Source organism: Jatrophihabitans sp. (assembly GCF_035474675.1).
In the GTDB taxonomy this organism is placed as follows: Bacteria; Actinomycetota; Actinomycetes; order Mycobacteriales; family Jatrophihabitantaceae; genus Jatrophihabitans_A.
In genome coordinates this window covers 1-44,223 of sequence record NZ_DATINC010000019.1, presented here as the reverse complement: position 1 = coordinate 44,223, position 44,223 = coordinate 1, and the positions used below count along the sequence as shown (strand labels likewise).

Sequence of the window (44,223 nt, the reverse complement as noted above, 5' to 3'; positions counted from 1 at the left end):
TGTGTGCCTTCGGTTGATGGTTCCCATTCGGCCTTCGGGTGATGGGTGTCGGTGTTTCGGTTGATGGGTTACGCCTACTTCGGTTGATTGGTGACACTCCTGGGTTCATGCGGGAGTTGTCTGTGGCTGAGCAGCGGTATGAGGCCGTGCGGGCGGTGATCGCCGACGGTGAGACGGTGACGAGTGTGGCGGCCCGGTTCGGGGTGGCGCGTAAGACGGTGCATCGGTGGCTGGCCAAGTACGAGGCTGGTGGGCTGGCGGGGTTGGCCGACGGTTCGCATCGGCCGCGGGGGTGTCCGCATCAGATGCCGGCGGCTGTTGAGGTGGCGCTGGTGGAGTTGCGGCTGGCGCACCCGTTCTGGGGGCCGCGGCGGCTGAGCTTCGAGCTGGCCGGGCGGGACGTGGTGGTGTCGGAGTCGGCGGCCTATCGGGCGTTGGTGCGGTTGAACTTGATCGATCCCGCCGCGCGGCGGCCGCGGGAGCGCAAGTGGAAGCGGTGGGAACGCGGACAGCCGATGGAGTTGTGGCAGATGGACATCGTCGGTGGGTTCGCCCTGGCCGACGGCAGCAGGGCCAAGGCGCTGACCGGGGTGGATGACCACTCGAGGTTCTGCGTGTCGGCGCGGTTGATGGTGCGGGAAAACGCCCGCGCGGTGTGTGACGGCCTGACCGCAGCGCTGCGGGCCCACGGGGTGCCCGAACAGATCCTCACCGACAACGGCAAGGTGTTCACCGGCCGGTTCAACAAGCCACCGGTCGAGGTGCTCTTCGATCGGATCTGCCGGGAAAACGGTGTTCAGCACCTGCTCACTCAGCCGCGGTCACCGACCACGACGGGCAAGATAGAGCGGTTCCACCGGGCGATCCGGACCGAGTTCCGCACCGACCGGGTCTTCGCCTCGCTGGCGGCAGCCCAGGCTGAGCTCGATGAATGGGTGGCCCACTACAACACCGCCCGACCGCACCAGGCCCTCGACATGACCACCCCGGCCGATCGGTTCTGGCGCCCCAGCGCCGCGACCGTCACCGAACTACGCACCCCGACCGATGGCCCGAGCCGCCCCCACAGCGACCGCGGTGACGGCCTCTGGGTCGCCCGGCGGGCCAGCAAAGTCGGTGTCGTCTGCGTGAACTGGCAGCAGGTCTGCCTCGGCGCCGCGGCGGCCGGTCGGCCCATCGACGTCTGGGTCACCGACCATGTTCTGCAGTTCTACGACGGCGACCACCTACTACGCACCCAGCAGCGCGAGCACCGAGGGGAGGTCCGCAAGAAACGAGCGTCGATCCCCGGCGGTCGTCCTACTCTGAAAACGAGTGTCACCAAACAACCGAACTAGATCTGTCACCCATCAACCGAAGTAGTTCAGCGGCTCCAATAGCCGTGAGCCATGGACGAACGAACCCGGCCGACCGCTGGAGGAGCCCACGGTGACCAGCCTGCAGTCGTCATCCGCCGCCGACCCCGTCCTGTGGCTGCGCGCCGAGTCCCGGTCCGACGAGCGCCGCGCGCCCCTGGTGCCCGACGACGTCGCGAAGCTGACCGCAGCGGGCATCGAGGTGGTGGTCGAGTCCTCGACCCACCGGGTGTTCCCCGACGCCGAGTACGCCGCCGCCGGCGCCCGGCTCGCCGACACCGGCAGCTGGACCGACGCGCCGGCTGCCGCCGTGGTGCTGGGCCTGAAGGAGCTGCCCGCCGAGCCGTACCCGCTGCGGCACCGGCACGTGTTCTTCGGCCACGCCTACAAGAACCAACCAGGGGCCAGGCTGTTGCTGGACCGGTTCGCCGCGGGCGGCGGTGCGTTGCTGGACCTGGAGTACCTCACCGACGACGCCGGCCGGCGGCTGGCCGCCTTCGGGTACTGGGCCGGCTATGTCGGCGCGGCCCTGGCGGTGCTGCAGCACGCCGGGGTGCTCGACCCGCCGGTGCGGCCCGGCACCCGCGAGCAGCTGGACCGGCGGCTGGCCGAGGCGGCTGCCGGCCGGCCCCGGGTGCTGGTCCTGGGTGCACTCGGCCGGTCCGGTACCGGCGCCCGCGATGCGCTCTCCGCCGCCGGCTTGCCGGTGACCGGCTGGGACGTGGCCGAGACCCGCCAGCTGGACCGGGCGGCGATGCTGGATCACGACGTGCTGGTGAACACCGTGCTGACCAACCAGCCCACCCGGCCCTACCTGACGGTCGAGGATCTCGCGGCGCCGCACCGGCTGGACGTGCTCTGTGACGTCACCTGCGACGTCGGATCGCCCTACAACCTGTTCCCGCTCTATCCCGAGACGACCAGCTGGCAGGAGCCGGTGTACCAGGTCCCGGGCGCCGGGCTGGAGGTCATCGCGATCGACAATCTGCCCTCTCTGCTGCCTCGCGAGGCCAGCAGCAGCTTCTCGGCCGAGCTGGTCGGCGCGGTGCCCGGCCTGTGGACCGACGCCGCACCCTGGCGGCGCTGCCTGGAACTGTTCCGCCAGCACAGCACCGGGAGCGACTAGCTCGGACGCGGTACTTCGGACGCGGCGCATTTTCCTTGACCTGTGACGTTTGGCCGGGTTAGCTAGCCGCACCTTCCCACCCCGCTACTTCGGAGTTGCCCACATGAGCTTCCTCCCCAACGCGCGCCGGCGCCCGTTCCGGCTGCTGGCCGCCGCCACCACCGCGATAGCGGCGACCGCTCTCACCATCTCGACCGCCGCCGCGGCAACGCCCGCACCGGCCGCCACCGCCGCCCCGGTCAGCTCGAACAAGGTCGTGCCGCAGCTGCAGGCCGTGGGCCTGGCCTCGACCATCGCGCTGAGCAACTGCTCGGCCAGCCTGGTCCGCTACCCCTCGTCGCTGGACACCGACCGGGCGATGATGCTCACCAACGGGCACTGCTACGAGGGCGGTTTCCTCGCCGCGGGCCAGGTGCTGGTCAACCGGGCCAGCTCCCGTACCGGCAAGCTGCTCAACGCCAACGGCACGGCGGTGGCCACCCTCAAGGCCGACCTGGTGCTCTACGCCACCATGACCGGCACCGACGTCACCCTGTACCGACTGAACAAGACCTTCGCCCAGATCAGGAGCACCAGCGGCGGCCTGAACGCACTCACCATCTCCTCGTCCCACCCGGTCGACGGCCGCGCGATCTCGATCCCGTCCGGCTACTGGAAGACCACCTACTCCTGCGCGATCAACGGCTTCGTCGGCACCCTGCGTGAGGACCGGTGGACCTGGCACGACTCGATCCGCTACCTGTACCCGAACTCCACCTGCCAGACCATCGGTGGCACGTCCGGCTCGCCGATCGTGGACAACACCACCCTGCAGCTCGTCGGCGTCAACAACACCAGCAACGAGCAGGGTCAGGCCTGCACCCTGGACAACCCCTGCGAGGTCAACGCCGACGGCAGCCTCACCTACACCCAGGGCCAGAACTACGGCCAGGAGACCTACTGGTTCACCACCTGCCTGACCTCGACCAACACGATCGACCTGAACAAGACCGGCTGCCTGCTCACCAAGCCGTAGTACCGAACACGCGGCGCGGCCCGGGCGAACTGCCCGGCCGCGCCGCCGTCGGCTAGCACAGACCAACCTGAACCGGGGCTTAACAAGATCAACTCGGCACGATCGCGGTGGCCGGCATGCCCGAAATCGGCACAGCGTAGGTGGTAACGAACGCACCCGCCTACCTGGAGCTGCCCCCATGACGTTCCTCTCGCGTATCAGCCGGCGCCCGTTCCAACTGCTGGCCGCCCTCGTGGTCACCGCCACCGCCCTGACCGTCCCGACCGCCGCGGCTAGCGCTGCTCCGGTCAGCCCCCAGCCCGCTGTGCAGCAGCTGCAGAGCGCCGGCCTGGCCGCCACGATCTCACTGGACAGCGGCTGCTCGGCGAGCCTGGCCCGCTACCCGTCCTCCTCGGACACCGACCGAGCCCTGATGCTCACCAACGGCCACTGCTGGGAGGGCAGCGTTGTCCTGCCGCCGGGCGTGGTGCTGGTCGACCTGCCCAGCATCCGTACCGGCGAGCTGCTCGACGCCAGTGGCCAGCCGGTGGCCACCGTGCAGGCCGACCGGCTGCTCTACGCCACCATGACCGGTACCGACGTCGCGCTGTACCGCCTGACCCAGACCTTCGCCCAGATCGAGGATGCCACCGGCCTCAGCGCGCTGACCATCGCCTCGTCCCACCCGGCCGACGGGACCGCGGTGTCGATCCCGTCCGGCTACTGGAAGACCACCTACTCCTGCGCCATCAGCGGTTTCGTTCCCACGCTGCGTGAGGCCGTCTGGACCTGGCACGACTCGATCCGCTACCAATACCCGGACGCCACCTGCCTGACCGTCGGTGGCACCTCCGGCTCGCCGATCGTCGACGACACCACCCTGCAGATCGTCGGCATCAACAACACCCTGAACGAGCAGGGCCAGGCGTGCACGCTGAACAACCCGTGCGAGGTCGACCCGGACGGCAGCTTCACCTCCACCCCGGGCCAGAACTACGGCCAGCAGACCTACTGGTTCACCACCTGCCTGACCTCGGCCAACACCCTCGACCTGGACAAGGCCGGCTGCCTGCTCCCCAAACCCCTGATCTGACCGGGATAGTGGGCGGTCCTCGGGCCGCCCAGCCGGTGCTGTCCCGGGCCCGGATCGCCCGCGACCCATCGCCGCTAGTCCGGCTATTGTCGGATCAGTCATACGACATCAAGCGTCAGCCGGTTTGTGCCAACGGGTCATACAGCGTCGGCAAACGTGGCATGTGAACAGATGGTGAGCCAACACCCCGCCACGATGGTGTATGGAGTAGTGCGGCACGATCGCGGTGGTCAGCACGACCGAGACCAGCCCAAGGTAGGCCGTAAGGCATACCCATCCACCTACGTCCGGAGCTAGTTAGTTCATGCCCTTCTTCACATCTACCAGCCGGCGCTCGTGGCGGCTGATGGCTGCCACCGCCACCGCGGTCGCCGCCACCGCACTGACCGTCACGCCCGCCGACGCGACCCCGACCCCGACCCCGCCCCCGAAGGCCACCACCCCGGTGGTCCCGAGCAGCGCCCGCCAGGTTGCGCCCCCGTCGCACCAGGCCAGCCTCGCCGGCATGATCAAGCTGCCGCCCGAATGCTCGGCCAGCCTGGTCCGTTACCCGACATCCCGGGACAAGGACCAGGCGTTGATGCTCACCAACGGCCACTGCTGGGAGGGTGTCTTCATCCTGCCGGGCGTGGTGCTGACCGACCAGCCCAGCTCCCGCACCGGCGACCTGCTCGACGCCCGGGGCCGGACGGTGGGCCAGGTGCAGACCGACCGGCTGCTCTACGCCACCATGACCGGCACCGACATCGCGCTGTACCGGCTCACCCAGACCTACGCCGAGATCAAGCGCGCCACCGGAATCAAGGCGCTGACCCTCGCCTCGACCCATCCGGTCGACGGCCGCGCGGTCACCATCGCGTCCGGGTACTGGCAGACCACCTACTCCTGCCGGATCGACGGTTTCGCTCCCGCGGTGAACGAGGCCTTCTGGACCTGGCAGGACTCGATCCGCTACGACCCGACCTCCGGCTGCCAGCTCGTCGCCGGCACCTCGGGCTCACCGATCGTCGACGACAACAACGGAAAGATCGTCGGCATCAACAACACCGCCAACACCGACGGTGGTTCCTGCACGCTGAACAACCCGTGCGAGATCAATCCCGGCGGCACCACCACGGTCGTCAAGGGCGAGGGCTACGGCCAGCAGACCTACTGGATCACCACCTGCCTGACGCACAACACCCTCGACCTGGCCAAGGCCGGCTGCCTGCTTCCCAAGCCGTAGCGCTCAGTCCCGGCCGGATCCGGGACGCCAACCGGGCGGCGGGTCCTCGCCGACCCGCCCGTCCACTGCCTCGCGCAGCAGGTCGGCGTGCCCGGTGTGCCGGCCGTACTCCTCGATCAGGTCGCACACGATCCGCCGCAGGCTGGCCCGGCGGCCGTCGGACCAGGCAAGGTGCACCAGCTGGTCCGGGCCGCCATCGGCCAGCGCGGCCCGCAGGATGGCGCGGGACCGTTCGACGGCGGCGTCCCAGAGCGCGTACAGCTGCTCCGGGGCGTCGCCGTCGGCGGAGTCGAATTCCCAGTCCGGATCGGCCTTCCAGTCCACGGCATTCCACGGCGGGCCGAGCGGCGCGCCGGTGAGCTTGGGGCCGAAGTACTGCTCCTCGACCAGCGCGAGGTGCTTGAGCAGGCCGCCCAGCGACAGCGACGACGCACCGATCCGGACCCGCAGCCCGGCGGCGTCCAGGCCGTCGGCCTTCCAGCGGAAGGTTGCCCGCAACCGCTCCAGCGCGCCCACCAGATGCTCGGCCTCGGTGCCGGCCAGCGGCGGCTCCCACGGGGTGTCGTTCGTCGTCATGCCGCCAGGCTAGGGCGCCCCGCCCCGGGCCCGCGCGCCGGTGCTCGATACTGCAGGACGTGGACTTCCTCCTCGAGCGGATGACCCGCCAGGGCCTGACCCGGCGGGGCACCGACACCGTCGCGCAGGTGGCAGTCGCGGCGGCGGGCCTGCAGGCGCAGGACGCCGCGGCGGCCCGGCTGGGCGTCCGGGCCCGCACCAGCAGCCCGGACGAGGCAGCCGTCGTCGAGGCGATCGACGCCGAGCGCAGCGTGGCGCGGCCCTGGCTGATGCGGGCCACCGTGCACCTGGTTGCGGCCTCCGACGCCCGGTGGCTGGTCGCCCTGTTCGGCCCGATGATCGAACGCCGGTTCACAGGAGTGCGCTGGCGGCAGCTGGGCATCGACCAGGCGCTTGTCGACAAGGCGATCCCGCTGACCCGCGAGATCCTCGCCGGCCGGCAGCTGACCCGCCACCAGCTCGCCGCGGAGCTGGCCGAACGCGGCATCCGGCCGGCCGACGACCCGCAGGCGGCCACCCACCTGCTGCTGGCGCTGAGCTGCCGCGGCGTCACCTGCCGCGCGCGGGACTCAGGCCGCGAGTCGACGTTCGCCCTGCTGGAGGAGTGGGTGCCGGCCGCACCGGCGCCCGCCGACCCGATGGCGGAGCTGGCCCGCCGGTACTTCCGCGCGTTCGGGCCGGCCACCGCCGCCGATTTCACCACCTGGTCCGGCCTGCCGTCCGGCGCGGCGATCAGGGCCGTCCGGGACGAGTTGACCGAGGTCGAATTCGACGGGCGGCGCGGCTGGACGCTTGGTGCGGTGGAGCCGGTACCCGCGCTGCGGCTGCTGCCGATGTTCGACAACTACCTGATCGGCTACCGCGATCGCACCGGCATGCTCGACCCGGCCCGCTACGGCCAGGTCTACGTCGGCGGCATCATCAAGGCCACCGTGGTCCGCGACGGCCGGGTGATCGGCAGCTGGCGGCTGGACCGGTCCGGCCGGTCAGCCACCATCCGGATCACGCCGTTCGAACGATTCACCCGATCGGACAAGCAACAACTCGATCGCGAGCACGCCGACCTCGAGAGGTTCCTCGGCCGGCCGGTCACCCTGGCGGTCGAGGACGGACGTGGCTAGTCGCCGTCGCAGTCGCCGTCCCGGTCGTAGAAGCCGGCACCGGCCAGTCCCGGCCCGGTGATCTGCGGCTTGGCCGCGCCGCCAGCTGTCGGGTAGCCGGTGTCGAACCACTGGCGGAAGAATTGGCCGAGCTTCTCGCGGCAGGCCTTGCTGTGGTTGGGCAACTGCCGGGCGAAGGCGGCCTCGAGCTGCCGCTCGTCGATGGTGCCGCCGCCATACCGGCGCTGGATCTGTTGCAGCGCAAGGTTGAACCGGGCCGGGCCGAGGATCTGCCGCACCGCGATGTAGGCGATCCCGGGGCGGGTGTAGGTGGACGAGCCGCTGAACAGGGTGTACGCGGTCGGCTTGGACGGGGCGACCCGCCAGAAGCTTCCGGTTCGGGCGTAGGTGGTGTTGAACTGCTCCACCAGGCTGGCCTGGAACGCGGCCGGCCCGCCGGTGGCACCCGCCGTCCGGGCCTCGTACAGGTACTCGCCCAGGGTCGCCATCCCCTCCTTGAAGAACGTCATGTCGTAGTTGGACTCGGTGACGTTGTCACCCCACCACTGGTGCATGTTCTCGTGGTGGAGGGTCTCCAGGTCGATGCTGCCGCTGGCGAAGGCGATCATCGTCTGCATCTCCTCCTCGAAGCCGGCGTCCGGGGTGCCGATCAGGATTCCGTTGGAACTGAACGGGAACGGCCCGTTGAAGTGGCTCTGAAACGCGGTGATGTCCGGCTGCTCGGCCATGATCGCCCGGTTGGCCGCCTGCTGCGCCGGGCTCAACGACGAGGACTGCGCCTGGTAGAACCGGATGCCGTTCGCGGCGGTGCGCTCGGTGAGGTCGTAGGAGCCGATGCTGTTCTCGACCAGGTAGCTCGCGGTGGGGGCGGCCATCCGCCAGTGCCAGGTGGTGGAGCCGGCCGGGAACCGGGCGTCGGGCCGGTTGTGCCGCTGGGAGAGGAGGATGCCGTTGGCGATCGCGGTCTTGCCGGCGTTCACGGTGTCGTAGAAGTCGTAGGTGGGCTTGGCGCTGGGGTGGTCGTTGAGCGGCATCCAGGCCTCGGTGCCGACCGGCTCGGTGGTCACGAAGCCACCGTCGCCGGGTGGCGTCTCGGACCGGAACCATCCCTCGGTCGAGCCGTCGCCGTCGATGTGGGTGCCGGGCCGCCCGGTGTAGCGCACGGTCACCACGAAGGTCGCCCCGGCCCGGATCGGGTGGGTGGGGATGATCACCAGCTTGTTCGCCGGGCACGGCTGGCCGTCCTGGGCGTTCGGCGAGTCGCCGGTCAGCTGCGGCTCGCAGGCCGGCGGCAGCGGGTTGTGCCGCGGGCCGCCGACCGGGTTCTGCTGGCCGGCCTGGTGGGCGCGCGGGTCCGGATCGTCCTGGCCCCTGGGGTCGCCCGGGTAGGTGGGCTGGACGAAGCGGAACTTCGCCGGCCGGCCGTTCACCGACACCGACGACACCGCGAGATCGGGACCGGCCACCCGGTCGGAGGACGAGCGCTCGAAGTCCAGGCTGAAGTCGGTCAGGCACTGCGTCGCCCGGTCGGTCAGGTCGACATGAGTGCCGGCCAGGAACCGGTTCGACGGCGCGTCGTAGACCAGGTGGACGTCGGTGTGCAGGCTGCGATACCCGCCGTTGCCGGTCTCGGGGTACAGCTGGTCGCCGTAGTGCGACAGGGTGTGCGCACCGGACGAGCAGTGCGGCCGCCCGGCACCGGCCTCGGCGGGCCCGGCGGCCGCCGTTCCGCCCGCCACCAGGGCCACGCTGGCGGCCACGCCGATCCACATCCCTCGACTGGTCATGGCCAGCACATAACTCCCCGGCAGGTGCTACGTCAACGCCCCAGCCGGGGAGGCCCGGATGCTTTGCCAATGCCGGTCCGGGGCACATACTGGGACCGACGGAACGGGGAGGTCGCATGTTCTGGTGGGTGGTCCTGGTCGGGACGGTGGTGGTGATCTACCTGCTGTCCCGGTGGGCCAAGCGCGCCGACGACGTCGAGGACGACTCCGCCTACCTGTACGAGAACGTGCAGGGGCCCGGCTACGGCTCGAAGTTCCTCAACATCCTGCGCGGACGCGACAAGGACGACTGACGCGACGAGGCCTGTCCGCCAAAACGGCCGACTTTCAGTCGTTACGTAGCGGCTGCTTTACATTTCCCGACATCTGAGGTGGGATTCGAGCCGCGACGCTGCCCACGGATGCGCCGCGATCGTCCAGCCCTCCCCCCGGGCCACCCAGAAATCGGATCAGGAATGCGTTTATGACTACGCCGGGAATGCCCTTCCCGTTGTCCGGCATCGTGCGCGAGACCATCACCAAGCTGGGCCTGACCGGCCTCCAGGTGACCGAAGAGGGCTTCTGGTGTCACGTCAGCGGCACCGCCCCGGTGGAGCGGGTGCAGGGCTGGAAGCTGCACCTGTCGGCCACCCCGCTGTCCGCCCCGGTGGTCCTGCACGCCGCCGGCCAGGTGCTGCTGGGCCACGGGTGCTCGTTCAAGTTCGCCAAGGACCTCGACCGGGTCACCGAGCTGACCTCGGTGCGCTACGACCGGGCCCAGGCCGGCAAGTTCCTCACCGCCTACCCGGCCGACGAGGAGCAGTTCCACCGGCTGGCCGCCGAGCTGTGCGACGCCACCGTGGGCATGCCCGGGCCCAAGATCCTCTCCGACCGGCAGTACCGGCCCGGCAGCATCGTGCAGTACCGGTTCGGCGCCTTCCGGGGTGTGCGGGTGCTGACCAACGACGGGTCCTTCGAGGCGCGGCTGCGGGACCCGGACGGCGGCCTGGTCGCCGACCAGCGCAAGCCGTGGTTCACTCCGCCCGCCTGGGTGCCGCCGCTGTCGCTGCCCGGTTCGCCGGTCACCAGCCCGGCCTCGGTCACCAGCCCGGCACCGGCGACCGGCCCAGCACCGGTCACCGGCCCGGCACCGGGGGCCACATCCGGCAAGCCGGTCGGCGGAAAGCCCGCCAGGCCGACCCTGGCGGACGGCCGCTTCGAGGTGCTGCGGGCGCTGCGGCACTCCGCGCGTGGCGGCGTGTACCAGGCCACCGACACCAAGACCGGCTACCCGGTGCTGATCAAGGAGGCCCGGGCGCACATCGGCTCCGACCGCCGGGGCCTGGACAGCCGCGCGCTGCTGGCCTACGAGGCGAAGGTGCTGACCGAGCTGAGCCCGTTGACCCCGGCCCTGGTGAGCCTGTTCGACGTCGACGACCACACCTTCCTGGCCGAGGAGTTCGTCGAGGGCCGCTCGCTCTCGCACACCATCGCCGGGGCGGCGGGCGATCCGGTGCCGGACGCGTCCGGGCTGGCGCTGCGGCTGGTGCGGCTGGTGGCGGCCGTGCACGAGCGGGGCTGGGTGCTGCGCGACCTGAACAGCAACAACGTGATGGTCACCCCGGCGGGTGAGCTGGTCCTGATCGACACCGAGCACGCGGCCCGGCCCGGGGACGTGGTGGGGCGGATCTACACCCCGGGGTTCGTCGCACCGGAGACGCTGCATCTGCCGGCCTACGGCGTCGCCCAGGAGCCGGCGGCGGACCGGTTCGCGCTCGGCGCGATGCTGGTGCACCTGGCGCTCGGCACGCCGCCGGCCCTGCTGGCCGACGGCCCCGATTCCGGTCGCACGCTGTCCGAGCGGATCGGCGCGCTGCTCGCGCTGGCCGAGGACGACCGGCCGCTGATCCGGCAGTGGTGGCCGCTGCTGACCGGGCTGTGCGAGTCCGACCCGGGCCGGCGCTGGACGCTGGCGCAGGCAGCCGACTTCCTGCAGGGCGAGCAGCCCCCGTCCGGCCCTGTTCCGCGGCCGGCGGGACCCACCGTGCAACGGGTGATCGAGGACGGCCTGGCCCACCTGATCGCGACCATGCGCCCGGACGCCGACTGGCTGTGGGAGACGGACGGCTTCGGTGGCGGCACCGACCCGTTGAACGTGCAGTACGGGGCGGCCGGGGTGCTGGCCGTGCTGGCGCGGGCGGCCGGGCACGGCTACTCCCAGGCGGCCGGTGCGCTGCCGGTGGTGACCGGCTGGATGGCCGAGCGGCTCGACCGGGTGCCCCGGCTGCTGCCCGGGCTGTACTTCGGCCGGGCCGGCACCGCCTGGGCGCTGCGCGCGGCGGCCGGGACGCTGCGGGATGCCGAGCTGGCCGGCCGGGCCGAGGAGCTCGGCCTACGGCTGCCGATCCGCTGGCCCAACCCCGACATCTGCCACGGCGTGGCCGGCGTCGGGCTTGCCCAGCTCGCGCTGTGGCAGCTGAGCGGGCGGACCGAGTTCCTCGACCGGGCCCGCCAGTGCGCCGACGGCCTGGCCGAGGCGGCCCGCGTCACCGACGACGGGGTGTTCTGGCCGATCCCGGACGACTTCGACTCCGCGCTGGCCGGCAGCTGGCATTTCGGTTTCGCGCACGGTGTGGCCGGGGTCGGCGCCTTCCTGCTGGCCGCCGGGCAGGCCTGCGGCGAACCCCGGTACTCCGAACTGGCCGAGGCTGCCGGGCGAACCCTGGCCGCGGCCGCCGACCTCGACGAGCGCACCGGCGCGGCCACCTGGCGCACCGACCGCAACTCGCCGGTCAGCTCCAAGGACATGCTGCTGCACTGGTGCAACGGGGCCTCGGGCGTCGGCACCTTCCTGGTCCGGCTGGCCGCCGCACACCATGACCAGGCCAGCCGGTACTGGGACCTGGTGCACGCCGCGGCGCTCGCCGTGCACCGGGCCCGCTGGCTGCCGTCCCCGGTGGCCTGCCACGGGCTGGCCGGCAACGGCCAGTTCCTGCTGGACGCCGCGGCCGCCGCGGAGCAGGCCGGCAGTCCCCGCGCCGCCGACTACCGCGACTGGGCCGCCGACCTCGCCGCGGTCATCGTGGCCCGGGCCGCCGTGATCGACGGCCGGCTGGTGGTGCCGGACGAGACCGGCCTGCGGGTCGGCGCGGGCTACGGCACCGGGATGGCCGGCACTCTCGACTTCCTCCTCCGGCTGAGCCAGGGCGGCGCGCGGTCCTGGATGGTTGAGGCCGGGTGAGCGCACCCGAGCAGCCCGTGGTGCACCGGATCAACCTGCGGTTCTCGGCCAGTGGCCGGTACTCGACCAGCGTGGTCGCCGACGCTTGCGGCCGGTTCGCGCTGCAGGCCTGGGAACTGGGGTCGGCCGGGCCGCGACACCGGTTCAGCGTCGACGTGCCGGATCTCGTCGCCACCGTGGGGCTGCCGCTCGAGGACGGCCGCACGGTGCTGGTCGAGCACGGGCCGGACGCCCACCGGCTGACCGTCCTGGACCCGGCCGGCTCGGCCGGGCCCGCTCCGATCCGGGTGGCGCCGTGCCGGCTGCTGCCCCCGCCGGCCGGCGGCGGCACGCTCGCGGTGGGGTTGCGGCACCAGGCCTCCCGCAGCCTGGTGCTGCTGGTGGAACCGGACGGGGTGACCGAGCTGGCCGCCGTCAAAGGCCCGCCAGTCCGGGCCTGGCCGGCCGGCGAGAACTCCCTGGTCCTGGCCGGCGCAGCCGGTCCGGCCGGCCTGCTGGACCTGCGGACCGGCCGGCTGGACCGGCTGCCTGCCGAGCTGGTACCGGACGGCACCGTGCTGCTCGACGCCACCGCCGGCCGGTTTCTGCTGGCAGCGCAAGGCAATGCCGGCTCGCGGCTGTTCGTCGGCTCGCTCAGCGCGCCGCCCCGGGCGCTGTCGTTGCCCGATGCGGCCGGCCGGGCCACCCCGGTGGCCGTCGCTCCGGCGGGGGACCAGGCGGCCCTGGTGGTGGAGCACGGTGCGGCGGGCTCGCTGCTGCTGGCCGGCGCCGACGGCAGCCGGCCGGTCCGGCCCGGGCTCGCCAGCCTGACACCGGCCGCCGCCTGGACCGAGCACGGGCTGTGGGGGACCGGCAGCGCCCCGGACCGGCCACCCGGCTACTACTGGCTGCCTTCGGGGGACAGCTCGGTGCGGTGGTCGACGGCCGCCGAGGACGGGCCGCCGGCCCGGCTGGTGACCGTGCCGGGGGCGGCGGGCGAGCTGGAGGCGATCGGCTACGGCCCGGACTGGCGCACCGCCGAGCGCGTCGTGCTGGCCGTGCACGGCGGCCCCCGGGACCACTGGCGGGCCGCCTACGAGCCGGTGCTGCGGATGCTCGCGGCCACCGGCGCGTGCGTGCTGGCCGTCAACCAACGCGGCAGCACCGGCTACGGCAGGGACTTCGAGCTGGCGGTCAAGGGCTGCTGGGGTGGCCCGGACCTCGCCGATCTCCGCGCGGTGGCGGCCTGGTTGCGCCGCTCCGGCGCCGGGCTGCCCGCGCTGTGGGGCACCAGCTACGGCGGGTACCTGGCGTTGCTCGCCGCGGCAGCCGAGCCGGACGGCTGGGCCGGCTGTGTCGCGATCTCGCCGTTCGCCTCGGCGGCGAGCCTCGATGCGGTAGCCGGTCCGCAGGTCCGGGCCCTGATCGCCCGGCTGGACGGCTGCCACCCGGTTGCCGACGACCTGGGCGAGCGGGACCTGGTGCGGCTGGCCGGCCGCATCCGGTGCCCGACGCTGATCGCGCACGGCGCGCTGGACCGGACCATCCCGGTCGAACAGTCGCGCGCGATCGTATCGGCTATGAAAGGCAGCCCGGCCGGCACTCTGCTGCGCTACCTGGAACTTCCCGACCGCGACCATGCCGTGCTGCGGGCCGCTCCCGGCGATCCCGTGCTGCACGCCGCGTTCGACCTGCTCGCAGACCAGCTGGCTCGAGCCTGATGACGTTTCCCCTGGTATCCAAAGCCATTCGCGCACCGCTGAGGAGGTGAACTATTTGGAGATCAACCTGGAACTGCTGCAGCAGCTGCCGGCGGAGGAGGACGCCGAGGCCGGCCTGTGCACCCTGACCTGCACCTACAGCTGCATGCACACCGGCGTCATCATGCCCTGCGACGTCACAGGCTTCATCACCTGACCAGGCTCGCAGCGACCCCGACGCACTAGAAGGAGGTGAACCTTTGGAAACCGCCACCCTGGAACGGCTGCAGCAGCTGCCCGCCGAGGATGAGGCCGAATACATGCTGTGCGCACTGACGTGCACCTACAGCTGTTGGGAGACCAGTCCCGCGACCTTCACCTGCGACGTCACCGGCTTCGTCACCTGACGTCCGGCCTGCCCGGTTTCATCCAGCCGGCCCGGTCGCCGTTCCTGCGGCGGCCGGCCGGCGTTGCCGCACCCGGAAAGGAGGGAATCCCTATGGAGATCAACCTGGAACTGCTTCAGCAGCTGCCGGCGGAGGAGGAGGCCGAAACCGGCCTGTGCACCCTGACCTGCACCTACAGCTGCATGCACTCCGCGGTCGCTGAGCCCTGCAACGTCACCGGCTTCATCACCTGAGGCCGTGCCGTGGTTTCCAGCAGCCGCCGCATGCCAGAAGGAGGTGAACATATGGAAACAGCCACCCTGGAACGGCTTCAGCAGCTGCCCGCGGAGGAGGAGGCCGTGCACATGGAGTGCACCCTGACCTGCACCTACAGCTGCATGGCCACCAGCCCCGCCGAGCCGTGCGACGTCACCGGCTTCATTCGGTGACGAAGGACGCAGCGGATATGTAGGGCTTCGTTCCGCTGGCCCGGCCGTCCACCCGGCCGGCCGGGCCAGCGGGCGACGCGACTGCCGCGGCGGCGGCGTTCCTGCGGCCTAGGCAACCACCGGGTGCAGCCAGTTGCGGGTATCCGGGACTCGGCCGAACTGCACGTCCAGCAGGTGCTGGCGGATCGCCAGCGTGACCTTGCCCGGCCGCCCGTCGCCGGCGGTGTGGGCGTAGCCGTCGCCCTTGAAACCGACGATCGGGGTGATCACCGCGGCGGTGCCGGCGGCGAACATCTCGGTGACCGAGCCGTTGTCGCAGGCCTCGCGCAGGTCGGCCAGCCGCACCGGCCGCTCGACCGGCTTGAGATCGTGCTCGGCGGCCAGTTCCAGCACGCTGTCGCGGGTGACGCCCTCCAGGATGGTGCCCAGGCCCGGGGTGACCAGTTCGCCGTCGGCGGTGACCAGGAAGAGGTTCATGGTGCCCGACTCCTCCAGGTGGCGCTCGGCGTCGCCGCTGAGGTAGAGCACCTGCTCGCAGCCGTGCTGCTGCGCCTCCACCTGGGCGGCCAGCCCGCCGGCGTAGTTGCCGCCGCACTTGGCCGCACCGGTGCCGCCCGGCGCCGCGCGGGTGAACTGCTCGCTGACCCAGAGGGTGACCCCGTTGACGCCGGAGGAGAAATAGGACCCGGCCGGTGAGGCGATCACCCCGTAGCTGACCCGGATCGCCGGTCGCACCCCGAGGAAGGCCTCCGAGCCGAACATGTACGGCCGCAGGTACAGGCTGCGCTCGCCGTCGTGCGGCGGCACCCAGTCCTGGTCGGTGCGCACCAGCGCCCGCAGGCTGTCCAGGAACTGCTCCTCGGGCAGCGTCGGCAGCGCCAGCCGGCGCGCGGAGCGCACGAACCGGCGGGCGTTCAGCTCCGGCCGGAACAGCCAGATGCTGCCGTCGGCGTGCCGCATCGCCTTGAGGCCCTCGAAGATCTCCTGCCCGTAGTGGAACACCGCCGCCGCCGGGTGCAGCGAGTACGGCTCGAGCGCCTTGACCTCGCAGTCGTGCCACCCCTCGTCCAGCGTCCAGGTCGCCGAGGCCATGTGGTCGGTGAAGAAGCGGCCGAAACCGGGATCGGCGAGGATGCGCGCCCGCTCTTGCTCCGCGGCCGGACGAGCCGATCGACTGACTCGGAATCCGTTCATGGCAGCCTCTTCTCCCCGATGATCGTGTCGGTGCGTGGAACCCGGAATCCCAATTCTGCCTCTCCGAGCCGGCGGCGGTGGCGGCAGCCACCCCGGGCCGGGCATCGAGCGGGCGGGTGCCTACCTGGCGCCGACGGTGCGGCGGTGTCTGTGCGGACCGGTAGGGCCCGCCTAAGATTGCCGGGAATTGAGCTGGCAGGGGGAACCAGTCGTGCTCGTGCGGTATCCGGTCGCCCTGGCGGTGGTGCTGCTGCTGGTCGGGTGTACCGCTTCCGACGGCTCCGACGCACCGCTGCCGCCCCCCAACGCCTCCCAATCGCCGCTGCCCACCATCACGCCGGCGCCCACCCGCAAGCCAGACCCGAGCCTGGTGCCTGCCGCGCTGGCCCGCTACTGCCATTCCGGCTTTCCGCTGGAAGGGGTCTACTCACCGCAGCGGCTGACCGTCAAGCAACCCTGCGTGGCGGTCACCGGAATCGCCTGGGAGATCAACCGCGAGCACGACGGCGACATGCACATCTCGCTGACCGAGGTCGATCCGAAGTGGCTCAACGCGGTCAACCTGCAGCGCTCGGAACAGGGCCTGGTGGTCGAGGCGGTGCCGTCGATCCCGATCACCATGCCGCCGTTGAAGTCCCGGGTGACCATCATCGGGCCGTGGGTGCTGGACACCCAGACCGGCTGGCTGGAGATCCACCCGGTCTGGGCGATCCTGCCAGCCTGACCACCCCAGCGGTTGCGGTCGGGCCTGACCGCCCCGAGCGGGTGCGGTGCGGGGTCAGCTGAGCGGCCGCAGCAGTACCCAGATCAGCGCGGCCACCCCCGCGGAGGCCGGCAGCGTCAGCACCCAGGCAACCACGATGTTGCCCGCCACCCCCCAGCGGACCGCCGACAGCCGGCGGGTGGCACCGGCGCCCATGATCGAGGTGCTGATGACGTGGGTGGTCGAGATCGGCAGCCCGAAGTGGGCGGCGCTGAACAGCACCCCGCTGGCCACCGTCTGCGCGGCGAAGCCGCTCACCGGGCTGAGCGAGTAGATCCGCCGGCCCACCGTGCGCATGATCCGCCAGCCGCCGGAGTAGGTGCCGGCCGAGATCGCGGCCGCCGCCGACAGGATCACCCAGGTCGGGATCGGCTCGCCCTTGCCGAGATGGCCGGACACCACCAGGGTCAACGCGATCACGCCCATGGTCTTCTGGGCGTCCTGGCTGCCGTGGCCGAAGGCCATGGCAGCGGCGCTGAGCACCTGAGCCCACCGGAACCGGCGCTGGGTGCGGTGGTAGTTGGACCGCCGGAACAGCCACAGCAACAGCAGCATGAACAGGTAGCCCAGCAGCAGGCCGGTCAGCGGCGAGGCCACCATGGGCACCACCACCTTGTCGAGCAGGTTGGACCAGCGCACCCCCTCCGAGCCCGCCAGCGCCGCGCCGATCAGCCCGCCGATCAGGGCATGCGAGGACGAGGAGGGCAGGCCCAGCCACCAGGTGCCCAGGTTCCAGGCGATCGCGCCGAGCAACCCGGCCAGCACGATCAGCAGGCCGTCCCGCCCGCTCGGGGCCTGGATGATGCCGGAGCCGACGGTGGCCGCCACCTTCGTCGACACCAGCGCGCCGAGCACGTTGGCCACCGCGGCCATCGCCAGCGCGACCCGCGGGCTCAGCGCCCGGGTCGAGACCGAGGTGGCGATCGCGTTCGCCGAGTCGTGGAAGCCGTTGGTGAAGTCGAAGGCCAGCGCGACGACGACGATCACCACCGCGAGCGCTGTCGGGCTCACCTCATCGACCGCCGCGTCCGGCCCGTCCTTCCGGTGCCGCTCACGACTCCTTCACCGCGATCGTCTCGACCGCGTGCGCGACGTGCTCGAGGGCGTCGGTGGCCTCCTCGAGCAGGTCGGCTACCTGGCGCAGCTTGAGCACCTGCATGGGCTTGTAGCTGCCGCCGAACAGCTGGGACAGCAACTGCCGGTGCACCTGGTCGGCCTCGTTCTCGACCTCGTTGACCTTGATCCAGTACGGCTCCAGGTCCTGCAGGGTGGCCAGCCGCCCCATCGCGTCGGCGGTCTGGGCCGCGGCCTGCTGCACCAGGCGGATCTGGTCGAGCATCAGGCTGGGCAACTCGCCGACGTCGGCGAGCACCACGAAGTCGGTCGCCTCGTCCATGGCGTCGACCACGTCGTCCAGGGCACCGGCCAGCCGGTAGATGTCCTCGCGGTCGAACGGCGTGACGAAGCTCTTGTTCAGCTGGCGCAGGATGCGGTGGGTGACGGCGTCGCCGGCGTGCTCGAGGTCGCGCATCGCCGCGGCGATCGCCGGCCGGTCGGCCCCCGGGTCGCACAGCCCGGCCAGCACGTCGGCCGATGCCGCGACGTTGCGGCCGCCCTCGGCCAGCAGGTCGTAGAACGCGGTGTCCCTGGGAGTGAAACGTCCCACCATGTCTCGCCCTCGGTCGGCCGGCGGTGCCCTTACCTGCCGGGTCTGCCTGACAGTAGCGGGTCGGCATCCGGCGGTGCGCGAGCCTCGGCCGTCCGGGCGGCGAGCCCGCCCCGGCACGTTTCCGGTCCCGGCCGCTGGGCGGCACTGTCTACACTCGGCCGAGGCTGCGTCGCCACCGGGAGCGGCGCGATCCGAGGCAACCGGAGTAGATGGGCTGCAGGTGGTGTCAGCGGGAACGGGCGAGACGGCCAAGATGCTCGCGGTGAGCGACCTGCACATGGGTTACGCCGACAACCGGCGGGTGGTGGACCTGCTGCAGCCGACCACCGACCAGGACTGGCTGCTGGTGGCCGGTGACGTCGGCGAGGTGGCCGAGCAGATCGGCAGCACCCTGGCGGTGCTGCGCAGCCGGTTCTCCACCGTGATCTGGGTGCCGGGCAACCACGAGCTGTGGTCGCACCAGTCCGATCCGCTGCCGCTGCGCGGCGACTACCGCTACCAGCATCTGGTGGGGATCTGCCGCGAGCTGGGAGTGCTCACCCCGGAGGACCCCTATCCGGTCTGGACGGGGCCCGGCGGCCCGGTCACGGTGGCACCGCTGTTCCTGCTCTATGACTACACCTTCCGGCCCCCGGGTGCCCGGACCCAGGAAGAGGCGCTGGAGGTGGCCTACCGCAGCGGCATCGTCTGCACCGACGAGCAGTTGCTGCACCCGGACCCCTACCCCAGCCGGGAGGCCTGGTGCCGGGCCCGGGTGGAGTACACCATGCGCCGGCTGGACGCCCGCGATCCCAGCATCCCCACCGTGCTGGTCAACCACTACCCGCTGACCCGGCTGCCGACGCTGGTGTTGCGCTACCCCGAGTTCGCCCAGTGGTGCGGCACGGAGCTCACCGCCGACTGGCACCGGCGCTACGCCGCCGACGCGGTGGTCTACGGCCACCTGCACATCCCGCGCACCACCTTCGAGGACGGCACCCGGTTCGAGGAGGTCTCGCTGGGCTATCCCCGGGAGTGGCGCAGCCGCAGCCAGCCCAAGCAGTGGCCGCGCCAGATCCTGCCCGCACCGGCGTGATCGCCCGCCTGCTGCCGGACTGGGTACGGGCCGTCGACACCACCACCGACGCCTCCGAGGACGCGCTGTGGCCGGCCGAGCGTGCCGTGCTCGAGCGGGCGGTGCCCAAGCGCCGGATCGAGTTCGCCACCGTCCGGGTCTGTGCCCGGGCCGCGCTGGCCGAGCTCGGCGTGCCAGCCGCCGCGATCCTGCCCGGGCCGCGCGGGGCGCCAGGGTGGCCGCCGGGCATCGTCGGCAGCATGACCCACTGCGCGGGCTACCGCGGTGCCGCCGTCGCCCGGCGCGAGCACGCGGCCAGCATCGGCATCGACGCCGAACCGCACGGCCCGCTGCCGGACGGGGTGCTGGACGCGATCGCCCGGCCCGAGGAGCACCGGCAGCTGGCCGAGCTCGCCGCCGGCCATCCGGCGGTGCACTGGGACCGGCTGCTGTTCAGCATGAAGGAATCGGTCTACAAGGCCTGGTACCCGCTCACCGAGCGCTGGCTGGACTTCGACGAGGCCAGCATCGCGATGGACCCGGGTGCCGGCACCTTCACCGCGGCGCTGCAGGTAGCCGGACCGGTGCTGGACGGGCGTGAGCTGACCGGCTTCACCGGCCGGTTCGCCACGTCTGACACCCTGGTGCTCACGGCGATCGCGGTGCCGGCCGCCGGCTGACGCCGAGGTTTCTCAAGGGGGCTGCGGTGCGCAACTGGGCGGGGAACGTCGACTTCGGCGCGGCCCGGTTCTGCCGGCCGGACTCCGTCGACGAGCTGCGCGGCCTGGTCGCCGGCAGCCGCCGGGTGCGGGCGCTGGGTACCGGCCACTCGTTCAACCGGATCGCCGACACCACCGGGGATCTGGTCTCGCTGGCCGGCCTGCCGGCCGTCGTGGAACTCGACAGCGCCGCCCGACTGGTGGAGGTGTCGGCCGGGCTGCGCTACGGCGAGCTGGCGGGCCACCTGCATCGGCACGGCTTCGCGCTGCACAACCTCGGCTCGTTGCCGCACATCTCGGTGGCCGGGGCCTGTGCCACCGGCACGCACGGCTCCGGGGACGGCAATCCGGGCCTGGCCGCGGCGGTGGCCGCCCTGGAACTGGTCACCGCGGACGGTGAACTGCGGGTGCTGAGCCGGGCCGGCGAGTCCGCGGCCGAGTTCTGCGCCACTGTGGTGGGCCTGGGCGCGCTCGGCATCGTGACCCGGCTCTGGCTCGACGTCGAGCCGGCCTACTCGGTGCGCCAGCACGTCTATGACGACCTGGAACACGAGATGGTGCTGGCACACCTGGACGAGATCCTGGCCAGCGGGTACAGCGTCAGCCTGTTCACCCGGTGGCAGCCGGAACCGACCTACCAGCTGTGGCGCAAGCGCCGGGTCGGCGCCGGCGACGAGGGGGGCGCCGAGCCGGTCTTCTTCGGCGCCACCGCGGCAGCCGACCCCAGGCATCCGCTGCCGGCCATGGACGCGGCCAACTGCACCGAGCAGCTCGGCCGGATCGGCCTGTGGCACGAGCGGCTGCCGCACTTCCGGCTGGAGTTCGTCCCCAGCCGGGGTGAGGAACTGCAGTCGGAGTACCTGGTGCCGCGCGCGCTGGCCCGGCAGGCGATCGAGGCGGTCGCCGGGATCGGGCACCGGGTGGCCCCGGTGCTGCAGGTGTGCGAGCTGCGCAGCATCGCCGCGGACGAGTTCTGGCTGAGCCCCGGCTACCGCCGCGACAGCCTGGGCGTGCATTTCACCTGGATTCCGGACCCGGCGGCGGTCCTGCCGGTGCTGGCCGAGGTGGAACGCCGGCTGGCGCCGCTGCGGGCGCGACCGCACTGGGCCAAGTTGTTCGGCATGGAGCCCGCCGCCGTGCGGGAGCTGTATGACCGCTACGACGATTTCCGGCGATTGTGCGCGATGCGAGATCCCGGCCGAAAATTCGGCAACGACTTTATGGACCGGTATTTCCCGCGCTTCTGACTTCGCCTGTGCAAGTTCCGCGTTGTCACCAGCCGTGCCTGGTGTCTACAAAATTAGTTCGCTATGTTTACATCGCTGATAACTAATTCCAGACAGTCTGGCGGACGCCGCCTAGCCGGGTCGAGTCCGACGGAGCAGCTGGCCGGGAGGGACCGTCGAAGCGGTTTGACCTTACGCTGTGCGCTGATCCGCAGGCGGTAGGGTGGCGCGGCCGGATCGCCGCCGAAGTTGCGACGCTCGCCAAAGGCGGACGAAGTGTCTGGCCAGCTGTGGCAGTACGCCTATGGTTGCTGAGCGACAAACAGTCAAGACTTACCTGCAAATGCCTCGATACCGTTCGTCCTCACATCCTGGCGTGCTCACGGCATGGTCCGGCATGCCGCGGCCAGCCAGTGGGTCAGCCGACCGGTCGGCCCGATGACCCGCACCGTGCCCTACGGAGCATCCTTCGACGGTGCTCCGGCGACCACGATCGCCGTGGTGGGTACCAACACCTCGGGTGTGGTGACGCTGTGGTCCTCCGGTGCCGCCGCGATGTTCGACTGGACCGAGGAGGAGGCAATCGGCCGGCCGATCGCCGAGCTGGCCGAGTGGGGCCTGTCCCGCAAGGACGTCACCGAGTTCCTGTTCATCGGCACCAGCGGCCTGTGGGTGCACGAGCACGAGGTGACCACCCGCACCGGTAAGCGGATGCGGCTCAAGACCACTGCCTCGTTGGTCGCCGGCGCCGACGGGGTGGAGGAGATCCTGGCCTCCTCCACCCGGATCGAGCTGCCCGAGGGCCGGGCCCGGCTGTCGATGACCGAGCGGCCGTTCCGGGCCCTGCTCGAGCGTGGCAGCGACCTGGTGGTGATCTGCGACCGCAACCTGGTGATCGGCTACGCCGGGCCGTCGCTGTGGCGGATGTTCGGATGCCTGCCGCGCCAGGTGATCGGCCATTCGGGCTGGGACTACGTGCATCCGCAGGACCTGGCGGTGGTGCGCCGGGACTGGGAGGGCGCAGTCAGCGGTGCCGGGGAATACCGGCGACTGGAATTGCGGATTCGCAACGGCGAGGGCAACTGGCGCTGGATCGAGGTGCGGATCAGCAACCTGGTGGCCGACGTCTCGATCGGCGCGATGGTCCTCAATATCCGCGACATCACCGAGCAACACGAGATCGCCGAGGCGCTGGCCTCCAGCGAGCACCTGCTGCAAACGATCGTGGACGCTTCATCCGAGGGCGTCTGCATCGTCGACCCGGACGGCTCCCTGGTGCTGGCCAACTACCGGATGGCCGAGATGCTCGCGGTCAACCACACCCGGTTGCTGACCGGGCAGATCTTCGACTTCTTCGACGAGGAAACCACCCAGATGCTGCGGCAGCGGTTGCGCCAGCGCGCGCTGGGGGTTCGCGAGCTGTACGAGTTCAGCTTCCGCAGGCTCGACGGCCAGCACCGCTGGCTCCGGGTTTCCGGCGCACCCTGGTACGACCAGAACGGCCGGTACCTGGGCGCGATCGGCATGGTCACCGACGTCACCGATCTCAAGCAGCGCGAGGAGCTGAGCCATTCCGGCAGCAACTTCACGATGCTGCCCGGCCGGATCGAGGGCCCGGGTGGCTACCTGCTGCCGCGGTTGCTGGACCGGATGCCGGCCGAGCTGATGCCGCCGAGCCAGTCCAGCCGCTCGCTGCCCGGCCTGGACCGGCTGTCCCGGCGCGAGATCGAGGTGGTCCGGATGCTGCTGCACGGCGACCGGGTGCCGGTGATCGCCCGGCAGCTGTTCATCAGCCAGAGCACCGTCCGCAACCACCTGTCCTCGGTGTTCCGCAAGCTGCGGGTGAACTCCCAGCAGGAACTCATCGTGCTGCTGCGCGAGCGGGACTCGCCCGACCGCTAGCTACTCGGCGCGCCGGCTCACTGGCCGTGGTAGACGGCCTCCACGTTGTGGCCGTCCGGATCCCGCAGGAACACGCCGTAGTAGCCAGGGTGGTAGTCCGGCCATTCCCGCGGCGCGTGCAGCACCTGCACCCCGGCCGCCAGCGCGGCGTCGTGGACGGCGTCGACGGCCTGCCGGTCTGCCGCGGTGAAGGCGAGATGGATCTCCCTGGTCTCGGGTCCCGCGGCGGGGCTGAGCCAGAAGGCCGGCTTGCCGTCCGGGCCGGACAGGCCGGCCTCGAAGCCGGCGGGATGCGGCACTCGCATCGCCTCCCGGATGCCGAGCGGGCCGAACACGCGCAGGTAGAAGGCCAGCGAGGCATCCACGTCGGCGACCTGGAGGAAGAGGTGATCAAGCATGGGTCGAGATGGTAACCACTTTTCCGATCGAGACGGAGCAACGGGCTACCAGCGGTCTGCCGCCGCTGGGTCGCCTAACCCGAGTTGCCGTTCCCTACCGCGAGCGTAGCTCGATCAGCCATCCGTCGAAGAAGGCGCGGAGTTCGTACACGTCAACCCCACCGAGCGTGAGATCGGTATCGCGGTACCGGCGCAGGTTGTCGATCATGTCCGCGAAGACGTCGTAATCGAACCCGGCGTCGACCTGGGCGGCGAGTTGGAGCAGTTCGGGTTTCGAATAACGTGCGCTGAGCATGAAGACATCGATGAAGTCACGAGCCGCGGCTCGATCGAACAGTGCGACCACCTTGCGACCGGCTAGTTCGGGTGGTGCGAAGGTCGGCCCTGCAATGCTCGCGCTCGATGCCGCTCCAGGGGCGGAATCCAGTGCAATGTCAACCAGAAGGTCCTCCGGGCCGTGTACGAGCAGTCGGCAGAACGTGGCGCTGTCCTGGATCTGCTCGACCGGCCAACCCTGACCGGATGCTGCGGCAATGAACTCGCTCTTGGCCTGCTGTACCTCACCGGCACCAGGTCGGGTGAAGAAGTCCAGATCCTGCGTCGGCCGGGACGTGAGGTGCTGTGCCAGCAATGCCGCCCCGCCTGCCAGCAGGAAGCCCTTGCTGGATGGCAGATCGAAGAACATACGCGCTACCTCGAGTTGGAACCGGGTCAGGGCGGTGCTCTCTCAGCGCTCACGAGACCAGGCCCGTCGCTTCAATCGGCGAGGCCGCACCAACTGCATCGATCACCGGTGTCCACGCCGAGCGGACCCAGGCCGGCAGAACCAGGTCCTGCCACAGATCGACCAGCAGAACCCCGTCGATGTATCGCACCACGTCGGCGGCAGTGCCTTCCAGTAGGACCGTCTCGTACAGCCGGGCCCGATCGCTCCGGTTGGCGAGCCGGTACACGCGCCCATAGTCGGACCAGTTCAGCGTTACTGGCAGCACCACCGCCGCCAGTGCCACTTCCACCTCCAGGCGGGGAAGTCGATCCGGTACCACGACCGACCGACCGCGTGGCCCTGGAATCGTCGAGAACCGGATCACCGGATGTGCGGCGAGCTCATACCCCGCAGCGGCCAGCAGTCGATCCAGAGTGTCCAGCGACGGGGACTTGCGCCTATGCTCGTACGCCGACAACGTCGTCCGTGACGTGCCCGCTCGACGTGCCAGCTCTGCCTGGCTCAGCCCTGCTGCCCGCCGTGCTCGCGTGATCAGGTCACTGCCTGCCATTCCCATCACCGCACTCCAGAAGGTATCCGATCAGATACTACAGGCCGGTTACCCAAGCCGCCCGTCGCACGGTGGGTGCGTCGCGCGAGCCGCAGTGTCGAGCTCGCCCGATGGAATGGCCGGCCAAGTAGGCTGGCGGCCGTGGCCGACTTCGACCTGGCGATCATCGGGACCGGATCGGGCAACTCGCTGCTCACCGAGCAGTTCGAAGGCAAGCGGGTGGCCATCGCCGAGGCGGGCACCTTCGGCGGCACCTGCCTGAACGTCGGCTGCATCCCCACCAAGATGTACGTCTACGCCGCCGACGTGGCACGCACCGTCGGCCACGCGGCCCGGTTCGGCATCGACGCCCGGCTGGAGGCGGTGCGCTGGCCCGACATCCGGGACCGGATCTTCGGACGGATCGACCCGATCTCCGAGGCCGGCCGGCGCTACCGTGCCGAGTCCGACAACGTCACCCTGTTCACCGGCGAGGCCCGGTTCAGCGGCCCGCACTCGCTGCGGATCGAGAGCGGCGGACAAACGGATGCCGAGTGCGTAGATTTCAGCGCCGACCAGATCGTGATCGCGGCCGGCGGCCGGCCGGTCATCCCCGAGGTGGTGGCCACCTCTGGCGTGCCCTATTTCACCTCCGACACCGTCATGCGGCTGGAGGAGCTGCCCGAGCGGCTGGCGATCCTGGGCGGCGGCTACATCGGCGCGGAGTTCGCGCACGTCTTCTCAGCCCTGGGCAGCCGGGTCAGCCTGGTGGCCCGCAGCACCCGGCTGCTGCGCCACCTGGACTCCGAGATCTCCGACCGGTTCACCCAGATCGCGGCCACCCAGTGGGACCTGCACCTCGGCATCGACGTCGACAAGCTCACCGGCGACCAGGGCGGCGTCCGGCTGGACTTCACCGACGGCTCGTGCGTCGAGGCCGACCTGCTGCTGGTGGCCACCGGACGGACGCCCAACACCGACCGGCTGCGGCTGGAGGCGGCCGGCGTCGAGACCCTGTCCGACGGCCGGGTCCGGACCGACTGCTACGGCCGTACCAACGTCGAGGGGATCTGGGCGCTCGGCGACATCTCCTCGGACTTCCAGCTCAAGCACGTGGCCAACCACGAGGCGCGGGTGGTCTCGCACAACCTGGCCTTTCCGGCCGACCTGCGCGAGTTCGACCACCGCTTCGTCCCGTCGGCGGTGTTCACCGACCCGCAGATCGCCAGCGTCGGCATGACCGAGGACGCGGTCCGCGCCGCGGGCCTGGACTACGTCGCCGCCACCCAGTCCTACGGCGACACCGCCTACGGCTGGGCGATGGAGGACACCACCGGCATCTGCAAGCTGATCGCCGACCCGCACAGCGGGCTGCTGCTCGGCGCGCACCTGATGGGCTACCAGTCCTCCAACCTGATCCAGCCGCTGATCCAGGCGATGTCGCTGGGCCAGCGGGTGCCCGACCTCGCGCGCGGCCAGTACTGGATCCATCCGGCGCTGATGGAAGTCGTGGAGAACGCGCTGCTGAAGCTGGGCCTGAACGCACCGTGAACCGGCCGGCTGACCGGTTGCCGGCGCGGATACCGGTGCTGGAGGTCGGCGGCACCCACGTCACCGCCGGCTGGGTGCTTCCCGACGGCTGGCAGGTCCACGACCTGAGCCGGACCGAGCTGCCGGCCCAGGGGAGTGCCGAGCAGCTGATCGCCCTGCTGGCCGGGGCCGGTGCCCGGCTGGCCGCTCCGCCGGGGGTGGTCTGGGGAGTCGCGATGCCGGGACCGTTCGACTACGCCCGCGGGGTGGCGCACTATGCCGGGGTCGGCAAGTTCGAGGCGCTGGCCGGGCTGGACGTCGGCACGGCGCTCGGCGCGGCCCTGCCCGGCCGGCCGGCGGCGGTGTGCTTCAGCAACGACGCCAGCGCCTTCGGGGTGGGCGAATGGCTGATCGGCGCGGCCCGCGGTGCCACCCGGTGCGCCATGGTGACGCTCGGCACCGGGGTGGGTTCGGCCTTTCTGGACAACGGAAAGAGCATCGAGTCCGGCCCGATGGTACCGCCGCAGGCCGAGGCGCACCTGCTCAGCCATGCCGGCCGGCCGCTGGAGGACTGGGTGTCCCGCCGGGCCATCCGGGCCGCCTTCGCCGCCGCCGGCGGGCCGGAAGCCTTGGATGTCAGGGAGATTGCCGAGCTGGCCCGGGCCGGGAACGCGACTGCCGGCACCGCCTTCTCAGCCGCCTTCCGGGTGCTCGGCGAGGTGCTGGGCCCGTGGCTGCGCCGCTTCGGTGCCGAGCTGCTGGTGGTCGGCGGCTCGATCAGCCGGTCCCTGGACCTGATCGAGCCACCGCTGCGCGAGGGACTTTCGGTTTCGATGGACAGCGGATTCCCGATCGTGCCGGCCGGCCGGCCGGAGCTCAGCCCGCTGGTCGGAGCGGCCTACCCGGTGTGGCGGCTGGCGTGCCAGCCGCCGGGCCCGCACCAGCCATGACCACCCCCGAGCGCATCCAGCTGCGCCGCACGAAGGGGTGGCGCAAACCTGCCGGTGCGATCGTGGTGGCAAGGCCGTCGAAGTGGGGAAACCCGTATCGCATCGACGACTACCGGACCGGCCACCCGGACGCGAGCGACCGCGAGCTGCGGCGGCTGGCCGTCGAGGACTTCCGCCGGCTGGCGGCGGGGCGGGCGGGCGAGCACCGGCCCTACCCCTGGGAGGCGATCGGCGAACTGGCGGGCCGCGACCTGTGCTGCTGGTGCCCGGCCGACCAGCCGTGCCACGCCGACGTCCTGCTGCAGCTTGCCAATCCTGCCGAGCGGAACTGACCCGGCGGCGCGTCGTCTCAGTCGGCGTCCGGTGGGCCGAGCGAGGCGACGTGCAGCGCGTCCACCGGACCGTCGCCGCCCCCGAGCCCGGCCAGGCCGTGCTCGACGGCCTGCCCGGCGACCAGCGCGGCCCGGCGGGCGGCCACCGGCAGCGGGTCGCCGCGGCCGAGGCAGGCGGCCAGCGCCGCCGAATGCGTGCAGCCGGCCCCGTGGGTGGCCGCCCGGTCGTGCCGGACCACCGGGATCTCGAGGTGCTGCCCGCCGGCCAGCAGGTGGTCGACCGGCCGGCTGCCGTGCCCGCCGGTGACCAGCGCGGCACCGGCGCCCATCGCCACCAGGGCCTCGGCCAGCCGGGACCGGTCCTCGGTGTCCAGGCCGGTCAGGGCCTGCGCCTCCATCAGGTTCGGGGTCACCACGGTGGCCAGCGGGAACAGCAACCCCACCAGGGCCTCGACCGCGGCCGGCTCCAGCAGTTGCGCGCCGGACGAGGCGATCATCACCGGGTCCAGCACCACCGGGCCGGGATAGTCCGACAGCGCGGCGGCCACCGTGGCGATGATCGGCTCGGACAGCAGCATACCGGTCTTGACCGCGGCCGGCGGCAGGTCGGCGAACACCGCGTCCAGCTGGGCCCGGACGAAGTCCGTCGGGCAGGGATGGATGGCGCTGACCCCGACGGTGTTCTGGGCGGTCAGGGCCACGATCACCGACATGCCGTGCACGCCGCAGCGGGCGAACGCCTTCAGGTCGGCCTGGATGCCGGCGCCACCGCCGGAGTCGGAGGAGGCGATGGTGAGTGCCCGGACGACGCTGGAACCCGGCGGCTGCACGGTACTAACCTAGAGCAGTCCCCGCGGGAGCCCGGCGTTCGGGCTGAGAGGGCGGCACAGCCGGACGACTCAGGAGTCCGGCGCGGCCGCCGACCGCTCGAACCTGATCCGGTTAGTACCGGCGAAGGGAGTGAGGTAGCCGCCATGGCTGTCGACACCCGTCCCGTCCCCATCTCTGAATCGCACGCCGAAGCCCCGGCCACCCTCAACGAGGCCGCCCCGCGCACCCTGGGTTTGCTCGACCAGCTGGGGTTCTGGGGCAACGTCGGAGTGAGTCTGCTCGGCTTCAGCGGCGCCATCGCGATCCTGGCGCCGTACGGCGTCCAGCAGCTCAGCTTCGCCGCCGCGGTGACCGCCGCGGTCGCCGGCTCCGTGCTCGGCGGGCTGATCCTGGGCGGCGCGCTGGTGCTCGGCGCCCGGACCGGCGCGCCGGCGATGGTGCTGCTGCGCGGCCTGCTCGGCGCCAAGGCCTCGTTCGTGCCCACCGCGCTCAACATCGCCCAGTGCCTGGGCTGGGCGGTCTTCGAGCTGGTCACCATCACCATCGGCCTGCAGGCGCTGACGTCGGACGGCCTGCCGCGCTGGCTGTGCCTGGTACTGGCCGGTGCGGTCACCACCGCGCTGACCATCCGGCCGCTGGGCTGGATCCGGGCGCTGCGCAAGTACGTCTCGGTGCTGGTGGTGCTGGCGCTGGTGGTGCTCGCGGTCGGCCTGCTGCGCCGGCCGGTGCCGGAGCTGACCGGTTCCTGGCAGGGCTTCTGGCTGGCCGTCGACTCGGCGATGGCGCTGACCATCTCATGGGTGCCGCTGGGCGCCGACTACTCGCGGCACTCCCGCTCGGGCCGGGCGGCCTTCGCCGGCGGCTTCGTGGGCTACGGGCTCACCCAGGTCGCCTGCCTGGTGATCGGGCTGATCGCGCTGGCGCAACTGAACGAGGACGGCGAGAAGATCTTCGACCTGTTCATCGGGCTGCCGCTGGGCACGGTGGCCTTCGCGATCCTGGTGATCCGGGAGAGCGACCAGAGCTTCGCCAACGTCTACTCCACCGCGGTCTCGCTGCAGAACCTCAGGCCGTCGCTGGACCGGCGGGTGCTCACCGTGCTGATCGGCACGCTGACCACCGCGCTGGCGCTGACCATCAACATCGACGACTACGCCAACTTCCTGTACCTGATCGGCGGGGTGTTCGTGCCGATGTCCGGCGCCCTGATCGCCGCCTGGCTGCGCAGCCGCGGCGCGAACTGGAACGTTGCCTCCGACGCCCCGGTGCGGCCCGGCATGCTGGCGGCCTGGCTGGTGGGTTTCCTGTGCTACCAGGTGATCAATCCCGGCTCGATCGGGTACTGGTCGGACTTCTGGACCGAGATCGGCACCCGGTTGCACACCCTGGGCCACCCGTGGCTGTCGGCGTCGATCGCCTCGTTCGCGGTGGCGGTGCTGGTGGCGCTGCCGTTCGCCGGCTCGCCGGGCCGGGTGGCCGACCCCGCCGGGAGCCGGCGATGAGCGAGGACGCCCTGGTCATCGCCGGCCGCCGGCTGTCCTCCCGGCTGATCGTGGGGACCGGCGGCGCGCCCAGCCTGGACGGCCTGGCCGACATCCTGCGGGCCGCCGGCACCGAGCTGACCACGGTGGCCATGCGCCGGGTGGACGCGGGCTCGTCCGGCTCGGTGCTGGACGTGCTGCACTCGGCCGGCGTCCAGGTGCTGCCGAACACGGCCGGCTGCCGGACCGCGGCCGAGGCGGTGCTCACCGCCAAGCTCGCCCGCGAGGCGCTGCAGACCGACTGGGTCAAGGTCGAGGTGGTGGCCGACGAGCGCAGCCTGCTGCCGGACGGGCCGGAACTGCTGGCCGCCTGCGAGCAGCTGGTGGACGACGGGTTCGTGGTGCTGCCCTACACCAACGACGACCCGGTGCTGGCCCGGCGGCTGGAGGCGCTGGGGTGCGCGGCGGTGATGCCGGGCGGTGCCCCGATCGGTTCGGGCCTGGGCATCGGCAACCCGCACAACATCGCGCTGATCGTGGCGCAGGCCGGGGTGCCGGTGATCCTGGACGCCGGCATCGGCAGCGCCGCCGACGCCGTCCAGGCGATGGAGCTGGGCTGCGATGCGGTGCTGGTCGCCTCGGCGGTGACCCGGGCCGCGGACCCGGTCCGGATGGCGCACGCGATGCGGCTGGCGGTGCAGGCCGGCCGGTCCTCCCGGCTGGCCGGGCGGATCCCGCGCCGCTGGTGGGCCGAGGCGTCCTCGCCGTACGACGGCATGCTCGACGCGCCACCATTGACCGACAGCTGACCGCCGGGGGTCACTTTCTCGACCCGCGCGGATTGCCGCTCGGTGCTGGTCAGCCGCCCTGGACGGCGGTGACCACGTCGACCCGGTCGCCGGGACGGACCGGCGTGCCGGGCCAGTTGCCGCGCGGCACCACCTCGCTGTTGAGCGCCACCGCGATGCCGGTGTCCCGGTCGCTGATCTGGCCCACCAGCTCGGCCAGGCTCAGCTCGTCGGCGGCTTCCCGCTGCTGGCCGTTCACCGTTATCCGCACGTGGAATTCCTCGTTGTCGAAGGTAGCCGTTCAGGCCGGCACGGCCGGCTGGGCCGATGAGCCCGTCCGGTCGCCGGCGAACCGGTCCGGGCCGAACGGGCGCCACACCGCGGCGGCCGGCTCGCCGGCCACCAGCGCGGCCACCGCGTCGGCCGTCAGGGCAGACAGCAGGATGCCGTTGCGGTAGTGGCCGGTGGCCACTACCAGGCCGTCGCCGACCCGGCCCAGGATCGGCCCGTTGTCCGGGGTGCCGGGCCGGGATCCCGCGCAGGCCTCGACAAAGGCGAACTCCGAGCTGATCGGCAGCAGCTCGTAGGCGTTGCGCAGCAGCTCGTACACCCCGCCCGCGGTCACTCCGGTGTCGTGGCCCTGCTGCTCGGAGGTCGCCCCCACCACCACCTCGCCGTCGGCGCGCGGCACCAGGTAGATCTCGCTGCCGCGGACCAGCCCGCGGACGGTGTGGGTCAGCACCTCACCGGCCGAGCGCAGCTGGGCCGGCACCGCCAGCCGCAGGATCTGCCCCTTCACCGGCTGCACCGGCACCGGCAGCAACGCCGCGGTGCTCGCGCCGCCGCACAGCACCACGGTGCCGGCGCGCAGCTCCTCGCCGGTGGCCGTCCGGACCCCGGTCACGGCGCCGGCCCGGTCCTGGAGCAGCCCGCTGACCTCGGCGGCCACGAACCGCACCCCGGCCGCCTCGGCGGCAGCCCGCAGGGTGGCGAGGTAGCGGCGGTTGTCCACCGACAGGTCGTCGGCGGCCAGCACCCCGCCGCGGACGCCGGCAGCCAGGTACGGCTCCAGCGCGCGGGCCGCCTGGCCGGTGAGCCGTTCGGTGCGCAGCCCCAGGCCGGTGCGGAAGTCGGTCAGCCGGTCCAGCGCCACCCGGTCGTCGGCGTTGAAAGCGACCGCCAGGGTGCCCTCGGTACGCAGCCCGACCGGCAGGCCCGTCCGGTCGGCCAGTTCGGCGGCCAGCGCGCGGAACGCCGGCACCGCGGCCAGGTTCAGCCGGGTCAGCTCGTCCTCGCCGAAGGCGGCCTCGCTGACCGGTGCCAGCATGCCGGCGGCCGCCCAGCTGGCACCGCGGCGGCCGGAGTCGACCAGCACCACCGCGGCACCGCGCTCGGCCAGCCGGTAGCCGGCCGCCAGGCCGATCACCCCGCCACCGACCACCAGGGCATCCGCCGGTTGCGCCATGCCGTCCAGGCTAACCGAGCGGGGTGGGTGGCCGGCCGGCCGCCGGAACGGGGCCTTTCGGGGCGGGACCGTCGCGGGCCGGGCCGTCGCGGGCCGGACCGTCCGGAGCCGTGCCGTCCGAGACCGTCTCGCCGGCCGCCGTTCCGGTTGCGGCGTGGCTGGCCTCCAGCGTGGTGCCGGCACTGGCCACCACCACCATCGCGATCGCGAGCACCGTGCGCAGGTGCGGCTGCTGGCCGAGCACCAGCATGCCGGCCAGCGCGGCGACGGCCGGCTCCAGGCTCATCAGCAACCCGAAGTCGGACGCCGACAGCCGGCGCAGGCTGATGATCTCCAGCGAGTACGGGATCAGCGAGGACAGCACCGCGATCCAGAACCCGCCGAACAGCACGTCCGGGCGCAGCAGCGCCGAACCGCCCTGGACGACGCCGGCCGGAATCATCACCACGGTCCCCAGCGCCATCGCGATCGCCAGGCCGTCCAGGCCGGCGAACCGTGACCCGACCCGCTGGGACAGCAGGATGTAGGCCGCCCACAGCGCGCCGGCCAGCGCGGCCAGCAGCAGGCCGGCCGAGTTCAGCTTGCCTCCCGAGCCGCCCAGGGCGAGCAGCGTCACCCCACCGCCGGCCAGCAGCACCCAGACCAGGTCGAGCAGCTTGCGGGAGCCGGCCACCGCCACCCCGAGCGGTCCGAGGAACTCCACCGTGACGGCCACCCCGAGCGGCAGCCGGTGCAGCGACTCGTAGAAGCTCCAGTTCATGCAGGCCAGCACCAGGCCGAAGCCGGTCGCGGCCAGCAGGTCGGTCCGGCTCCGGCCGGCCAGCCGGGGCCGGGCCAGCGCGAGCAGCAGCAGGGCGGCGAAGGTCAGCCGGAGCAGCACCACTCCGGCCGGGCCCGCCTTGCCGAACAGCGTGTTGGCGAAGGCGGCGCCGAACTGCACCGAGGCCATGCCGACCAGCAGCAGGACCTGCGGTGGGATGGCGTCGGTCCGTCCGCGCAGAGGCACGCCTGCCATGCTCGCATCCGGTGGTTGGATGCAGTCATGAGCACGTCCCGTTCCGAGGCGCTGGCCCGGGCCCGGCTGTACCTGTGCACCGACTCCCGTCGCGAGCGCGGTGACCTGGCCGAGTTCTGCGAAGCGGTGCTGGCCGCCGGGGTGGACATCATCCAGCTGCGCGAGAAGAACCTGGAGGCCGTCGATGAGCTGGAGGCGCTGGCGGTCCTTGCCGACGCCTGCCGCCGGCACGGGCGGCTGCTGGCCGTCAACGACCGCGCGGACCTGGCGGTCGCGGCCGGGGCGGACGTGCTGCACCTCGGCCAGCGCGACCTGGACCCGGCCGTCGCCCGCCGGATCGTCGGGCCGGATGTGCTGATCGGGCTGAGCAGCCACAGCACCGCCCAAGCCCGGGCGGCGGCCGCCGCGGCCGAGGTGGACTACTTCTGCCTGGGACCGATCTGGGCCACCCCGACCAAGCCCGGCCGGCCGCACACCGGCCTGGCGCCGCTGGCCGAGCTGGCCGCCGAACGGCCCGCCAAGCCGTGGTTCGGCATCGGCGGCATCGACGAGACCACCCTGGACCAGGTGCTCGGGGCCGGCGCCCGCCGGGCGGTGGTGGTCCGGGTGCTCACCGAGGCGGCCGACCCGGCGGCGGTGACCGCCCGGCTGGCCGAGCGGCTGGCGGCTGCCGGCTGAACCAGCCGGCCGCGGCTGCCGGCTGAACCAGCCGGCCGCCCGGCACGTACTCGGCGGGTGAGCGGACCCCGGCTGTAGCGTCGGAGACGCATCGACGACGAGGGAGTGCCGGCATGGAGGCTGCCGCCCGGCAGTGGTTCGACTCGCGCACCTTCGACGCCGGCCAGTTCTCGCTGGCCGACCTGGCCGAGCTGAAGCGCCAGTCGGCCCGGACGGTGAGCGTGGTGATCCCGGCGCGCAACGAGGCGGCCACCGTCGCCGAGGTGGTCTCCCAGATCCGGGCCGGCCTGCTGGTCACCGGGCTGGTGGACGAGCTGATCGTGCTCGACTCCGACTCCACCGACGCCACTGCCGAGATCGCCCGGGCGGCCGGGGCCAGCGTGTACGCCGCCCGCGACATCGACACCGGCACGCCGGCCAGTCCCGGAAAGGGCGAGGCGCTGTGGAAGTCGCTGTTCGTCAGCACTGGCGACCTGCTGGTCTTCATCGACGCCGACCTGACCGAATGGGGCCCGCACTTCGTGACCGGCCTGCTCGGGCCGCTGCTCGCCGACCCCGGCACCCTGCTGGTCAAGGGCTTCTACGACCGGCTGGCCGACGACCTGCCCGCGCCGCCCGGTGCCGACCCGCTGCCGGCGGCCCCGCAGGGCGGCCGGGTCACCGAGCTGGTGGCAAGGCCCCTGCTCAACCTGTACTGGCCGGAACTGGCCGCCGTCGTCCAGCCGCTGGCCGGTGAGTGGGCGGCCCGGCGCTCGCTGATGGAGTCGCTGCCGGTGCCGGTCGGCTACGGCGTCGAGTTCGCCACCCTGACCGACACCTGGCGCCGGCACGGCCTGCCGGCGATCGCCCAGGTCGACCTGGGCCGGCGCGGGCACCGGCACCAGAACGTGCATGATCTGGGAGTGATGGCCGCCGAGATCCTGGCTACCGCGACGCGCCGGCTGCCGTGGCACGCCCCGGCTGACGACTTCCCCGCCGACGAGCCGCTGGCCCTGCAGCAGTACGACCGCGAGGTGCGGGACTGGCGCAGCCGCCCGGTGCCGGTGGCCGAGCGGCCGCCGGCCCTGACCAACGCCCACTACCGGACGGCGGCCCGATGCTCGAGCTAGCCGGCCGCAGCTTCGACCCGGACGCGCTGCTGATCATGGCGATCGTGAACCGGACGCCGGACTCCTTCTACGACCGGGGCGCCACCTACGCCTTCGGCAAGGCCCTGGACCGGGTGGCCGAGGTGGTGGCGGCCGGCGCCGAGATCGTCGACATCGGCGGGGTGAAGGCGGCCCCCGGCGACGAGGTGGACGCCGCCGAGGAGATCCGGCGCACCGTCGACTTCGTGGCCCGGGTCCGCGCCGAGTACCCGGACCTGATCATCTCGGTCGACACCTGGCGCCACGAGGTGGCCCGGGAGGTCTGCCTGGCCGGCGCCGACCTGCTCAACGACGCCTGGGGCGGCCACGACCCGAAACTGGCCGAGGTGGCCGCCGAGTTCGACGCGGCCCTGGTCTGCACGCACGCCGGTGGCGTCCCGCCGCGGACCAGGCCGCACCGGATCAGCTACGACGACGTGCTGGCCGACGTGCTGGGCCGGACGGTGGGCCTGGCCGAGCGGGCAGCGGGGCTGGGGGTCTCCCGCAGCAAGATCCTGATCGACCCGGGGCACGACTTCGGCAAGAACACCTGGCACTCCCTGGAGGTCACCCGGCGGCTGGCCGAGCTGGTGGCCACCGGCTGGCCGGTGCTGGTGTCGCTGTCGAACAAGGACTTCGTCGGCGAGGCGCTGGACCTGCCGCTGGACCAGCGGCTGCTGGGCACCCTGGCCACCACCGCGATCTGCGCCTGGCAGGGCGCGACGGTGTTCCGGGCGCACAACGTCACCGAGACCCGGCAGGTGCTCGACATGGTGGCCGCGATCCGCGGCAGCCAGCCGCCGAAGCGGGCCGTCCGGGGCCTGGCGTGAGGAGTCCCAACGGAATCGTCGCGGTGGCCGGCTGCCCGCACCCGCCGCTGCTGCTGACCGGCATCACCGGCCGTCCGGTGGCCGAGGTGGAGCAGCTGCGCGCCGCCTGCCTGGCCGCGATCGGCGAGCTGCTGGCGGCCGGCCCGGACCGGATCGTGCTGGTCGGCGGCGCCCGGCCGGGTGAGGACGACAAGGCGCTGAGCATTGTGGTCGGCCGGCAGCTGCTGCGCGAGGCCGGCTGCCAGCTGCCGGTCGAGCACGTGGTCGTCGCCGCGGACAGCCCGCCGGCCGACTGCCTGGCTGCCGGCCGCGCAGTGGCCCGATCGGACGGGGCGGCCGGCCTCGGCCTGCTGGTGATGGCCGACGGTTCGGCGCGCCGGTCGCTGAAGGCGCCGGGCTACCTCGACGAGCGGGCCGCCCCGTTCGACGCCGGGGTCGAGGAGTGCCTGGCCTCGGGCCGGCTGGCGGGGCTGGCCGGGCTGGACCCGGAGCTGGCCGCCGAGCTGCTGGTCGCCGGCCGGGCTGCCTGGCAGGTGCTGGCCGGGGCCGTCGGGGAGGCGACCGGCTCCAGCCGGCTGCACTACAGCGCCGACCCGTTCGGGGTCTGGTACCCGGTGTTCAGCTGGGTGCCCGCGCGCTGAACCAGAACGCGCCGTCCCAGTCCCGCGCCGAACCACCTGACGCGCACGATCGTGTCGGCCGGTTGGACTGTGCAAATTGCAGACCTGTCAGCGGGTTGTGCCTGTCAAGATGTGCAACAATGGCAACCTGGAATACGCATCTTGCTGAACTACCAGGTCCGACGGCATTCTGCGGGCAGAGGCGGAAGCCTCCGGTTGCTCCGCGCTGCGCGGGCGCGATCCGTGGAGGAGGGACGAACGATGACGACCACCGATGTGACTCTCACGTCCGACGAGCGGGACGCCGACCTCAACCTCGAACAGCTCAAGCAGCTGGTCGGCCTGGTGCCCTACGACGAGACCACTGACCCGTTCCCGGTCACCGGCTGGGACGCGGTGGTGTTCGTGGTCGGCAATGCCACCCAGACCGCGCACTACTACCAGTCGGCCTTCGGCATGGAGCTGGTCGCCTACTCCGGCCCCGAGACCGGCAACCGGGACCACAAGTCCTTCGTGCTGCGCAGCGGCTCGGCCCGGTTTGTGATCTCCGGCGGCGTCGCCCCGGACAGCCCGCTGCTCGACCATCACCGCGCGCACGGCGACGGGGTGCTCGACATCGCCCTGGAGGTGCCCGACGTCGACCGCTGCGTGGCGCATGCCCGCAGCCAGGGCGCGACCGTGCTGGAAGAGCCGCACGACGTCTCCGACGAGCACGGCACGGTCCGGATGGCGGTGCTCGGCGCCTACGGCGACACCCGGCACACCCTGATCGACCGGTCGGCCTACACCGGCGTGTACCTGCCGGGCTTCGTGCCGGCCACCGGCAGCTACGTCCGCCGTCCGGGTGCGCCCAAGCGGCTGTTCCAGGCGCTGGACCACGTGGTCGGCAACGTCGAGCTGGGCCGGATGGACGAGTGGGTGGCCTTCTACAACAAGGTGATGGGCTTCGTGAACATGGCCGAGTTCATCGGCGACGACATCGCCACCGAGTACTCGGCGCTGATGTCGAAGGTGGTCGCCAACGGCAACCACCGGGTCAAGTTCCCGCTCAACGAGCCGGCCGTCGCCAAGAAGAAGAGCCAGATCGACGAGTTCCTGGAGTTCTACGCCGGCCCCGGCGCGCAGCACCTGGCGCTGGCCACCAACGACATCCTCGCCACCGTGGACGCGATGCGCGCCGAGGGCGTGGAGTTCCTGGCCACCCCGGACTCCTACTACGAAGACCCGGAGCTGCGGGCCCGGATCGGCAACGTCCGGGTGCCGATCGAGCAGTTGCAGTCGCGCGGCATCCTGGTCGACCGCGACGAGGACGGCTACCTGCTGCAGATCTTCACCAAGCCGATCGGCGACCGGCCGACGGTGTTCTTCGAGCTGATCGAGCGGCACGGTTCGCTGGGCTTCGGCAAGGGCAACTTCAAGGCCCTGTTCGAGGCGATCGAGCGCGAGCAGGACCAGCGCGGCAACCTGTAGCTGAGCAGGCCGGGTTCAGGGCCCGGCAGGGGAGGTCGCGGTGGCCCGGCGGGAACTCGACGCCCTCGACGTGGCCATCCTGGTCGCGCTGCGCGACACGCCACGGGCCGGCTACCTGGAGCTGTCCCGGCTGCTGGAGGTCTCCCGGGCCACCGTCCAGGCCCGGCTGGAGCGGCTGGAACGCGACGGGGTGGTCTCCGGCTACGGCCCGGACGTCGACCTCGCCGCGGCCGGCTACCCGGTGCTGGCCTTCGCCACCCTGGAGATCGCCCAGGGCCGGCTGGCCGAGGTGACCGCCGCGATGGCCGCCATCCCGTCGGTGGTGGAGGCCTATGCCACCACCGGGCCCGGTGACGTGCACTGCCGGCTGGCCGCGAGCTCCCACGAGGACCTGCAGCGGGTGCTGCTGGAGGTCTCCCAGATCCCCGGGGTGGCCCGCTCGACGTCGGTGATCGCGCTGACCCGGCTGGTGCAGCACCGGCCGGTGGAGCTGCTGGCCGCGGCCGAGGTGCCGCCGGCCAGCCGGACCGGCGGCACCCGTTGACCTGCTCGTCCCGGAAGAAACCGCGCGGTTTCCCCCGGACGAGCGGAGGGCTGGAGCCCTGAGGAAACCAGGGCCTACTTCACCGCGGCGCTGAACACCGGCAGGTAGCCGCTGGACTGGCCGGTCGCGGTCGGGTGGTAGGACTCGGTGAGATCGCTGTAGTTCAGCGAGTGCAGCCACTTGTCGCCGGAGCAGAGCTGGTGGCCGACGAAGACGCTGCGCACGTCGGCGAAGGTGAAGCCGTGACTGGCGGCAGTGGTCTTGGTGATGTTGTCGACCAGGTTGATGCCCTCGTCGATCTTCTTCCGGGAATTCTCGCTCAGCCCGACGCAGTACCAGACCCCCAGCTGGTAGAAGACCGGGTAGGACAGCACCACGACCTGGGCGTTCGGGGCGTGGCTGCGAATGCCGTTGTAGGTGACGTTCAGCAGGTTGGCCAGGTTTGCGTTGGCATAGGTCTCGGCCTTGTTCACCGCGGCGATGCAGTCGGCCTCGCTGTAGAGCACGCAGGTGGTCATGATATTGGAGAAGCCGACGTCGTTGCCGCCGATGGTGATGCTGACCAGGCCGGTCGAGGAGCTGAGCGCCGACAGCTGGTTGGCGTTGACGTCGGTGGTCTTGGCGCCGGAGCAGGCCACCATCCGGTAGGAGCTCGGGTGGTGGGCGGCGTTCCACAGCCCCGGGTATGCGGTCGGGCTCTGCAGGCAGCTGCCGGACTCGCTGCCGCTGCCCACGCCGGAGGAGTAGGAGTCGCCCAGGGCGACATAGCCACCGGTCATGGCGTCGGCGGGGGCGGCGGTGAGCAGCAGCGTCATCGCGAGCGCGGTTGCGGTGCCGACGGCAGCGGTCAGCAGTCGCGGTAAGAACTTGATCTTGGGCACGGTATGTCCTCCGGACAGTGGAATAGGACCCCCGTGGGGGATATGACTACCAGTACTGTCCGGTATTTCCTAGTATCAAATGCTTTCTACATGCCTCGGCGTGTCGAACGCCGGTAGGTCAGTGCGGAACGCCGGTCTGAGCTCAGTGTGGAACGCCGGTCGGGTTCAGTGCGGAGGACGCCGGTCGAGCTCGGCGCGCACCCGGGCCAGCTCGTCGCGCAGCCGGCCGGCCCGTTCGAAGTCCAGCGCGGCGGCAGCGGCTGCCATCTCGGCGTCCAGGTCGGCGGCCAGCTGGTCCAGCTCCCAGCGGGTCCGCGCGGCCAGCTGGACGGCAGCCGTCCGGGTTGCGGCCGCCGGAGTGTCCTCGTGCAGCACCGGCATCACGGCCGGCGCGGCTCCCAGGTGGTGCACCCGTCCGGTGTCGGGCGTCTTGCGCTGCCGCCGCCGGCCGACCAGCTCGCGGGCCCGGCCGGACGCCGGCGGCACCGAAGACCCCGGCGGCACCGAGGACCCCGGCGGCACCGAGGAACCCGGCGGCACTGAAGACCCCGGCGACCCGGCGGGCCCGGACGGGCCGGTCGGCCGGGTGCCGCCGTCCGCCTCGGTCATGCCTGCCATGGTAGGAGCGGATGACGGGCAGGGCGGGGGTGCCTGTCGGGCCGCGCAACGCTATGCCCATGCTTAGACTGTGAGAGACACGCTCGTGAAAGTTTTCACGAGCATTTCCCCGGGTGGTACGCCGAGCTGGAGGGGGCCCAGATGACAGTGACCGCCGAGGGCCCGCACGGCCTGGCCGCGCCTGCCGTGCCGCCCGAGGACCTCAGCTACGACGCCGACGTCATCGTGGTCGGTGCCGGCCCGTCCGGCTCGGCCGCCGCGTACTGGATGGCCACCGCCGGCCTGGACGTGCTGTTGCTGGAGAAGGCTTCCTTCCCGCGCGAGAAGGTGTGCGGCGACGGGCTGACCCCGCGCGGCACCCGGGCCCTGGTCGAGATGGGCATCGACGTCAGCGAAGAAGCCGGCTGGCTGCACAACAAGGGCCTGCGGGTGATCGGCGGCGGCGTGCGGCTGGAGCTGGACTGGCCGGAGCTGGCCTCGTTCCCGCCCTACGGCCTGGTCCGCCCGCGGGCCGACCTGGACCACCTGCTGGTGCGGCAGGCCGTTCAGGCCGGCGCCCGGCTGCACGAGCGGACCGCGGTCACCGGACCGGTGCTCGACCGGCAGGGCCGGGTGGTCGGGGTGCGGGCCAAGGCCGGCACCGATCCGGCCGACCCCCGCGAGCGCAGCTACCGGGCGCCCGTCGTGCTGGCCTGCGACGGGGTGTCCGGCCGGTTCGCGCTGGCGCTCGGCCTGCAGCGCGACAACCGGCGCCCGATGGGGGTGGCGGTGCGCCGCTACTACACCAGCCCGCGCACCAACGACGACTACCTCGAGTCCTGGCTGGAGCTGTGGAACGGCCCGCCGGGCGCCGACGACGCCAAGCTGCTGCCCGGCTACGGCTGGATCTTCGGCATGGGCGACGGCTCGGTCAACGTCGGGCTCGGGGTGCTGAACTCCTCGGCGGGCTTTCAGAAGACCAACTACCGCACGCTGCTGACCAGCTGGCTGGACGGCACCCCGGCCGAGTGGGGGCTGCGCGAGGCCAACGCGCTCGGCCCGACCCAGGGCGCGGGGCTGCCGATGGGCTTCAACCGGACCCCGCACTACCGCGACGGGGTGCTGCTGGTGGGCGATTCCGGCGGCTCGGTCAACCCGTTCAACGGCGAGGGCATTCCGTATGCGATGGAGTCGGGCAAGTTCGCCGCCGAGGCGGTGGTGCAGGCGCTGGCCCGTCCGGCGGGCCCGGCCCGGGAACGCGCGCTGGCCGGCTACCCGGCCGTGCTCGCCGCCGAGTGGGGCGCCTACTACCGGCTGGGCGGGCTGTTCGTGAAGCTGATCGGCAATCCGACGGTGATGCGGACCTGCACCCGGCACGGCCTGCCGCACCCCGGGCTGATGAGATTCGTGTTGAAGTTGCTGGCAAACCTGACCGACCCGCACGACGGCGACGCCAGTGACCGGATCATCACCGCGCTGACCCGCCTGACGCCAGCGCTGCGATAGGCCGGGCGGATGACTGACTTAGGGATACCTAACCATCGGCTGGAACGTCCCGCCGACTACCGTGACAGTGCTTGTCAAGGCGGCTGCGGGCCGATGTCTGCACCGGGGAAACCCACCGGCGACGGGAGAGGAAGGAGTAGGTTCCGATGCTAGGGGCATACCTGCCGATCGTGGTTCTTTTCGCGCTTGCCTTCGGGTTCGCGGTCTTCTCGGTGATCATCGCCACGGTGACCGGGCCGAAGCGGTACAACAAGGCCAAGCTGTCCTTCTACGAGTGCGGCATCGAGCCGGCGCCGATGGCGGCGGGCGCCCACCGGTTCCCGGTGAAGTACTTCCTCACCGCGATGCTGTTCATCGTCTTCGACATCGAGATCATCTTCCTGTACCCCTACGCCGTCGCCAGCCGGGAGCTGAGCCTCTTCGGCCTGGTCGAGATCTTCCTGTTCATCGCCACCGTGTTCGTCGCCTACGCCTACGTCTGGCGGCGCGGCGGGCTCGACTGGGACTGAACCGGACAAGCCCGAATACCGATCAACCCCTCACGATTGGCCCCGCTGACATGGGTTTAGAAGAGAAGCTGCCGGACGGGATGCTGCTGGCCACCGTCGAGTCGGTGGTGAACTGGACGCGCAAGTCCTCGCTGTGGCCGGTGACGTTCGGGCTGGCCTGCTGCGCCATCGAGATGATGACCTTCGGCGCGCCCCGGTTCGACTCGGCCCGGTTCGGCATGGAGGTGTTCCGGCCCTCGCCGCGGCAGGCCGACCTGATGATCGTGGCCGGCCGGGTCAGCCAGAAGATGGCGCCGGTGGTTCGCCAGATCTATGACCAGATGGCCGAGCCGCGCTGGGTGCTGGCGATGGGGGTGTGCGCCTCCTCCGGCGGCATGTTCAACAACTACGCGATCGTGCAGGGCGTCGACCACATCGTCCCGGTGGACATGTACCTGCCCGGCTGCCCGCCGCGGCCGGAGATGCTCATCGACGCCATCCTCAAGCTGCACCACAAGATCTCCAACGAACCGCTCGGGCCCAAGCGCGCCGAGCGGCTGGCCGGCCAGAAGGTCGAGCTGATCCCGTCGAGCCAGCGGTTCGCCAAGTGAGCACCGGGGGAGACTTCGAGCCCGAGCTGGGCCTGGCCCACGCCTCCGGCGGCCTGCCCGACGGCCGGGAACGGCCCGGCATGTTCGGCGTCAGCGACTCCGGCGACACCTCCGGCTTCTCCCGGCTGCAGCGCGAGCCGTGGGTGGAGCCGGGAGAAGCCAAGCCTCCCTACGGCGGCTACTACGACGAGGTGATGGAGGCCTTCGCCGAGGCCTACTCCGAGCACGAGCAGGCCGTGGAGAAGGTGACGCTGCACCGCGGCGAGCTGACCGTGCACCTGCGCCGCGAGCACATCCGCCAGGTCTGCCAGGTCTTCAGAGACGACCCGGCGCTGCGCTTCGAGCTGCTCTCCAGCGTCTCCGGGGTGGACTACCTGGCCCGGGAGGGCTACGCCGGCCGGCGGCTGCACGCCGTCTACCACCTGACCTCGATGACCTTCCGGCGCCGGATCCGGCTGGAGGTGGCGGTGGGCACCGACGACCCGCACGTCCCGTCGGTGACCGGCGTCTACCCGACCGCCGACTGGCAGGAGCGGGAGGCCTGGGACCTGTTCGGGATCGTCTTCGACGGCCACCCCGCGCTGACCCGGATCATGATGCCCGACGACTGGGACGGCCACCCGCAGCGCAAGGACTACCCGCTGGGCGGCGTGGAGGTCGAGTACAAGGGCGCCAGCATCCCGCCCCCGGACGAGCGCCGGGCCTACCGATGAACAGCGCCTGCACGGCCGGCGTCCCGGCCCGGAAGAGAGGGCACCTCCGGTGACAACCTCCGATTTCTACAGCCCGTCCCGGCAGACCACCGAGGGCCGGGTCTACAACGTCTCCGGCGGCGACTGGGACACCGTGTTCGGCAACGAGCCGCTGCACGAGGACCGGATGGTCATCAACATGGGGCCGCAGCACCCCTCGACGCACGGCGTGCTGCGGCTGGTGCTCGAGCTCGAGGGCGAGACGGTGACCGACGCCCGGGTGGTGGTGGGCTACCTGCACACCGGCATCGAGAAGAACGCCGAGTTCCGCACCTGGACCCAGGGCAGCACCTTCGTGACCCGCTGCGACTACCTGTCGCCGCTGTTCAACGAGAGCGCCTACTCGATGGCGGTGGAGAAGCTGCTCGGCATCGTGGTGCCGGAGCGGGCCAACCTGATCCGGGTGCTGATGATGGAGATCAACCGGATCTCCTCGCACTGGGTGTGGCTGGCCACCGGCGGCATGGAGCTGGGCGCGCTGACCGCGATGACCAACGGCTTCCGGGCCCGCGAGCGCTGCCTGGACATCCTGGAG

The 44,223-nt window shown here is 71.7% G+C and carries 47 protein-coding genes, 2 pseudogenes and 1 riboswitch; of the genes and pseudogenes, 34 read left to right on the top strand and 15 right to left on the bottom strand.

What is annotated here, in order from left to right; all coding sequences use genetic code 11:
- Positions 1 to 107: 107 nt before the first annotated feature.
- The 5 genes from VLJ82_RS01835 to VLJ82_RS01815 all read left to right on the top strand — a co-directional run bounded on the left by VLJ82_RS01835 (position 108) and on the right by VLJ82_RS01815 (position 5,793).
- Entirely contained in the window at positions 108 to 1,337 is a 1,230-nt protein-coding gene (locus VLJ82_RS01835) for an IS481 family transposase (protein WP_408661615.1), read from the top strand.
- Positions 1,338 to 1,428: 91 nt separating this feature from the next.
- Positions 1,429 to 2,481, top strand: a complete 1,053-nt coding sequence (locus tag VLJ82_RS01830) for a saccharopine dehydrogenase (protein ID WP_408661612.1) — start codon at positions 1,429 to 1,431, stop codon at positions 2,479 to 2,481.
- A 103-nt stretch (positions 2,482 to 2,584) separates the two neighbouring features.
- The gene (locus tag VLJ82_RS01825; protein ID WP_408661611.1) at positions 2,585 to 3,496 is read left to right on the top strand and encodes a S1 family peptidase; all 912 of its coding nucleotides are present in this window, start codon (positions 2,585 to 2,587) and stop codon (positions 3,494 to 3,496) included.
- 178 nt (positions 3,497 to 3,674) lie between these two features.
- The gene (locus VLJ82_RS01820; RefSeq protein ID WP_408661610.1) at positions 3,675 to 4,568 is read left to right on the top strand and encodes a S1 family peptidase; all 894 of its coding nucleotides are present in this window, start codon (positions 3,675 to 3,677) and stop codon (positions 4,566 to 4,568) included.
- 304 nt (positions 4,569 to 4,872) lie between these two features.
- A complete protein-coding gene (locus VLJ82_RS01815; protein WP_408661609.1) occupies positions 4,873 to 5,793 on the top strand; it encodes a S1 family peptidase in 921 nt (306 codons plus the stop codon).
- A 3-nt stretch (positions 5,794 to 5,796) separates the two neighbouring features.
- Here VLJ82_RS01815 and VLJ82_RS01810 read toward each other — a convergent pair whose 3' ends face one another.
- A complete protein-coding gene (locus tag VLJ82_RS01810; protein WP_408661608.1) occupies positions 5,797 to 6,369 on the bottom strand; it encodes a DinB family protein in 573 nt (190 codons plus the stop codon).
- A 59-nt stretch (positions 6,370 to 6,428) separates the two neighbouring features.
- Here VLJ82_RS01810 and VLJ82_RS01805 point away from each other — a divergent pair, with 59 nt between their 5' ends.
- On the top strand, positions 6,429 to 7,490 hold the full coding sequence (locus tag VLJ82_RS01805; RefSeq protein WP_408661607.1) for a winged helix DNA-binding domain-containing protein: 1,062 nt from the start codon (positions 6,429 to 6,431) through the stop codon (positions 7,488 to 7,490).
- Here VLJ82_RS01805 and VLJ82_RS01800 read toward each other — a convergent pair.
- The gene (locus VLJ82_RS01800) at positions 7,487 to 9,277 is read right to left on the bottom strand and encodes a M1 family aminopeptidase (RefSeq protein WP_408661606.1); all 1,791 of its coding nucleotides are present in this window, start codon (positions 9,275 to 9,277) and stop codon (positions 7,487 to 7,489) included. The two genes, VLJ82_RS01805 and VLJ82_RS01800, sit on opposite strands and share 4 nt — an antisense overlap.
- Positions 9,278 to 9,393: 116 nt before the next feature.
- On the opposite strand from VLJ82_RS01800, the gene VLJ82_RS01795 reads away from it, so the two are divergent.
- The 7 genes from VLJ82_RS01795 (at position 9,394) to VLJ82_RS01765 (ending at position 15,011) form a co-directional block, all read left to right on the top strand.
- Positions 9,394 to 9,570 (top strand): hypothetical protein, encoded by a 177-nt coding sequence (locus tag VLJ82_RS01795; RefSeq protein WP_408661605.1) that lies wholly within the window; start codon positions 9,394 to 9,396, stop codon positions 9,568 to 9,570.
- 170 nt (positions 9,571 to 9,740) lie between these two features.
- On the top strand, positions 9,741 to 12,497 hold the full coding sequence (gene lanL, locus VLJ82_RS01790; RefSeq protein ID WP_408661604.1) for a class IV lanthionine synthetase LanL: 2,757 nt from the start codon (positions 9,741 to 9,743) through the stop codon (positions 12,495 to 12,497).
- Positions 12,494 to 14,197, top strand: coding sequence for a S9 family peptidase (locus tag VLJ82_RS01785; RefSeq protein ID WP_408661603.1), 1,704 nt, complete (start codon positions 12,494 to 12,496; stop codon positions 14,195 to 14,197). Before lanL ends, VLJ82_RS01785 begins: the two co-directional genes overlap by 4 nt.
- 46 nt (positions 14,198 to 14,243) lie before the next feature.
- On the top strand, positions 14,244 to 14,393 hold the full coding sequence (locus tag VLJ82_RS01780) for a hypothetical protein (RefSeq protein WP_408661602.1): 150 nt from the start codon (positions 14,244 to 14,246) through the stop codon (positions 14,391 to 14,393).
- A gap of 43 nt (positions 14,394 to 14,436) precedes the next feature.
- A complete protein-coding gene (locus tag VLJ82_RS01775; RefSeq protein WP_408661601.1) occupies positions 14,437 to 14,583 on the top strand; it encodes a hypothetical protein in 147 nt (48 codons plus the stop codon).
- Between the two features lie 92 nt (positions 14,584 to 14,675).
- Positions 14,676 to 14,816, top strand: coding sequence for a hypothetical protein (locus VLJ82_RS01770; protein WP_408661600.1), 141 nt, complete (start codon positions 14,676 to 14,678; stop codon positions 14,814 to 14,816).
- Between the two features lie 51 nt (positions 14,817 to 14,867).
- Positions 14,868 to 15,011, top strand: a complete 144-nt coding sequence (locus VLJ82_RS01765; protein WP_408661599.1) for a hypothetical protein — start codon at positions 14,868 to 14,870, stop codon at positions 15,009 to 15,011.
- Between the two features lie 108 nt (positions 15,012 to 15,119).
- Here the strand turns inward: VLJ82_RS01765 and VLJ82_RS01760 are convergent, their stop codons facing one another.
- Positions 15,120 to 16,205: a branched-chain amino acid aminotransferase gene (locus VLJ82_RS01760; RefSeq protein WP_408661598.1), complete on the bottom strand. Its 1,086-nt coding sequence runs from the start codon at positions 16,203 to 16,205 to the stop codon at positions 15,120 to 15,122.
- A 211-nt stretch (positions 16,206 to 16,416) separates the two neighbouring features.
- On the opposite strand from VLJ82_RS01760, the gene VLJ82_RS01755 reads away from it, so the two are divergent.
- A complete protein-coding gene (locus tag VLJ82_RS01755) occupies positions 16,417 to 16,929 on the top strand; it encodes a hypothetical protein (RefSeq protein WP_408661597.1) in 513 nt (170 codons plus the stop codon).
- Between the two features lie 54 nt (positions 16,930 to 16,983).
- Here VLJ82_RS01755 and VLJ82_RS01750 read toward each other — a convergent pair whose 3' ends face one another.
- The gene (locus VLJ82_RS01750; RefSeq protein ID WP_408661596.1) at positions 16,984 to 17,979 is read right to left on the bottom strand and encodes an inorganic phosphate transporter; all 996 of its coding nucleotides are present in this window, start codon (positions 17,977 to 17,979) and stop codon (positions 16,984 to 16,986) included.
- Positions 17,980 to 18,019: 40 nt separating this feature from the next.
- Positions 18,020 to 18,637, bottom strand: a complete 618-nt coding sequence (locus VLJ82_RS01745; protein WP_408661595.1) for a DUF47 domain-containing protein — start codon at positions 18,635 to 18,637, stop codon at positions 18,020 to 18,022.
- A 253-nt stretch (positions 18,638 to 18,890) separates the two neighbouring features.
- Between VLJ82_RS01745 and VLJ82_RS01740 the strand changes: the two genes are divergently transcribed.
- From VLJ82_RS01740 to VLJ82_RS01725, 4 genes are all read left to right on the top strand, one after another.
- Positions 18,891 to 19,712, top strand: a complete 822-nt coding sequence (locus tag VLJ82_RS01740) for a metallophosphoesterase family protein (RefSeq protein ID WP_408661614.1) — start codon at positions 18,891 to 18,893, stop codon at positions 19,710 to 19,712.
- Positions 19,709 to 20,371: a 4'-phosphopantetheinyl transferase family protein gene (locus VLJ82_RS01735; protein WP_408661594.1), complete on the top strand. Its 663-nt coding sequence runs from the start codon at positions 19,709 to 19,711 to the stop codon at positions 20,369 to 20,371. Before VLJ82_RS01740 ends, VLJ82_RS01735 begins: the two co-directional genes overlap by 4 nt.
- Positions 20,372 to 20,397: 26 nt before the next feature.
- Positions 20,398 to 21,657 carry an FAD-binding protein gene (locus tag VLJ82_RS01730; RefSeq protein ID WP_408661593.1) on the top strand — a complete coding sequence of 420 codons (1,260 nt, stop codon included), beginning with the start codon at positions 20,398 to 20,400 and terminating at the stop codon, positions 21,655 to 21,657.
- A 366-nt stretch (positions 21,658 to 22,023) separates the two neighbouring features.
- A complete protein-coding gene (locus tag VLJ82_RS01725) occupies positions 22,024 to 23,538 on the top strand; it encodes a helix-turn-helix transcriptional regulator (RefSeq protein ID WP_408661592.1) in 1,515 nt (504 codons plus the stop codon).
- Between the two features lie 17 nt (positions 23,539 to 23,555).
- On the opposite strand, the gene VLJ82_RS01720 is transcribed toward VLJ82_RS01725, so the two are convergent.
- From VLJ82_RS01720 to VLJ82_RS01705, 4 genes and pseudogenes are all read right to left on the bottom strand, one after another.
- Positions 23,556 to 23,936 carry a VOC family protein gene (locus tag VLJ82_RS01720; RefSeq protein WP_408661591.1) on the bottom strand — a complete coding sequence of 127 codons (381 nt, stop codon included), beginning with the start codon at positions 23,934 to 23,936 and terminating at the stop codon, positions 23,556 to 23,558.
- A gap of 94 nt (positions 23,937 to 24,030) precedes the next feature.
- Positions 24,031 to 24,621, bottom strand: a complete 591-nt coding sequence (locus VLJ82_RS01715; RefSeq protein ID WP_408661590.1) for a nucleotidyl transferase AbiEii/AbiGii toxin family protein — start codon at positions 24,619 to 24,621, stop codon at positions 24,031 to 24,033.
- 49 nt (positions 24,622 to 24,670) lie between these two features.
- Positions 24,671 to 24,952, bottom strand: coding sequence for a hypothetical protein (locus VLJ82_RS01710; RefSeq protein ID WP_408661616.1), 282 nt, complete (start codon positions 24,950 to 24,952; stop codon positions 24,671 to 24,673).
- Positions 24,953 to 25,051: 99 nt separating this feature from the next.
- Positions 25,052 to 25,213, bottom strand: a pseudogene (locus VLJ82_RS01705) (helix-turn-helix transcriptional regulator); the annotation flags it as partial.
- A 141-nt stretch (positions 25,214 to 25,354) separates the two neighbouring features.
- On the opposite strand from VLJ82_RS01705, the gene VLJ82_RS01700 reads away from it, so the two are divergent.
- Genes VLJ82_RS01700 through VLJ82_RS01690 form a run of 3 tightly spaced genes read left to right on the top strand, consistent with a single transcriptional unit; the run spans position 25,355 to position 28,004 of the window.
- Positions 25,355 to 26,743, top strand: a complete 1,389-nt coding sequence (locus VLJ82_RS01700) for a mycothione reductase (RefSeq protein ID WP_408661589.1) — start codon at positions 25,355 to 25,357, stop codon at positions 26,741 to 26,743.
- The gene (locus VLJ82_RS01695; RefSeq protein WP_408661588.1) at positions 26,740 to 27,672 is read left to right on the top strand and encodes an ROK family protein; all 933 of its coding nucleotides are present in this window, start codon (positions 26,740 to 26,742) and stop codon (positions 27,670 to 27,672) included. Before VLJ82_RS01700 ends, VLJ82_RS01695 begins: the two co-directional genes overlap by 4 nt.
- A complete protein-coding gene (locus VLJ82_RS01690) occupies positions 27,669 to 28,004 on the top strand; it encodes a DUF4326 domain-containing protein (RefSeq protein WP_408661587.1) in 336 nt (111 codons plus the stop codon). The genes VLJ82_RS01695 and VLJ82_RS01690 overlap by 4 nt, the downstream gene beginning before the upstream one ends.
- Before the next feature lie 17 nt (positions 28,005 to 28,021).
- On the opposite strand, the gene thiD is transcribed toward VLJ82_RS01690, so the two are convergent.
- Complete coding sequence (thiD, locus tag VLJ82_RS01685) at positions 28,022 to 28,834, bottom strand: bifunctional hydroxymethylpyrimidine kinase/phosphomethylpyrimidine kinase (protein WP_408661586.1); 813 nt, start codon at positions 28,832 to 28,834, stop codon at positions 28,022 to 28,024.
- A 13-nt stretch (positions 28,835 to 28,847) separates the two neighbouring features.
- A riboswitch (TPP riboswitch) is annotated at positions 28,848 to 28,981 on the top strand.
- On the opposite strand from thiD, the gene VLJ82_RS01680 reads away from it, so the two are divergent.
- Both VLJ82_RS01680 and VLJ82_RS01675 read left to right on the top strand, forming a co-directional pair.
- Positions 28,979 to 30,337, top strand: coding sequence for a purine-cytosine permease family protein (locus VLJ82_RS01680; protein ID WP_408661585.1), 1,359 nt, complete (start codon positions 28,979 to 28,981; stop codon positions 30,335 to 30,337). (Overlaps the previous riboswitch by 3 nt.)
- Positions 30,334 to 31,125, top strand: a complete 792-nt coding sequence (locus tag VLJ82_RS01675; RefSeq protein ID WP_408661584.1) for a thiazole synthase — start codon at positions 30,334 to 30,336, stop codon at positions 31,123 to 31,125. The genes VLJ82_RS01680 and VLJ82_RS01675 overlap by 4 nt, the downstream gene beginning before the upstream one ends.
- A 49-nt stretch (positions 31,126 to 31,174) precedes the next feature.
- Here VLJ82_RS01675 and thiS read toward each other — a convergent pair whose 3' ends face one another.
- Genes thiS through VLJ82_RS01660 form a run of 3 tightly spaced genes read right to left on the bottom strand, consistent with a single transcriptional unit; the run spans position 31,175 to position 33,584 of the window.
- Positions 31,175 to 31,375: a sulfur carrier protein ThiS gene (thiS, locus tag VLJ82_RS01670; protein ID WP_408661583.1), complete on the bottom strand. Its 201-nt coding sequence runs from the start codon at positions 31,373 to 31,375 to the stop codon at positions 31,175 to 31,177.
- A gap of 30 nt (positions 31,376 to 31,405) precedes the next feature.
- Entirely contained in the window at positions 31,406 to 32,569 is a 1,164-nt protein-coding gene (thiO, locus tag VLJ82_RS01665; protein WP_408661582.1) for a glycine oxidase ThiO, read from the bottom strand.
- 10 nt (positions 32,570 to 32,579) lie between these two features.
- On the bottom strand, positions 32,580 to 33,584 hold the full coding sequence (locus tag VLJ82_RS01660) for an EamA family transporter (RefSeq protein WP_408661581.1): 1,005 nt from the start codon (positions 33,582 to 33,584) through the stop codon (positions 32,580 to 32,582).
- 27 nt (positions 33,585 to 33,611) lie between these two features.
- On the opposite strand from VLJ82_RS01660, the gene thiE reads away from it, so the two are divergent.
- The 6 genes from thiE to VLJ82_RS01630 all read left to right on the top strand — a co-directional run bounded on the left by thiE (position 33,612) and on the right by VLJ82_RS01630 (position 38,853).
- Positions 33,612 to 34,262, top strand: a complete 651-nt coding sequence (thiE, locus tag VLJ82_RS01655; protein WP_408661580.1) for a thiamine phosphate synthase — start codon at positions 33,612 to 33,614, stop codon at positions 34,260 to 34,262.
- 113 nt (positions 34,263 to 34,375) lie between these two features.
- On the top strand, positions 34,376 to 35,371 hold the full coding sequence (locus VLJ82_RS01650; protein WP_408661579.1) for a glucosyl-3-phosphoglycerate synthase: 996 nt from the start codon (positions 34,376 to 34,378) through the stop codon (positions 35,369 to 35,371).
- Positions 35,359 to 36,219, top strand: coding sequence for a dihydropteroate synthase (gene folP, locus VLJ82_RS01645; RefSeq protein ID WP_408661578.1), 861 nt, complete (start codon positions 35,359 to 35,361; stop codon positions 36,217 to 36,219). Before VLJ82_RS01650 ends, folP begins: the two co-directional genes overlap by 13 nt.
- Positions 36,216 to 36,860, top strand: coding sequence for a hypothetical protein (locus tag VLJ82_RS01640; protein WP_408661577.1), 645 nt, complete (start codon positions 36,216 to 36,218; stop codon positions 36,858 to 36,860). Before folP ends, VLJ82_RS01640 begins: the two co-directional genes overlap by 4 nt.
- Positions 36,861 to 37,100: 240 nt before the next feature.
- On the top strand, positions 37,101 to 38,309 hold the full coding sequence (gene hppD, locus VLJ82_RS01635; protein WP_408661576.1) for a 4-hydroxyphenylpyruvate dioxygenase: 1,209 nt from the start codon (positions 37,101 to 37,103) through the stop codon (positions 38,307 to 38,309).
- Positions 38,310 to 38,349: 40 nt separating this feature from the next.
- Complete coding sequence (locus VLJ82_RS01630) at positions 38,350 to 38,853, top strand: Lrp/AsnC family transcriptional regulator (RefSeq protein WP_408661575.1); 504 nt, start codon at positions 38,350 to 38,352, stop codon at positions 38,851 to 38,853.
- A 74-nt stretch (positions 38,854 to 38,927) separates the two neighbouring features.
- On the opposite strand, the gene VLJ82_RS01625 is transcribed toward VLJ82_RS01630, so the two are convergent.
- Both VLJ82_RS01625 and VLJ82_RS01620 read right to left on the bottom strand, forming a co-directional pair.
- Positions 38,928 to 39,668: an SGNH/GDSL hydrolase family protein gene (locus VLJ82_RS01625; RefSeq protein WP_408661613.1), complete on the bottom strand. Its 741-nt coding sequence runs from the start codon at positions 39,666 to 39,668 to the stop codon at positions 38,928 to 38,930.
- A 231-nt stretch (positions 39,669 to 39,899) separates the two neighbouring features.
- Positions 39,900 to 40,343: a UvrB/UvrC motif-containing protein gene (locus tag VLJ82_RS01620; RefSeq protein WP_408661574.1), complete on the bottom strand. Its 444-nt coding sequence runs from the start codon at positions 40,341 to 40,343 to the stop codon at positions 39,900 to 39,902.
- A 150-nt stretch (positions 40,344 to 40,493) separates the two neighbouring features.
- Between VLJ82_RS01620 and VLJ82_RS01615 the strand changes: the two genes are divergently transcribed.
- The 5 genes and pseudogenes from VLJ82_RS01615 to VLJ82_RS01595 all read left to right on the top strand — a co-directional run.
- On the top strand, positions 40,494 to 41,837 hold the full coding sequence (locus VLJ82_RS01615) for a geranylgeranyl reductase family protein (RefSeq protein ID WP_408661573.1): 1,344 nt from the start codon (positions 40,494 to 40,496) through the stop codon (positions 41,835 to 41,837).
- Positions 41,838 to 41,983: 146 nt separating this feature from the next.
- A complete protein-coding gene (locus VLJ82_RS01610) occupies positions 41,984 to 42,346 on the top strand; it encodes an NADH-quinone oxidoreductase subunit A (protein ID WP_408661572.1) in 363 nt (120 codons plus the stop codon).
- Between the two features lie 50 nt (positions 42,347 to 42,396).
- Positions 42,397 to 42,936 (top strand): NuoB/complex I 20 kDa subunit family protein, encoded by a 540-nt coding sequence (locus VLJ82_RS01605; protein ID WP_408661571.1) that lies wholly within the window; start codon positions 42,397 to 42,399, stop codon positions 42,934 to 42,936.
- The gene (locus VLJ82_RS01600; protein ID WP_408661570.1) at positions 42,933 to 43,649 is read left to right on the top strand and encodes an NADH-quinone oxidoreductase subunit C; all 717 of its coding nucleotides are present in this window, start codon (positions 42,933 to 42,935) and stop codon (positions 43,647 to 43,649) included. The genes VLJ82_RS01605 and VLJ82_RS01600 overlap by 4 nt, the downstream gene beginning before the upstream one ends.
- Positions 43,650 to 43,698: 49 nt before the next feature.
- Positions 43,699 to 44,223, top strand: a pseudogene (locus tag VLJ82_RS01595) (NADH dehydrogenase subunit D); the annotation flags it as partial.

Excerpts from the sequence above, each read along its gene's own strand:
- VLJ82_RS01835 (WP_408661615.1), top strand. The coding sequence starts at position 108 with ATGCGGGAGTTGTCTGTGGCTGAGCAGCGGTATGAGGCCGTGCGGGCG.
- VLJ82_RS01825 (WP_408661611.1), top strand. The coding sequence starts at position 2,585 with ATGAGCTTCCTCCCCAACGCGCGCCGGCGCCCGTTCCGGCTGCTGGCC.
- VLJ82_RS01820 (WP_408661610.1), top strand. The coding sequence starts at position 3,675 with ATGACGTTCCTCTCGCGTATCAGCCGGCGCCCGTTCCAACTGCTGGCC.
- VLJ82_RS01815 (WP_408661609.1), top strand. The coding sequence starts at position 4,873 with ATGCCCTTCTTCACATCTACCAGCCGGCGCTCGTGGCGGCTGATGGCT.
- VLJ82_RS01810 (WP_408661608.1), bottom strand. The coding sequence starts at position 6,369 with ATGACGACGAACGACACCCCGTGGGAGCCGCCGCTGGCCGGCACCGAG.
- VLJ82_RS01800 (WP_408661606.1), bottom strand. The coding sequence starts at position 9,277 with ATGACCAGTCGAGGGATGTGGATCGGCGTGGCCGCCAGCGTGGCCCTG.
- VLJ82_RS01795 (WP_408661605.1), top strand. The coding sequence starts at position 9,394 with ATGTTCTGGTGGGTGGTCCTGGTCGGGACGGTGGTGGTGATCTACCTG.
- lanL (WP_408661604.1), top strand. The coding sequence starts at position 9,741 with ATGACTACGCCGGGAATGCCCTTCCCGTTGTCCGGCATCGTGCGCGAG.
- VLJ82_RS01770 (WP_408661600.1), top strand. The coding sequence starts at position 14,676 with ATGGAGATCAACCTGGAACTGCTTCAGCAGCTGCCGGCGGAGGAGGAG.
- VLJ82_RS01765 (WP_408661599.1), top strand. The coding sequence starts at position 14,868 with ATGGAAACAGCCACCCTGGAACGGCTTCAGCAGCTGCCCGCGGAGGAG.
- VLJ82_RS01760 (WP_408661598.1), bottom strand. The coding sequence starts at position 16,205 with ATGAACGGATTCCGAGTCAGTCGATCGGCTCGTCCGGCCGCGGAGCAA.
- VLJ82_RS01745 (WP_408661595.1), bottom strand. The coding sequence starts at position 18,637 with ATGGTGGGACGTTTCACTCCCAGGGACACCGCGTTCTACGACCTGCTG.
- VLJ82_RS01740 (WP_408661614.1), top strand. The coding sequence starts at position 18,891 with ATGCTCGCGGTGAGCGACCTGCACATGGGTTACGCCGACAACCGGCGG.
- VLJ82_RS01725 (WP_408661592.1), top strand. The coding sequence starts at position 22,024 with ATGGTCCGGCATGCCGCGGCCAGCCAGTGGGTCAGCCGACCGGTCGGC.
- VLJ82_RS01720 (WP_408661591.1), bottom strand. The coding sequence starts at position 23,936 with ATGCTTGATCACCTCTTCCTCCAGGTCGCCGACGTGGATGCCTCGCTG.
- VLJ82_RS01715 (WP_408661590.1), bottom strand. The coding sequence starts at position 24,621 with ATGTTCTTCGATCTGCCATCCAGCAAGGGCTTCCTGCTGGCAGGCGGG.
- VLJ82_RS01690 (WP_408661587.1), top strand. The coding sequence starts at position 27,669 with ATGACCACCCCCGAGCGCATCCAGCTGCGCCGCACGAAGGGGTGGCGC.
- VLJ82_RS01680 (WP_408661585.1), top strand. The coding sequence starts at position 28,979 with ATGGCTGTCGACACCCGTCCCGTCCCCATCTCTGAATCGCACGCCGAA.
- VLJ82_RS01675 (WP_408661584.1), top strand. The coding sequence starts at position 30,334 with ATGAGCGAGGACGCCCTGGTCATCGCCGGCCGCCGGCTGTCCTCCCGG.
- thiO (WP_408661582.1), bottom strand. The coding sequence starts at position 32,569 with ATGGCGCAACCGGCGGATGCCCTGGTGGTCGGTGGCGGGGTGATCGGC.
- VLJ82_RS01660 (WP_408661581.1), bottom strand. The coding sequence starts at position 33,584 with ATGGCAGGCGTGCCTCTGCGCGGACGGACCGACGCCATCCCACCGCAG.
- thiE (WP_408661580.1), top strand. The coding sequence starts at position 33,612 with ATGAGCACGTCCCGTTCCGAGGCGCTGGCCCGGGCCCGGCTGTACCTG.
- VLJ82_RS01650 (WP_408661579.1), top strand. The coding sequence starts at position 34,376 with ATGGAGGCTGCCGCCCGGCAGTGGTTCGACTCGCGCACCTTCGACGCC.
- folP (WP_408661578.1), top strand. The coding sequence starts at position 35,359 with ATGCTCGAGCTAGCCGGCCGCAGCTTCGACCCGGACGCGCTGCTGATC.
- hppD (WP_408661576.1), top strand. The coding sequence starts at position 37,101 with ATGACGACCACCGATGTGACTCTCACGTCCGACGAGCGGGACGCCGAC.
- VLJ82_RS01625 (WP_408661613.1), bottom strand. The coding sequence starts at position 39,668 with ATGACGCTGCTGCTCACCGCCGCCCCCGCCGACGCCATGACCGGTGGC.
- VLJ82_RS01620 (WP_408661574.1), bottom strand. The coding sequence starts at position 40,343 with ATGACCGAGGCGGACGGCGGCACCCGGCCGACCGGCCCGTCCGGGCCC.
- VLJ82_RS01615 (WP_408661573.1), top strand. The coding sequence starts at position 40,494 with ATGACAGTGACCGCCGAGGGCCCGCACGGCCTGGCCGCGCCTGCCGTG.
- VLJ82_RS01610 (WP_408661572.1), top strand. The coding sequence starts at position 41,984 with ATGCTAGGGGCATACCTGCCGATCGTGGTTCTTTTCGCGCTTGCCTTC.
- VLJ82_RS01605 (WP_408661571.1), top strand. The coding sequence starts at position 42,397 with ATGGGTTTAGAAGAGAAGCTGCCGGACGGGATGCTGCTGGCCACCGTC.